The organism is Streptomyces sp. NPDC101490 (assembly GCF_044767145.1).
Classification (GTDB): domain Bacteria; phylum Actinomycetota; class Actinomycetes; order Streptomycetales; family Streptomycetaceae; genus Streptomyces.
Genome location: NZ_JBIWNI010000005.1, coordinates 343,049 through 398,662, shown reverse-complemented (window position 1 = coordinate 398,662; position 55,614 = coordinate 343,049). Strand labels below are relative to the sequence as shown.

Annotated in this window: 51 protein-coding genes and 1 pseudogene (1 of these 52 running past the window's edge); 27 read left to right on the top strand and 25 right to left on the bottom strand. The window is 72.8% G+C overall.

Features of this window, described 5'->3' with window-relative positions:
- Nucleotides 1-143: 143 nt before the first annotated feature.
- Nucleotides 144-878, bottom strand: coding sequence for a cobalt-precorrin-6A reductase (locus ACIRQY_RS14880; protein ID WP_403925333.1), 735 nt, complete (start codon nucleotides 876-878; stop codon nucleotides 144-146).
- Between the two features lie 12 nt (nucleotides 879-890).
- Between ACIRQY_RS14880 and ACIRQY_RS14875 the strand changes: the two genes are divergently transcribed.
- Nucleotides 891-2,015: a cobalt-precorrin-5B (C(1))-methyltransferase gene (locus tag ACIRQY_RS14875; RefSeq protein WP_403925330.1), complete on the top strand. Its 1,125-nt coding sequence runs from the start codon at nucleotides 891-893 to the stop codon at nucleotides 2,013-2,015.
- Between the two features lie 40 nt (nucleotides 2,016-2,055).
- Here the strand turns inward: ACIRQY_RS14875 and ACIRQY_RS14870 are convergent, their stop codons facing one another.
- The 3 genes from ACIRQY_RS14870 to ACIRQY_RS14860 form a co-directional block, all read right to left on the bottom strand.
- Complete coding sequence (locus ACIRQY_RS14870; RefSeq protein WP_403925327.1) at nucleotides 2,056-2,475, bottom strand: PIN domain-containing protein; 420 nt, start codon at nucleotides 2,473-2,475, stop codon at nucleotides 2,056-2,058.
- Nucleotides 2,472-2,744 carry a CopG family transcriptional regulator gene (locus ACIRQY_RS14865; RefSeq protein ID WP_351783522.1) on the bottom strand — a complete coding sequence of 91 codons (273 nt, stop codon included), beginning with the start codon at nucleotides 2,742-2,744 and terminating at the stop codon, nucleotides 2,472-2,474. The genes ACIRQY_RS14870 and ACIRQY_RS14865 overlap by 4 nt, the downstream gene beginning before the upstream one ends.
- Nucleotides 2,745-2,927: 183 nt before the next feature.
- Nucleotides 2,928-3,182: a type II toxin-antitoxin system Phd/YefM family antitoxin gene (locus tag ACIRQY_RS14860; protein ID WP_403925324.1), complete on the bottom strand. Its 255-nt coding sequence runs from the start codon at nucleotides 3,180-3,182 to the stop codon at nucleotides 2,928-2,930.
- A 79-nt stretch (nucleotides 3,183-3,261) separates the two neighbouring features.
- Here ACIRQY_RS14860 and ACIRQY_RS14855 point away from each other — a divergent pair, with 79 nt between their 5' ends.
- Nucleotides 3,262-3,336 carry a 50S ribosomal protein bL37 gene (locus ACIRQY_RS14855; protein WP_384854521.1) on the top strand — a complete coding sequence of 25 codons (75 nt, stop codon included), beginning with the start codon at nucleotides 3,262-3,264 and terminating at the stop codon, nucleotides 3,334-3,336.
- A gap of 23 nt (nucleotides 3,337-3,359) precedes the next feature.
- On the opposite strand, the gene cobM is transcribed toward ACIRQY_RS14855, so the two are convergent.
- On the bottom strand, nucleotides 3,360-4,109 hold the full coding sequence (gene cobM / locus ACIRQY_RS14850; RefSeq protein ID WP_403925322.1) for a precorrin-4 C(11)-methyltransferase: 750 nt from the start codon (nucleotides 4,107-4,109) through the stop codon (nucleotides 3,360-3,362).
- Nucleotides 4,106-5,329 carry a precorrin-6y C5,15-methyltransferase (decarboxylating) subunit CbiE gene (cbiE, locus tag ACIRQY_RS14845; RefSeq protein ID WP_403925319.1) on the bottom strand — a complete coding sequence of 408 codons (1,224 nt, stop codon included), beginning with the start codon at nucleotides 5,327-5,329 and terminating at the stop codon, nucleotides 4,106-4,108. Before cbiE ends, cobM begins: the two co-directional genes overlap by 4 nt.
- 515 nt (nucleotides 5,330-5,844) lie before the next feature.
- Between cbiE and ACIRQY_RS14840 the strand changes: the two genes are divergently transcribed.
- From ACIRQY_RS14840 to ACIRQY_RS14830, 3 genes are all read left to right on the top strand, one after another.
- Nucleotides 5,845-6,939, top strand: coding sequence for an LLM class flavin-dependent oxidoreductase (locus ACIRQY_RS14840; RefSeq protein WP_403925376.1), 1,095 nt, complete (start codon nucleotides 5,845-5,847; stop codon nucleotides 6,937-6,939).
- A gap of 4 nt (nucleotides 6,940-6,943) precedes the next feature.
- A complete protein-coding gene (locus ACIRQY_RS14835; RefSeq protein ID WP_351783514.1) occupies nucleotides 6,944-7,567 on the top strand; it encodes an FMN reductase in 624 nt (207 codons plus the stop codon).
- 61 nt (nucleotides 7,568-7,628) lie between these two features.
- Entirely contained in the window at nucleotides 7,629-8,063 is a 435-nt protein-coding gene (locus ACIRQY_RS14830; RefSeq protein ID WP_351783512.1) for a universal stress protein, read from the top strand.
- Between the two features lie 133 nt (nucleotides 8,064-8,196).
- Here the strand turns inward: ACIRQY_RS14830 and ACIRQY_RS14825 are convergent, their stop codons facing one another.
- Nucleotides 8,197-8,601 carry a hypothetical protein gene (locus tag ACIRQY_RS14825; protein ID WP_351783510.1) on the bottom strand — a complete coding sequence of 135 codons (405 nt, stop codon included), beginning with the start codon at nucleotides 8,599-8,601 and terminating at the stop codon, nucleotides 8,197-8,199.
- Nucleotides 8,602-8,681: 80 nt separating this feature from the next.
- Complete coding sequence (locus ACIRQY_RS14820; protein ID WP_403925374.1) at nucleotides 8,682-9,071, bottom strand: RidA family protein; 390 nt, start codon at nucleotides 9,069-9,071, stop codon at nucleotides 8,682-8,684.
- Between the two features lie 333 nt (nucleotides 9,072-9,404).
- Here ACIRQY_RS14820 and ACIRQY_RS14815 point away from each other — a divergent pair, with 333 nt between their 5' ends.
- From ACIRQY_RS14815 to ACIRQY_RS14805, 3 genes are all read left to right on the top strand, one after another.
- Complete coding sequence (locus ACIRQY_RS14815) at nucleotides 9,405-9,848, top strand: hypothetical protein (RefSeq protein ID WP_351783508.1); 444 nt, start codon at nucleotides 9,405-9,407, stop codon at nucleotides 9,846-9,848.
- Nucleotides 9,849-9,882: 34 nt separating this feature from the next.
- A complete protein-coding gene (locus ACIRQY_RS14810; RefSeq protein WP_403925314.1) occupies nucleotides 9,883-10,317 on the top strand; it encodes a hypothetical protein in 435 nt (144 codons plus the stop codon).
- Nucleotides 10,318-10,379: 62 nt separating this feature from the next.
- Nucleotides 10,380-10,616 carry a DUF2630 family protein gene (locus ACIRQY_RS14805; RefSeq protein WP_351783504.1) on the top strand — a complete coding sequence of 79 codons (237 nt, stop codon included), beginning with the start codon at nucleotides 10,380-10,382 and terminating at the stop codon, nucleotides 10,614-10,616.
- A 171-nt stretch (nucleotides 10,617-10,787) separates the two neighbouring features.
- On the opposite strand, the gene ACIRQY_RS14800 is transcribed toward ACIRQY_RS14805, so the two are convergent.
- Entirely contained in the window at nucleotides 10,788-11,918 is a 1,131-nt protein-coding gene (locus tag ACIRQY_RS14800) for a serine hydrolase domain-containing protein (RefSeq protein WP_403925311.1), read from the bottom strand.
- Between the two features lie 450 nt (nucleotides 11,919-12,368).
- Nucleotides 12,369-12,539, bottom strand: coding sequence for a hypothetical protein (locus ACIRQY_RS14795; protein ID WP_403925309.1), 171 nt, complete (start codon nucleotides 12,537-12,539; stop codon nucleotides 12,369-12,371).
- Between ACIRQY_RS14795 and ACIRQY_RS14790 the strand changes: the two genes are divergently transcribed.
- The 3 genes from ACIRQY_RS14790 to ACIRQY_RS14780 all read left to right on the top strand — a co-directional run bounded on the left by ACIRQY_RS14790 (nucleotide 12,538) and on the right by ACIRQY_RS14780 (nucleotide 17,255).
- Nucleotides 12,538-14,493, top strand: a complete 1,956-nt coding sequence (locus tag ACIRQY_RS14790) for an FUSC family protein (protein WP_403925306.1) — start codon at nucleotides 12,538-12,540, stop codon at nucleotides 14,491-14,493. The two genes, ACIRQY_RS14795 and ACIRQY_RS14790, sit on opposite strands and share 2 nt — an antisense overlap.
- A 193-nt stretch (nucleotides 14,494-14,686) precedes the next feature.
- Nucleotides 14,687-16,165 carry an APC family permease gene (locus ACIRQY_RS14785; RefSeq protein ID WP_351783496.1) on the top strand — a complete coding sequence of 493 codons (1,479 nt, stop codon included), beginning with the start codon at nucleotides 14,687-14,689 and terminating at the stop codon, nucleotides 16,163-16,165.
- A gap of 103 nt (nucleotides 16,166-16,268) precedes the next feature.
- A complete protein-coding gene (locus tag ACIRQY_RS14780; protein WP_403925303.1) occupies nucleotides 16,269-17,255 on the top strand; it encodes a hypothetical protein in 987 nt (328 codons plus the stop codon).
- 74 nt (nucleotides 17,256-17,329) lie between these two features.
- Here ACIRQY_RS14780 and ACIRQY_RS14775 read toward each other — a convergent pair whose 3' ends face one another.
- Nucleotides 17,330-19,405 carry a PhoX family protein gene (locus ACIRQY_RS14775; RefSeq protein ID WP_403925300.1) on the bottom strand — a complete coding sequence of 692 codons (2,076 nt, stop codon included), beginning with the start codon at nucleotides 19,403-19,405 and terminating at the stop codon, nucleotides 17,330-17,332.
- Nucleotides 19,406-19,661: 256 nt separating this feature from the next.
- On the opposite strand from ACIRQY_RS14775, the gene ACIRQY_RS14770 reads away from it, so the two are divergent.
- Nucleotides 19,662-21,950: a VWA domain-containing protein gene (locus ACIRQY_RS14770; protein WP_403925297.1), complete on the top strand. Its 2,289-nt coding sequence runs from the start codon at nucleotides 19,662-19,664 to the stop codon at nucleotides 21,948-21,950.
- Nucleotides 21,951-22,148: 198 nt separating this feature from the next.
- Here the strand turns inward: ACIRQY_RS14770 and ACIRQY_RS14765 are convergent, their stop codons facing one another.
- On the bottom strand, nucleotides 22,149-23,249 hold the full coding sequence (locus tag ACIRQY_RS14765; protein WP_403925294.1) for an ATP-binding protein: 1,101 nt from the start codon (nucleotides 23,247-23,249) through the stop codon (nucleotides 22,149-22,151).
- Nucleotides 23,246-23,902: a response regulator transcription factor gene (locus ACIRQY_RS14760; RefSeq protein ID WP_403925292.1), complete on the bottom strand. Its 657-nt coding sequence runs from the start codon at nucleotides 23,900-23,902 to the stop codon at nucleotides 23,246-23,248. The genes ACIRQY_RS14765 and ACIRQY_RS14760 overlap by 4 nt, the downstream gene beginning before the upstream one ends.
- An 89-nt stretch (nucleotides 23,903-23,991) precedes the next feature.
- Here ACIRQY_RS14760 and metG point away from each other — a divergent pair, with 89 nt between their 5' ends.
- Nucleotides 23,992-25,596 (top strand): methionine--tRNA ligase, encoded by a 1,605-nt coding sequence (gene metG, locus ACIRQY_RS14755; RefSeq protein WP_403925289.1) that lies wholly within the window; start codon nucleotides 23,992-23,994, stop codon nucleotides 25,594-25,596.
- A 164-nt stretch (nucleotides 25,597-25,760) separates the two neighbouring features.
- On the opposite strand, the gene ACIRQY_RS14750 is transcribed toward metG, so the two are convergent.
- On the bottom strand, nucleotides 25,761-26,600 hold the full coding sequence (locus tag ACIRQY_RS14750; RefSeq protein ID WP_403925286.1) for a helix-turn-helix domain-containing protein: 840 nt from the start codon (nucleotides 26,598-26,600) through the stop codon (nucleotides 25,761-25,763).
- A gap of 148 nt (nucleotides 26,601-26,748) precedes the next feature.
- On the opposite strand from ACIRQY_RS14750, the gene ACIRQY_RS14745 reads away from it, so the two are divergent.
- The 5 genes from ACIRQY_RS14745 to ACIRQY_RS14725 all read left to right on the top strand — a co-directional run bounded on the left by ACIRQY_RS14745 (nucleotide 26,749) and on the right by ACIRQY_RS14725 (nucleotide 30,505).
- On the top strand, nucleotides 26,749-27,222 hold the full coding sequence (locus ACIRQY_RS14745; RefSeq protein WP_403925283.1) for an ATP-binding protein: 474 nt from the start codon (nucleotides 26,749-26,751) through the stop codon (nucleotides 27,220-27,222).
- 323 nt (nucleotides 27,223-27,545) lie between these two features.
- The gene (locus ACIRQY_RS14740; protein ID WP_403925280.1) at nucleotides 27,546-28,601 is read left to right on the top strand and encodes a helix-turn-helix domain-containing protein; all 1,056 of its coding nucleotides are present in this window, start codon (nucleotides 27,546-27,548) and stop codon (nucleotides 28,599-28,601) included.
- Nucleotides 28,582-29,472: a hypothetical protein gene (locus ACIRQY_RS14735; RefSeq protein WP_403925278.1), complete on the top strand. Its 891-nt coding sequence runs from the start codon at nucleotides 28,582-28,584 to the stop codon at nucleotides 29,470-29,472. Before ACIRQY_RS14740 ends, ACIRQY_RS14735 begins: the two co-directional genes overlap by 20 nt.
- Before the next feature lie 20 nt (nucleotides 29,473-29,492).
- On the top strand, nucleotides 29,493-29,762 hold the full coding sequence (locus ACIRQY_RS14730; protein ID WP_403925275.1) for a hypothetical protein: 270 nt from the start codon (nucleotides 29,493-29,495) through the stop codon (nucleotides 29,760-29,762).
- 191 nt (nucleotides 29,763-29,953) lie between these two features.
- Complete coding sequence (locus tag ACIRQY_RS14725; RefSeq protein WP_403925272.1) at nucleotides 29,954-30,505, top strand: YceI family protein; 552 nt, start codon at nucleotides 29,954-29,956, stop codon at nucleotides 30,503-30,505.
- 90 nt (nucleotides 30,506-30,595) lie between these two features.
- Here ACIRQY_RS14725 and aspS read toward each other — a convergent pair whose 3' ends face one another.
- Entirely contained in the window at nucleotides 30,596-32,392 is a 1,797-nt protein-coding gene (gene aspS / locus ACIRQY_RS14720; RefSeq protein ID WP_403925269.1) for an aspartate--tRNA ligase, read from the bottom strand.
- A gap of 411 nt (nucleotides 32,393-32,803) precedes the next feature.
- Between aspS and ACIRQY_RS14715 the strand changes: the two genes are divergently transcribed.
- Nucleotides 32,804-34,921, top strand: a complete 2,118-nt coding sequence (locus ACIRQY_RS14715) for a SpoIIE family protein phosphatase (protein ID WP_403925266.1) — start codon at nucleotides 32,804-32,806, stop codon at nucleotides 34,919-34,921.
- A 218-nt stretch (nucleotides 34,922-35,139) separates the two neighbouring features.
- Here ACIRQY_RS14715 and ACIRQY_RS14710 read toward each other — a convergent pair whose 3' ends face one another.
- The 3 genes from ACIRQY_RS14710 to ACIRQY_RS14700 form a co-directional block, all read right to left on the bottom strand.
- Nucleotides 35,140-36,216: an AI-2E family transporter gene (locus ACIRQY_RS14710; protein ID WP_403925263.1), complete on the bottom strand. Its 1,077-nt coding sequence runs from the start codon at nucleotides 36,214-36,216 to the stop codon at nucleotides 35,140-35,142.
- A gap of 160 nt (nucleotides 36,217-36,376) precedes the next feature.
- Nucleotides 36,377-37,339: a pirin family protein gene (locus ACIRQY_RS14705; protein WP_403925260.1), complete on the bottom strand. Its 963-nt coding sequence runs from the start codon at nucleotides 37,337-37,339 to the stop codon at nucleotides 36,377-36,379.
- A 206-nt stretch (nucleotides 37,340-37,545) separates the two neighbouring features.
- On the bottom strand, nucleotides 37,546-38,055 hold the full coding sequence (locus tag ACIRQY_RS14700; protein WP_351783463.1) for an SseB family protein: 510 nt from the start codon (nucleotides 38,053-38,055) through the stop codon (nucleotides 37,546-37,548).
- Nucleotides 38,056-38,198: 143 nt separating this feature from the next.
- Between ACIRQY_RS14700 and ACIRQY_RS14695 the strand changes: the two genes are divergently transcribed.
- The 3 genes from ACIRQY_RS14695 to ACIRQY_RS14685 all read left to right on the top strand — a co-directional run bounded on the left by ACIRQY_RS14695 (nucleotide 38,199) and on the right by ACIRQY_RS14685 (nucleotide 42,018).
- Nucleotides 38,199-40,028 (top strand): acyl-CoA dehydrogenase, encoded by a 1,830-nt coding sequence (locus ACIRQY_RS14695; protein ID WP_351783461.1) that lies wholly within the window; start codon nucleotides 38,199-38,201, stop codon nucleotides 40,026-40,028.
- A gap of 256 nt (nucleotides 40,029-40,284) precedes the next feature.
- On the top strand, nucleotides 40,285-41,592 hold the full coding sequence (locus tag ACIRQY_RS14690; RefSeq protein WP_403925257.1) for a M18 family aminopeptidase: 1,308 nt from the start codon (nucleotides 40,285-40,287) through the stop codon (nucleotides 41,590-41,592).
- An 81-nt stretch (nucleotides 41,593-41,673) separates the two neighbouring features.
- The gene (locus ACIRQY_RS14685) at nucleotides 41,674-42,018 is read left to right on the top strand and encodes a hypothetical protein (RefSeq protein ID WP_403925255.1); all 345 of its coding nucleotides are present in this window, start codon (nucleotides 41,674-41,676) and stop codon (nucleotides 42,016-42,018) included.
- A 50-nt stretch (nucleotides 42,019-42,068) separates the two neighbouring features.
- Here ACIRQY_RS14685 and ACIRQY_RS14680 read toward each other — a convergent pair whose 3' ends face one another.
- A complete protein-coding gene (locus ACIRQY_RS14680; RefSeq protein WP_403925252.1) occupies nucleotides 42,069-43,883 on the bottom strand; it encodes an NHL domain-containing thioredoxin family protein in 1,815 nt (604 codons plus the stop codon).
- A gap of 299 nt (nucleotides 43,884-44,182) precedes the next feature.
- Here ACIRQY_RS14680 and ACIRQY_RS14675 point away from each other — a divergent pair, with 299 nt between their 5' ends.
- Genes ACIRQY_RS14675 through ACIRQY_RS14665 form a run of 3 tightly spaced genes read left to right on the top strand, consistent with a single transcriptional unit; the run spans nucleotide 44,183 to nucleotide 47,311 of the window.
- Nucleotides 44,183-46,027 carry a hypothetical protein gene (locus ACIRQY_RS14675; protein WP_403925249.1) on the top strand — a complete coding sequence of 615 codons (1,845 nt, stop codon included), beginning with the start codon at nucleotides 44,183-44,185 and terminating at the stop codon, nucleotides 46,025-46,027.
- Between the two features lie 2 nt (nucleotides 46,028-46,029).
- Nucleotides 46,030-46,782 (top strand): hypothetical protein, encoded by a 753-nt coding sequence (locus tag ACIRQY_RS14670; RefSeq protein WP_351783451.1) that lies wholly within the window; start codon nucleotides 46,030-46,032, stop codon nucleotides 46,780-46,782.
- A gap of 37 nt (nucleotides 46,783-46,819) precedes the next feature.
- Complete coding sequence (locus ACIRQY_RS14665) at nucleotides 46,820-47,311, top strand: LURP-one-related/scramblase family protein (protein ID WP_403925371.1); 492 nt, start codon at nucleotides 46,820-46,822, stop codon at nucleotides 47,309-47,311.
- A gap of 29 nt (nucleotides 47,312-47,340) precedes the next feature.
- Here ACIRQY_RS14665 and ACIRQY_RS14660 read toward each other — a convergent pair.
- Nucleotides 47,341-48,126: pseudogene (locus ACIRQY_RS14660) on the bottom strand (carbon-nitrogen family hydrolase); the annotation flags it as partial.
- A 155-nt stretch (nucleotides 48,127-48,281) separates the two neighbouring features.
- Between ACIRQY_RS14660 and ACIRQY_RS14655 the strand changes: the two are divergent.
- Nucleotides 48,282-49,109 (top strand): maleylpyruvate isomerase family mycothiol-dependent enzyme, encoded by an 828-nt coding sequence (locus ACIRQY_RS14655; RefSeq protein ID WP_351783445.1) that lies wholly within the window; start codon nucleotides 48,282-48,284, stop codon nucleotides 49,107-49,109.
- Nucleotides 49,110-49,320: 211 nt separating this feature from the next.
- Here the strand turns inward: ACIRQY_RS14655 and ACIRQY_RS14650 are convergent, their stop codons facing one another.
- The 5 genes from ACIRQY_RS14650 to pdhA form a co-directional block, all read right to left on the bottom strand.
- A complete protein-coding gene (locus tag ACIRQY_RS14650; RefSeq protein WP_403925245.1) occupies nucleotides 49,321-50,640 on the bottom strand; it encodes a nitrate/nitrite transporter in 1,320 nt (439 codons plus the stop codon).
- Nucleotides 50,637-51,290 carry a GntR family transcriptional regulator gene (locus tag ACIRQY_RS14645; RefSeq protein ID WP_351783441.1) on the bottom strand — a complete coding sequence of 218 codons (654 nt, stop codon included), beginning with the start codon at nucleotides 51,288-51,290 and terminating at the stop codon, nucleotides 50,637-50,639. Before ACIRQY_RS14645 ends, ACIRQY_RS14650 begins: the two co-directional genes overlap by 4 nt.
- 253 nt (nucleotides 51,291-51,543) lie before the next feature.
- Nucleotides 51,544-53,016, bottom strand: coding sequence for a dihydrolipoamide acetyltransferase family protein (locus ACIRQY_RS14640; RefSeq protein WP_403925369.1), 1,473 nt, complete (start codon nucleotides 53,014-53,016; stop codon nucleotides 51,544-51,546).
- A gap of 31 nt (nucleotides 53,017-53,047) precedes the next feature.
- Entirely contained in the window at nucleotides 53,048-54,028 is a 981-nt protein-coding gene (locus ACIRQY_RS14635) for an alpha-ketoacid dehydrogenase subunit beta (protein WP_403925241.1), read from the bottom strand.
- Between the two features lie 2 nt (nucleotides 54,029-54,030).
- Nucleotides 54,031-55,212, bottom strand: a complete 1,182-nt coding sequence (pdhA, locus tag ACIRQY_RS14630; RefSeq protein WP_351783437.1) for a pyruvate dehydrogenase (acetyl-transferring) E1 component subunit alpha — start codon at nucleotides 55,210-55,212, stop codon at nucleotides 54,031-54,033.
- 367 nt (nucleotides 55,213-55,579) lie between these two features.
- Here pdhA and ACIRQY_RS14625 point away from each other — a divergent pair, with 367 nt between their 5' ends.
- Nucleotides 55,580-55,614, top strand: partial view of a response regulator transcription factor gene (locus tag ACIRQY_RS14625; RefSeq protein ID WP_351783435.1) — the 5' portion only. Its footprint extends 625 nt past the window's final position; only the first 35 of its 660 coding nucleotides appear in the window; it begins with the start codon at nucleotides 55,580-55,582; its stop codon lies beyond the right edge, outside the window.

The window sequence follows — 55,614 nt, the reverse complement described above, 5'->3', positions numbered from 1 at the left end:
GCGGCGTCGCCCGCAGGGCGGCCGCGCGGCGTCAGGTGCGTGCTCTCGGCGTGCCTGCCCCAGGCCCGCGTACTGGATGTACGTGGGTCTGGGGCAGGTGCGGCGAGAGTGCGTGCATGGCGTCGCGCGGCAGGCGGGAATTGTCAGACAGGCCCTAGCACCCAGGCGGCGGCCTCCTCGGGGGTCGCCGCCACCGGTACGTCCGCCGGGACCGGGGGGCGCCCGACGACCACGACCGGCAGGCCCGCCTCGCGGGCCGCCGCCAGTTTCGGGGCGGTCGCCGCGCCCCCGCTGTCCTTGGTGACCAGGACGTCGATCCGGTGCCGGGCCAGCAGCTCCCGCTCGCCGTCCAGGGTGAAGGGCCCCCGGTCGAGGAGGACCTCGGTGCGGGCCGGGACCGGCCCGTCGGGGGCGTCCACCGAGCGGACCAGGAACCACTGCGGCAGCCCCGCGAAGGCCGCGAGGCCCATCCGGCCGGTGGTCAGGAACACCCGCTCGCCGAGGCCGCCGAGCGCCCCGGCCGCCGCCTCCAGGGACGGTACGGACGTCCAGCGGTCCCCGGCGGCCGGGACCCAGCCGGGCCTGCGCAGCGCCAGCAGGGGAACATGGGCGGTGGCGGCCGCACGGGCCGCGTTGAAGCTGATCCGCCCGGCGAAGGGATGCGTGGCGTCGATGACCGCGTCCACGGCGTGCCCGCCGATCCACCCGGCGAGCCCGTCGGCCCCGCCGAAGCCGCCGATCCTGACCTCGCCCTCGGGCAGCCGGGGCCGGGCCACCCGTCCGGCGAGGGAACTGGTCACCCGCAGGCCGGGCCGGGCGTGCAGCAGCCCGGCGAGGGCGCGGGCCTCGGTGGTGCCCCCGAGAATGAGTACGTGCACAGGAGCCCCTTCGTGACATCAGGCGGCGGGCGTGAGGCCCAACTCAAGCACACCGGTCTGCGGCCCGGCTGGACGACCGGTGCCTGTGCGACGGCGGCGACGACGGCCGCGTACACGGCGCTCCTGACCGGCGACTTCCCCGACCCGGTGACGGTGACGCTGCCGAAGGGGCAGCGGCCCTCGTTCGCGCTGACCGCCGAGTCCCGCACGGGCGGTACGGCGATGGCGGCGGTGACGAAGGACGCGGGCGACGACCCGGACGTGACGCACGGGGCGGTGGTCCGGTCGACGGTACGGCTCCTCCCGGCGGGCTCCGGGGTGGTCTTCCGGGCGGGCGAGGGCGTCGGCACGGTGACCCTGCCGGGGCTTCCCCTGGAGGTCGGCGAACCGGCGATCAACCCGGTGCCCCGGCAGCTCATGCGGGAGCATGTGGCGGCGGTCGCGGCGGCGCACGGCGGGACCGGGGACGTCGAGGTCACGATCTCGGTGGACCACGGGGCGGAGATCGCCCGGTCCACCTGGAACCCCCGGCTCGGCATCCTCGGCGGTCTGTCGATCCTCGGCACGACGGGGGTCGTCGTGCCGTACTCGTGCTCGGCGTGGATCGACTCGATCCGCCGGGGCGTGGACGTGGCCCGCGCGGGCGGGCTGCGGCATGTGGCGGGCTGCACGGGTTCGACGTCGGAGCGGACCGTGCGGGAGCTGTACGACCTGCCGGACATCGCCCTGCTCGACATGGGCGACTTCGCGGGGGCGGTCCTGAAGTACGTCCGCCGCCATCCGGTGGACCGGCTCACGGTCTGCGGCGGCTTCGCGAAGCTGTCCAAGCTGGCGGCGGGCCATCTGGACCTGCACTCGGCCCGCTCGCAGGTCGACAAGGGCTTCCTGGCGGACCTGGCGCGGACGGGCGGCGCGCCGGAGGCCCTGGCGGCGGAGGTGGCCGCCGCGAACACGGGCCTGGCGGCGCTGCGGCTCTGCGAGGCGGCCGGGGTCCCGCTGGGCGATCTGGTGGCGGCCCGCGCCCGCGACGAGGCCCTGACGGTCCTGCGGGGCGCGCCGGTGACGGTGGACGTGGTGTGCATCGACCGCGCGGGGGCGGTGGTGGGCCGCGCGGGCCCGGCGGGACCGGGGGCGTAGGGCGGGCGGGGCCGCCGACGGGAGGCCGCCCCCTGACGGCTCAGACCTTGAAGACGACGATCCGGTCGGGGACCAGCCGCTCCAGGTCGTCCACGTCCGAGGTGAACACCGTGACCTGGCCCGGCTGCCGCGAGGCGACGACGGCGAGGACGGCGTCGATGGCGTGGCGGTGGCCGTGCAGTCCGGCTCGGGCCAGCAGACGACGGGCCTCGCGGGCCTCCTCCCTGCCGATGTCCGCCACCCGCACGCGGGACAGGACCCAGTCCCAGCGCCGTTCCGTGGTCCTGGCGTCGTACGCCTCAATCAGGGTCATCGGCGAGGTCACGACCTCGGCCGCGCCGCCTGCCGCGAGTTCGAGCCGGGCGATCATCGCGCGGTCACCCCGGACGGCGAGCGACAGGGCCTCGCTGTCGAGCACGAACACGCGCAGGGGCGTGTCCTCCCCGGTCCGCTTCGTCACGCGGCGTCCCGGCCCTTCCGGGCCTCCCGGCGGCGCGCGTGCTCGGCGTCGAGCGCGTCCAGCTCGGCGGTCGCCGCCGCCCGCTCCCCGCCGGTGACGGGGCCGTGCTCCTCCTCCAGCCAGTCGACGAGTTCCCTGAGCCGGTCCCGGTCGCGCCGGAGGCGCAGCGCCTCGGCCACATAGGCCGACAGTCCGTACTCGGCCGCCTCGGCACGGACCTCCTCCAGGAGGTCCTCGGGGATCGTCACCGTCACCTTCTTGGTCGCCATACTCATCACCATACTCGCCGTACTCGACGACGTACCAGAAACGGGCACAGCGCCATGCGCCGCCTGTGGCACGGGCGAGGTCACCGGGTGCCGGGTCGTGGCGAGCACCTTCCCGTACGGCACGTGACCCGTGCGACGCGGATCGGGCACCCGCCGGGGTCGCCCCGGTGCCCGCGACGGCGGTCAGCCCGCCGCCCCCGTCCCCCTGAGCGCGTCCTCGGTCTCACCGTCGTCGAGGTCGGGGAGGCCGAGGTCGGGGAGGTCGATCTCCCCCATGGCGTCGGTGGGGTACGGGGGCACTTCGGTGCCGGTCGGCACGACGCGTGCGACCGCGACACCGTTCTTCGTGACCGTGACGGTCTCTCCGGCGGCTGCCGCGGCCAGGATCCGCGACGGCCTCTGGTCGAACTCCCGATCCGTGATCTCCACGCACCACATGCACTACGGCCGACATGCGCCCCGCGTACGCCGAACCTAGGCTTTCCAGGGCAGACCCCTACCGGACGGGAGGAACGCCATGTCGAAGCGGGGCAACAAGCGCCGGGCGCGGCGGAAGAAGGGCGCCAACCACGGCAAGCGGCCGAACACCTGATCCGTCCGGCCGCGGGGACCGCCTCAGCAGCTGTGGCGGTCCCGGGCCGGGTCGTACAGGTGGCTGTCGCGGAACGCGGACGCGGCCAGCGTCCGGCCGACCAGGATGACGGCGGTCCTGGTGATGCCCGCCGCCTTCGTCTGTTCCGCGATGTCGCCCAGGGTCCCCCGCAGGACGGTCTCGTCGGGGCGGCTGGCCAGGGCGACGACGGCGGCGGGGCAGTCGGCGCCGTAGTGGGGGAGCAGTTCGGAGACGATCCGGTCGACGTACCGGGCGCCGAGGTGGAGCACGAGGAGCGCGCCGCTGCGGCCCAGCGTGGCGAGGTCCTCGCCCTCGGGCATCGGGGTGGCCTGCTGGGCGATCCGGGTGAGGACGACGGTCTGGCCGACGGTGGGCACGGTCAGTTCCCGCTTGAGCGCCGCCGCCGCCGCGGCGAACGCGGGCACGCCGGGCACGACCTCGTACGGGATGCCGAGCGCGTCGAGCCGTCGCATCTGTTCGGCCATGGCGCTGAAGACGGACGGGTCGCCGGAGTGCAGCCGGGCCACGTCCCGGCCGGCCGCGTGGGCGGCGGCGATCTCCGCGACGATCTGGTCGAGGTCCATCCGGGCGGTGTCGACGAGCTTCGCGTCCGGCGGGCACTCGGCGAGCAGTTCCACGGGGACGAGGGAGCCCGCGTACAGGCAGACCCCGCAGGACGCGAGCGTACGGGCGCCGCGCACCGTGATGAGGTCGGCGGCGCCGGGGCCCGCGCCGATGAAGTAGACGGTCATGCTTCCTCTTCCTTGGTGACGGACCACTGGGTGACCGGCATCGCCTGCCGCCAGCCGGTGAAGCCGCCGACGGGGACGGCGGTGGCGACGGCGAGCCGGACCAGTTCGCCGCCGTGGCGGCGGTGGCGGGCGGCGAGCACCGCCTCGGACTCCAGGGTCACGGTGTTGGCGACGAGCCGTCCGCCGACGGGCAGCGCGGCCCAGCAGGCGTCGAGGAGGCCGGGGGCGGTGAGTCCGCCGCCGACGAAGACCGCGTCGGGCCGGTCGAGCCCGGCGAGGCCGTCGGGTGCGGCGGCGGTCACCACGCGCAGGGCGGGGACGCCGAGGGCGGCGGCGTTGCGGGCGATGCGCGCGGCCCGCTCGGGGGACTTCTCGACGGCGACGGCCCGGCAGTCGCGGTGGGCCCGCATCCATTCGACGCCGATGGAGCCGGAGCCGCCGCCGACGTCCCAGAGGAGTTCGCCGGGCGCGGGGGCGAGGGCGGCGAGCGTGGCGGCGCGCACGTACCGCTTGGTGAGCTGCCCGTCGTGCTCGTACGCCTCGTCGGGGAGTCCGGGGACGGTGCCCAGGCGCAGGGTGCCGGGGTCGCGGACGCAGTCGAGGGCGAGGACGTGGAGGGCGTCGGTCCGTTCGTGCGGCCAGTCGGCGGCGGTGGCGTCGAGGAGCCGTTCGCGGGGGCCGCCGAGCTGTTCGAGGACCCGGACGCGGGTGCCGCCCCAGCCGGTGTCCCGGAGGAGGGCGGCGACCAGGGCGGGGGTCTCGGGGCCCTCGCCGAGGACGAGGAGGCGCCGCCCGGGGTGCAGCGCGGCGGAGAGCGCGGCGAGGGGCCGGGCGACCAGGGAGACGGTGTCGACGGCGTCCAGGGGCCAGCCGAGGCGGGCGCAGGCGTACGAGACGGAGGAGGGGTGCGGGTGGACGCGCAGCCGGTCGGCGCCGACGGCCCCGGCGAGGGTGCGGGCGATGCCGTGGAAGGAGGGGTCGCCGCTGGCGAGGACGGCGACGGCGCGGCCCTCGTGGGCGGCGAGCAGTCCGGGGACGGCGGGGCGCAGCGGCGAGGGCCAGGCGACGCGTTCGCCGGGGCAGTCGGCGGCGGGGAGCAGTCCGAGCTGGCGGGGGGCGCCGAGGAGGACCTCGGCGGAGCGCAGGACACGGCGGGAGGCCTCGGGGAGCCCGTCCCAGCCGTCCGCGCCGATTCCGACGACGTGTATCGCACCGTTCACGTCGGGGACTCTACGGGAGGCTCCGCAGGTGGGCGGGGTGCCGGGGTCCGGCGGGGCACGGCCCGGATCTCCCCGTCCGGGCCCGGCCCAGCCGTCCGGGCCCGCCCGCCGGGGCGGTGGGAACCGGCCCGCCCCACCGGCGGAAGCCGTCCGGCCCCACCGCCCGCGCCCGGCTCCCGTACCGACGGCGCCCGACTCCCGTACCGACCACGACTCAATCCCCCCACCGCCCGCGCCCGGCTCCCGTACCGACCACGATCCGCTCCCCTCACCGACCACGATCCGCTCCCCCACCACCGCGCCCCATCCGCCCCATCACCACGCCCGTCCGCCCCACCGGCCGGAACCGGTCCGCCGTACGGCCGGAAGGCCCCTGTCGTACGGGGCGGGGCACGGGCCGGAATAGGGGGACGGGTGGCACCGTTGGACGTGATGGTTTAAGATTCAACCAAGAACCGCGAGAGACCCGCCGACCACGGGGAGCGCGGAGACCAGGAAGGCGAGAGGTGAGCACGATGCAGTTCGGGATCTTCACCGTCGGCGACGTGACGGCCGACCCCACCACCGGCCGCACCCCCACCGAGCACGAGCGCATCAAGAACACCGTCGCCATCGCGCTCAAGGCGGAGGAGGTCGGACTGGACGTCTTCGCGACCGGCGAGCACCACAACCCGCCGTTCGTGCCGTCCTCCCCCACCACCCTCCTCGGGCACATCGCCGCCCGCACGGAGAAGCTGATCCTCTCCACCTCCACCACCCTCATCACCACCAACGACCCGGTGAAGATCGCCGAGGACTACGCGACCCTCCAGCACCTCGCCGACGGCCGCGTGGACCTGATGATGGGGCGCGGCAACACCGGCCCGGTCTACCCGTGGTTCGGCCAGGACATCCGCCAGGGCATCCCGCTCGCCATCGAGCACTACGCGCTCCTGCACAAGCTGTGGCGGGAGGACGTGGTCGACTGGGAGGGCAAGTTCCGCTCCGCCCTCCAGGGCTTCACCTCCACCCCGCGCCCGCTCGACGGCGTCCCGCCGTTCGTCTGGCACGGCTCCATCCGCTCCCCGGAGATCGCCGAGCAGGCCGCGTACTACGGCGACGGCTTCTTCGCCAACCACATCTTCTGGCCCAAGCAGCACACCGAGAAGATGGTCAGGCTCTACCGCCAGCGGTACGCCCACTACGGCCACGGCACCCCCGAGCAGGCGATCGTCGGCCTCGGCGGCCAGGTCTTCCTGCGGAAGAACTCGCAGGACGCGGTACGGGAGTTCCGCCCGTACTTCGACAACGCGCCGGTCTACGGCCACGGCCCCTCCCTGGAGGACTTCAGCCGCGAGACCCCGCTGACCGTCGGCTCGCCGCAGGAGGTCATCGACCGGACCCTGTCCTTCCGCGACTACGTGGGCGACTACCAGCGCCAGCTGTTCCTGGTCGACCACGCGGGACTGCCGCTCAAGACGGTCCTCGAACAGCTCGACCTGCTCGGCGAGGAGGTCGTCCCGGTGCTCCGCAAGGAGTTCGAGGCCCTGCGCCCCGCCGGCGTCCCCGCCACCGCCCCGCTCCACCCCGCCGTCACCGGCGGCACCGCCGCCGTCACGAAGGAGGCATGACACCGTGCGCACGCTGAAACTGGTCGCCGTCTCGGCGGGCCTCAGCTCGCCGTCCTCCACCCGGCTGCTCGCCGACCGGCTCCTCCAGGCCGCCCGCTACCGGCTGGCCGAGCGGGAGTACGCCGTCGACGTCCAGGTCGTCGAACTCCGCGACCTGGCGGTGGACATCGCGAACAACTTCGTCACCGGCTTCCCCTCGGAGCGGCTCCAGGGCGCCATCGACGAGGTGACCGGCGCGGACGGGGTCATCGCCGTGACCCCGGTCTTCACCGCCTCCTACAGCGGTCTGTTCAAGTCGTTCTTCGACCTGATCGACCCGGCCGCGCTCACCGGCACCCCGGTCCTGATCGGGGCCACCGGCGGCACCGCCCGGCACTCGCTCGTCCTCGACCACGCCCTGCGGCCGCTCTTCGCCTATCTGCGGGCCCTCGTCGTCCCGACCGCCGTCTACGCGGCCTCGGAGGACTGGGGCAGCGGCGGCGACGAGTACACCGAGGGGCTGCCCGCCCGGATCACCCGCGCGGGCACCGAGTTCGCCGAGGCCGTCGCGGCCCGCCCGGAGCGCGCGGCGGACGACGAGGAGCTCGTCCCCTTCGAGCGGCAACTGGCCGACCTCCGCCTCGATTGAGCAGTTTGTTACGTTGGTGGCGCATGGTTCATATGTGCCGTACAGCGAACGGAGGTCGGCGATGGCCGGCAGGATCGTGGTGGGCGTGGACGGATCGGCGCCTTCCCTGAAGGCGCTGAGGTGGGCGGCCCGGCAGGCGGCCCTCACCGGGGACACCCTGCAGACGGTGATCGGCTGGGAGTACCCGGCCTCGTGGGCGACGCTCGTGCCCGGCGTACCGGCGGAGTTCGACCCCGAACGGCTCGCCCGGCAGATCCTGGACGAGTCGCTGGCCTCGACCCTCACCCCTGAGGAGGCGGCCCCCGTCGTCCGGACGGTCGTGGGCGGCAACGCCACCCAGGCGCTCCTCGACGCGGCGCGCGGCGCGGAGCTCCTGGTCGTCGGCGACCGGGGCTACAGCGGCTTCAAGGCCGCCATGCTCGGCTCCGTCTCCACCCATGTCACCCAGCACGCCCCGTGCCCGGTGGTCGTGGTCAGGGGCGGCGCGGAGGACTGAACGGCCCGGCGGGGGCCCCTCGTGGGAGGGGCCCCCGCCGTCGCCGTACGGGCTTCGCGGTGCCGGGTGCGGGCTTCACGGTGCCGGGGTGCGGGCTTCGCCGTGCCAGGGTGCGGCGGCCGGTCGCGCGGGGTCAGTACGGCGCCGGACGGCCCTGGGCGTCCTCGTGGGTGTAGAAGAGGTAGTACGCCGCCGCCGTGGTGACCACGGCGAACGCCAGGCCCAGGCCGCTGGAGGACAGCACGCTGGCCCCGGAGAGGCTGAAGAGGAAGCCGACCGCGCCGCCGGTCAGCACGCCCCAGGCGGCGGCCCTCGGCTCACGGGGCAGCGCCCTGCCGTACCGCCGGAGGGTGTGGATGCCCACCGCCAGGACGACGGCCGAGACCAGGCCCAGCCACAGCTGCCCCAGGGTCGTCGGGCCGCCGTGCCGGGCCACCGTCGCCGCGTACAGGCCGTACAGGACACCGGTGACGGCCGGGAACGTCCAGCCGCGTGCGGGGAACGGGCGCCTCACCGGCGTCGCTGCGTGTGCGGCCATGGCAAGCTCCTTCGTCTCGCCCCCCTGCTGCGGTCCCGCACCCTCCAGGTCACACCCGCGCCCCGGCCCGCGCAAGTGGATCAGCCGACGGGCCGCACGGCCACCGCGTCGATCTCGAAGAGCATCCCGGGCAGCGCGAGCGCCGCGACCCCGCTGAGGGTCTGGGCGGGCAGCCGGTCCCCGAAGTGCGCGCGCAGCGCCGCGCCCAGGACCTCCAGCTTGGCCAGGTCGTGCCCGACGACGTACGAGCCGAGCCGCACGACGTGCTCCGGGCCGAGCCCGACCCCTTCCAGCGCCTGCCGCAGCCGGGTCAGCGACAGCTCGACCTGGTCCGCGAAGTCCCCGGGGACGGGCGCGCCGGTGGCATCGGAGGCGTACTGCCCGGCGATGAAGACGAGTTCACCGGGCGCGGAGACGGCGTGCGCGTACCCGAAGGGGGTGGGGTCGTGGAGGGTGGCGGGGTTGGTGATGACCCGCCGGTCGGCGGGCGCGGTACCGGAGGCGGTGCCGGGGGGCCCGGCCGGAGCGCCGGGCGCGGGGAGCCCGGCGGAGGTGCCGGTCGAGGGGGTGGAAGCGGTCGCGGTGGTGCCGGTGGTCGTCCGGTCGGTCATGCGGGGTCGTTCCTTCCTGTTCGGTCCCGGGAGGCCCTGTCCGGTCCCCGGGCGTCCGGACCGGTACGGCCCGGACGGCGGCGCGTCGGGCAGCCTACGGCCGGGGTCCGACAACGCCGGGCGGATCCGCCCCTCACCCGTACGGACCAGCTGGACGGTCGGAAACGGCCGGACGCTCGCACGATGAGGAGCATGAGCCAGAACACCGCGCCTCCGCGCGAACCCAAGAAGTCCGCCTCGGGTGCCTGGGCGGCGGGCGGCACCCTCTTCGCGGGTGTCCTCATGCTGGTCACCGGATTCCTGGACATCTTCCAGGGCATCGCGGGCATCGCCGAGGACGACGTCTACGCCCGCGTCGGCGACTACGTCTTCAAGTTCAACCTGACCACCTGGGGCTGGATCCACCTCGCCCTCGGCGTGGTCGTCGCCATCGCCGGCTACGGCATCCTCAAGGGCGCCGAGTGGGGCCGGGTCGCCGGTATCGCCCTCGCCTCCCTCAACATCGTCATGCACTTCCTCTTCCTGCCTTACCAGCCCTGGTGGGCCCTCTTCTCCATGGCCATCTCCGTCTTCGTGATCTGGGCGCTGGCCACGGACGAGGCGTACGGCGGGGACAGGGACACAGCGAGGCCCTGAGACGGCCCCGCGCGAGCATCCGGGACGAGAACCCATGAGACGCACCACCACCGGCATCACCCTGGCCCTCACCGCCACCGCCGTGCTCGCCCTCACCGGGTGCGACGCGGCCAAGGACGCGGCGGGCGGCGCCTTCTCCTCCGCCACGGCGGCCGTCGCCTCGGCCGCCCAGGAGACGATGGACCAGGTCAAGGACGGGGTCAACGCCACCGGCGACGTGAAGGCGGGCGCCACCCGCGCCGACGGGGACCGTACGGTCGCCGACATCACCGCCACCAACCCGAAGGACAACGCCGCCGACTACACGGTCATGGTGACCTTCCGGGACGCCGACGGGAACTTCCTCGACTCGGTCGTCCTGAACATCGACGGGGTCCCGCCCGGCCAGTCCAAGACCGGCACGGCCCGCAGCAACCGGACGCTGTCGGGCGCCACCAAGGCGGAGATCACGCAGGCCCTGCGGCACTGACGGACGGCTTCCCCGCCGGTCTCGACCTGCGGGGACCGCCCCGATCGGCCACGCTGGTAGGCATGGACAACGAGGAGATCCTGGACGACATCGGCTCCCTCGTGGAGGAGGAGCGGAGCCTGCGGGCGCGCTCGGGCGGCCTCCTCCCCGAGGAACGGGCCCGCCTCACCGAGCTGGAGGTCCGTCTGGACCAGTGCTGGGACCTGCTGCGGCAGCGCCGCGCGAAGAGCGAGTTCGGCGAGGACCCGGACACCGCCGCCGTCCGCCCGGCCACCGAGGTCGAGTCCTACCGCAACTGACGGACCCTCGGCCGCCCGTACGGGGCCTCGGGCCGTCGGCACGGGACTTGGGCCGCCCGTAAGGGACTTCGGCCCGCCCGTACAGGACTTGGGCCGCCCGTAAGGGACTTCGGCCCGCCCATACAGGACTTCGGGCGAGCCCGTACGGGACTTCGGCGCCGGACCGTCCGCCTACCGGGTCGGCTCGGTCGCGCCGGCCGCCTCGGCCCGCCCGCCGCCGAAGACCTGCTCGACGAGCTTCTGTACCGCCGTCTGGAACGTCACCGCCATGGACAGTCCGGCGTCGTCGACGTAGTTCACCGCGGCGGTCATGGTCGTGCTGCCGTCGGGGGTGCTGTACATCAGGGCGGCGTGGCCCGCGATGCCGCCGTTGTGGGTGATGACGGTGCCGCCGTTCCCGCCCGCGTCCTGCACCATCAATCCCAGGCCGTAGCCCGCCTTGGGGTGCGCGTCGCACATCTCGGCCAGCAGCGGGGCGGGCAGGAGCCCGCCGCCCGCCAGCGCGGAGATGAACGTGTGGAGGTCCCGGGTCGTGGAGATCATGTCTCCGCCGGTGGAGATCCAGGAGGGGTTCTGGCGGGTGACGTCGACCGTCTCCTCCCGGCCGCCGTCCTCGTAGCGGTAGTAGGCGTGGGCGTACGGCTCGGGGATCTCCGTGCCGGTCTCCGGCAGCAGGGTGTCCGACAGGCCGAGCGGCTCCAGGACCAGCCGCCGCATCTCCTCGGGGAGCGAGCGGCCGGTGACCTTCTCGATCAGCAGCCGGACCAGCACGTAGTTCGTGTTGGAGTAGCTCCAGTCGGTCCCCGGCAGGAACCGCGCGGGCTTGGACAGCGACAGCCGCACCAGCTCCTCGGGCCGGTAGGTCTTGAACCGGTTGTCCACCCACTCCTGTCCCGCGGTCGTGGCGGGTATCCCCGGTGCGAACGTCCCGTCCTCGTAGTACTCGCCAGTGAAGTTGAACACCCCGCTGGTGTGCTGGAGCAGCATCCGTACCGTGATCGCCGGGTCCAGCTCGAACTCGGGCAGGTGGTCGACCACCGGGGCGTCCAGCTCGATCAGGCCCTCGTCCACCAGCTTCAGCATCACGGTCGCGGTGAAGGTCTTGGTGCTGCTGCCGATCCGGACGTGTCCGTCGACCGGCGGCCTCTCGGGCCCGCCCAGCTCGCGCACCCCGGCGCTGCCGGTCCACTCGCCCCGCTCGTCGTTCACCCGCAGCGTCACGCCGGTCAGGCCGGACGCGACCATCTCCTCGATGGTCTTCCGCAGCTCGGGACGGTCCTGGGCGGTGGGGGAGAGAGACATGGTGGTGTGCTCCTTGAGGTCTGTGCCGAAGTCCCACGGGGCGGGACGGCGGCCGGGGCGGAGGCCCCTTCGGCTCAACGTTTCTGACAAGAGAAACGCTACGTTGCGTTCACAGTTTCAGCAACGAACATCCCAGGCAGGATCAGCATAATTGCAGGCCAGAGCCATAAAATCATTGCAACGAAGCTAAGGTTAACGCAACGAAAAGCGCGCACGCGTTGCAATGGATTGAGAATGAACGCTATGCCGGAGACGGCGGGAACCACCAAGGACCGACAGAACCATCGGAACCGGACAGGTCGCGGGCGGTGACCGGCGACGGTCCCTCGCACGACCTGCCGGGACGGCCGCCTCAACACGGTGACACCTCATGATCGGACCGGCATATGCCAAACGCCCCCCGCCAGTTGGCAGGAGGCGCTGGCGACGCAACCCCGATCGGGGCGTGGTTCAGCCCTGAACCGGGGTCTCGATCAGGTGGTCGAACTCGCCCGCCTTGACGCCCCGGACGAAGGCCGCGAAGTTCGCGCGGCTCGTGGCGACGACCGCCTCGGGACATCGGTTTCGCGGGCCGTGGAGAACCGGGCTCCACGGGCGGCTCGCGACGTACGTTGGGGGCATGGCACGACCCGCGCACCCCGTACGGCTCTCCCCGCCCACCTGGCTCACCGCCGGGCTCAGGCCCGCCTCCGCGCCGATCCCCTGGGCCGCCGTCCTGCGCGCCGCCGTCGCCCTGTCCGCGCCGCTCGCCGTGGGACTCGCCGCCGACCGGCCCGCCTACGGCGCGCTCGTCTCCATGGGCGCCCTCTCCGGCGTCATCGGCGACACCGCCGACGCCTACCGGATGCGGATCTTCAACATCGCCGTGCCGCAGCTCTTCGGCGCGATCGGCGTCACCCTCGGCACCCTCGTCTTCGGCCACGGCTGGCTCGCCGTCGGCGCCCTCACCCTCATCGCGCTCGTCTCCGGGATGATCTCCTCGATCGGCGCGGTCGCCTCCGTCTCCGGCCTCCTGCTGCTGCTCAACGCCGTCGTCGGCGCCGGACTCCCGATGCCCGAGCCCTGGTGGACGGCCCCGCTGCTCCTCACCCTCGGCGGCCTCTTCGTCCTCGTCCTCACCCTGCTCGGCTGGCCCTTCCGCCGCGCCGCCCCCGAACGCGCCGCCGTCGCCGCCACCTACCGGACGGTCGCCGCGCTGTACGAGGCCACCGGCACCCCCGCGTACGACGAGAGACGGCAGGACGTCACCGCCTCCCTCAACCAGGCCTACGACCTCGTCCTCGCCCGCCGCGCCCGCCAGCACGGCCGCGCGCCCTCCCTGGTCCGGCTGCTCGCCCAGCTCAACGTGGTCATCCCGCTCGTCGAGGCCGCCCCCGCCGCCCACCTCAGGGCGGTGCTGTACGGCCCGCTGTCCCCCGCCGTCCCGGCCGCCGTGCGCGAGCTCGCCGACGCCGTGGAGGAGCGCCGCACCGGCGCCCCCGTACTCGAACTGCCCACCCCCGAAAGGCCCGCCGAGAAGGCCGTCGACCACGCCCTGCGGCACGCCGTCACCGTCGTCCACCAGGCCGAACCCGACCTGTACGACGTCGGCGACCGGCTCGGCGGGCCCGCCGCGCTCCGGGTCAGGGCCCGCCGCACCGCCCGCGCCGTCCTGCTCTCCGGGGCGTCCTGGCGGTACGGCCTGCGGCTCGCCCTCTGCATCGGCCTCGCCCAGGCCCTCGTCTCGCTGATCGCCGTCCCCCGCTCCTACTGGGTGGCGCTCACCGTCACCTTCGTCATGAAGCCCGACTTCGGCTCGGTCTTCTCCCGCGCGGTGCTCCGCGCCCTCGGCACCGCCGTCGGCCTGGTCCTCGCCGCGCTCGTCCTCGCCGAAGTCCCCCGGGGCTGGTGGGACGTGCCCGTGATGTGCCTGCTCGCCGCCCTCATCCCCGCGTTCTCCGCGAAGGGGTACGCCTTCCAGACGGCGGCCATCACCCCGGTCATCCTGCTGCTCTCCGACACCCTCAACCAGGAGGGCTTCGACCTGGTCCTGCCCCGGCTGTACGACTCCCTCATCGGCTGCGGCATCACGCTGATCGCCGGATACCTGCTGTGGCCCGAGTCCTGGGGCACCCGCGTCGGCGACCGGCTCGCGGACTCCGTCGCCGACACCGCCGCCTACGTGGCGTGCGCCTTCGGCGGCCCCCCGGGCGACCAGAGCGGGCGGCTGCGGGCCCGGCGCAAGCTCTACCGCGATCTGTCCACGGTCCGCTCCGAGTTCCAGCGGGCCCTCACCGAACCGCCGCCCACCGGCCCCCGCGCCGCCGCCTGGTGGCCGCTGGTCGTCGCCGTCGAACGGATCGTGGACGCCACCACCGCCGCCCGCATCCGCGTCCACCACGGCGCCCCGGCCCCCGACCCCGACGAGGTCGCCGCCGTCACCCGCGAACTGCGCGAACTCGCCGACGGACTGCGCCGCACGGACACCCTCTTCGCGGTCCGCGCGGAACTCCCCGGCGACGAGGACGGCGTCCTCGCCCCGGTCCGGGGAGAGGTCCGCGCGGCCCGCGCCATCGCCGGTCCCGACCTGCGCTGACCCCGCCCCCGGGAACGTACGGGCGGACGGACCGGTGGTCACGGAACGGAACCCTCCCCACCGCCGTTACCCCACGCCACCCGGGCGACTACGATGCGCTCGATTCACCGTGCTCCGCCCGCCGCCGTCGGCAACCGGCCGGGCGGGCGGGCCACTTCACCCTGCCCCACCCCCGCGCCCCGAGGACCACGCCATGCGCACCACGACGAACAGAGGGCTCCAGCCCAACGTCCTCGGCACCTTCGACACCATCGTCATGGCCGTCGCGGGCAGCGCGCCCGCGTACTCCCTCACCGCGACCACCGCCGTCCTCTTCGGCACCGTCGGCTACGCGGGCCCCGCCGCCCTGCTGTACTGCGCGATACCCATGTTCGGCATCGTCCTCGCGTACGCCCGGCTCGGCCGGATCGACGTCAACGCGGGCGCGGGCTACTCCTGGGTGGGCCGCACCCTCCACCCCTTCCTCGGCTTCCTCTCCGGCTGGGCCCTCGTCTTCGCCGCCACCGTCTTCATGGTGGCCGGTTCGCTGCCCGCCGGATCCCTCACCCTCGCCCTCGTCGACCAGGACCTCGCCGGCAACACGGTGCTCGCCGCCGCCGTCGGCGCGGGCTGGTTCCTGATCATGCTGCTCGTCGTCCTCGGCGGCGCCCGGCTCACCGTACGGGCCCAACTCATCATGTCCGGCATCGAGATGCTGATCCTCGGCGGCTTCGTCCTCGCCGCCCTCGCCCACCGGGGCCGGGCCACCGCCTTCGACTGGTCCTGGTTCGGCCTCGACGGCTTCGACAGCACCCACGGCTTCGCCGCCGGAGCGCTCATCGCCGCCTTCTACTACTGGGGCTGGGACGTCACCAGCAACCTCAGCGAGGAGACCCGCGACAGCAGACGCACCGCGGGACTCGCCGCCCTCGTCGGCGTCGGCTTCGTCTTCCTCCTCTTCGTGACCTTCACCGTCGCCGTGAACGTCCTGCTGAGCGCCGAGGAGATCAAGGACGCCGGACCCAACGTGCTCGCCGTCCTCGGCCAGGAGATCTGGCCCGGCGTCGGCGGCAAACTCCTCCTGATCGCCGTCCTCCTCTCCACCGTCGCCACCCTGGAGACCACCCTCATCCAGGTCACCCGCTCGCTCTTCGCGATGGGCCGCGACCGGACCCTGCCCGCCGCGCTCGGCACGGTCCACCGCCGCTGGAACACCCCGTGGGTCGCGGTGATCGCCGTCGGCGCCGCCGCCCTCCTCCTCTTCGCGGGCGCCGCCGCCGCGGGCTCCCTCCAGCAGATCCTCCGCGACGCCGTCTCCGCCATCGGACTCCTGATCGCCTTCTACTACGGGCTCGCCGGGATCGCCGCCGTCGTCGCCTACAAGTCGCTGCTGCTGCGCTCCGTACGGAACCTGGTCCTGGGCGGGCTCTGGCCGCTGCTCGGCTCCGCGTTCATGCTGTGGGCCTTCGTCCAGTCCCTCGGCTCCCTCTCCACCACCGCCCTCACCATCGGCCTCGGCGGCCTCGCCCTCGGCCTGGTGCCGCTGACCGTGTACTGGCGCAAGGGCAGCGACTACTACCGTCCGGCCCGGCTCGACGCGGTCGCCGCGCTCGCCGCCGCCGCCGAGGGCTCGGGACCGGCGGGCCACCCGCGCAACGGCAGCCGCGACAAGAGCTACGCCACCGACTTCTGACCCCGCCCCCACCAGGAAGGGAAGAGCCGGAGCCCGTCACCGGCCAACCACAGTCCGCCACCACACATCTGACAGGACGCAAGCCGAACCGGAGGAGGTCCCGATGGCCGTACGCCGACGCTCACGCACGGCACGTGCGACGCGCTTCGCGCCCGACTTCGACCCGGACTTCGGGGACCGCGCGCTGACCGAGGCCCGCCACGACATCGTCATCGGACGCTGGCAGGGCGTACGGAACCTGCTCGCCGCCACCGGCGACCACGGGGCCCGCCGCACCCACCGGCTGCGGCTCCTGTCGCACGCCGCCGCGGGCAGCTCCACCGTGGAGACCTGGCGGGCCGCCGAACCGGGCAACCCCGACGCCGCCGTGCTGCGCGCGGCGACCGAGGTCGTCCGGGTCTTCGACGCGGCCATCGCCGCCGGCCGGGGCGCCGCGATCGACCGGGCCCGGATCGACGCCGCCGTCATCGCCTGCCGGTGCGCCGCCGAGGCCGCACCCGCCGACCCCATGCCGTGGGTGTCGCTGCTCTCCGTCGCCCGGCTGTACGAGGGCGGGGTGCCGCGCCGGGAACTGCGGCACTGGTTCGACGAGTTGCGGCGCCGCGACCCGTACAACACCGAGGGTCACATCCAGGTGCTCCGCTACTGGTCGGCGCGGTGGCACGGGACGCACGGGAGCATGTACGACTTCGCCCGCGACGCGGCGGGCGTGGCGCCCCCCGGCTCCCCGCTGCCGGTGCTCGTGCAGGTCGCACGCGTCGAGGAGTACCGGTACATCGCGGACGGCGCGCTCGGACGCGGGCCGGTGCGCGGCTTCGACCAGCACTGGAAGCACGAACTGGCCGTCACCGAGCTGCGCCGGACGTACGCGCGCTGGATCGGCGGCCGTGAGCCCGGCCTGCCGGTCGCGCCGGAGGAGGTCGGTGACCTCAACTTCCTCGCGCACGCGGCCTGTTACGCGGGCCAGGTGGAGATCGCGCGGGAGCTCCTCGGGATGCTCGGGACCCGGGCGGCGTGGGTGCCCTGGGCCTACACCGGGGACCCCGAGGAGCAGTTCACGCGGTTCAGGGAGGGCCTGGGGACGGAGTGAGGCACTCCGCCCCGGCCCTCTCCCGTGGTCCGTGAGGGCCCCGGGCCCTGATGGACCTGATGGACCTGACGGGCTCAGACGCCGATGTCGTCGCCGTCCGTGCGCCAGACCGCCACCACCGAGGGGCGGACGATCTTCCCGGGGCCGTCGGGCCAGACCGAGGCGGGCTTCTCGACGGAGGCGCCGTCGATCTCGCCCGGGTGCTGCACCGCGACCAGGACGCGCCGGTCCTGGACGATCGGACCGCAGGTCTCGGCGCCCCTGGGCACGGTCAGGAACTGCTTCAGCTCACCGCGCCGCTCGCCGCGCGTGGCGACGCCGAACAGCCCGTCGTGCGAGCCGAGCTGGTTGCCGTCGGTGGAGATCCACAGGTTGCCGTGCGGGTCGAAGGCCACGTTGTCCGGGCAGGAGATCGGGGAGACCTTCTCCTTGGGGAATCCGGCGAAGTACGTGGACGGGTCGTCCGGGTCGCCCGCGACCAGGAAGAGCCGCCAGGCGAAGCCGTCGGAGGCCGGGTCGTCCCAGTTCTCCGCGAGCTCCAGGATCTGGCCGTGCTTGTTGAGGTTGCGCGGGTTGGCCTCGTCGGCGGGGGCCTTGCCCGCCTTGCCCCGGTCGGAGTTGTTGGTGAGCGCGACGTACACCCGGCCGGTGCGCGGGCTCGGCTCGACGTCCTCGGGGCGGTCCATCTTCGTCGCGCCGACCTTGTCACCGGCGAGGCGGGTGAAGACGTACACCTCCTCGGCGGTCATGCCGGGGACGTGGCTGACGTTCCCGGTGGCCAGCGGGATCCAGCTGCCGGTGCCGTCGAACTCGCCGTCGTTCGGGAGCTTGCCCGTGCCGTCGATCTCGGCCGCCGGGGAGTCCCCGGTCAGCCTGGCCACGTACAGGGTGCCCTCGTCGAGCAGGGTCAGGTTGTGCTCACGGGCGGACCGCGAGTTCCCCTTCCGCATCCGCTTCGAGGAGACGAACTTGTAGAAGTAGTCGAAGCGTTCGTCGTCGCCCATGTAGACGACGGGACGCCCGTCCTCGGTGAGCCGGGGCTGCGCGGCCTCGTGCTTGAAGCGGCCGAGGGCGGTGCGCTTGCGGGGTGTGGAGTCGGGGTCGTACGGGTCGAGCTCGACGACCCAGCCGAAGCGGTGGACCTCGTTCGGCTCCTGCTTCAGGTCGAAGCGCCCGTCGAACCGCTCCCACTTGCGCTCGCTGGGCCCGGTGCCGACGCCGTAGCGCTTGTCCGTGGCGCTGGAGCCGTTGGCGAAGTACTGGTTGAAGTTCTCCTCGCCGTGCAGGGTCGTGCCCCACGGGGTGGTGCCGCCCGCGCAGTTGTTCAGCGTGCCGAGGACCCTGCGGCCCGTCGGGTCGGCGGAGGTGCGCAGCAGGGCGCTCCCTGCGGCGGGCCCGGTGACCTCGAAGCGGCTGGTGGTGTGCAGCCGCCGGTTGAGGTGGTGGCGGGTGACCGGGGTGAGCCTGCCGGTACGGCGCTCCTCCTGGACGACGAGGACCGAGAGGCCGTGCGCGGCCCAGGCGATCTCGACCTGTTCGCGGGTCGGGTTCGCGGGGTCGTAGCCGCGGAACATCAGGACCTCGTCGGTGTACTCGTGGTTCGCCACGAGGACCTGACGGCCGTGCTCGCCCGGCAGCGGCAGCAGCGACAGGAAGTCGTTGTTGTAGCCGAACTGACCGGCCTGGGCCTTCGCCGACTGCTTCTCGGAGTCGAAGGCGGGCGCGCCGCGCAGGATGGGCTCGCCCCAGCGGACGACCACGTTCTGTGCGTATCCGGCGGGGACGGTGACCCGGTCGGCGGTGTTGGGGGCGACCGGGCTGAAGCGCAGGCCCCGGGCGCCGTCGGCCTTGCCGTGGCCGTGGCCCTTGCCCTTGCCGTGGCCGGTGGGCGCGGCGGGGAGGGCGGACGCCTCGGGGGCGGTGCCGAGGGCCAGGGCCCCGCCGGCGGCGGAGGCGACCGTCACGACGGCGGCGGCGCGCAGGGCGGAACGGCGGGAGAGCGCACCGGCGATGACGTCGCCGACGTACTCGTTGGCACTGGTGTTGGGCACCTCCTGGAAACAGGCGTCCCCGCAGCGGTACCGGCAGGTGAGGGCGGAACGGCCGCCCCCGTGCGGGTTGGTGCTCAACAGCGGCAGCAGTCTGCGCACGTCGTCCTCCTCCGGCGCACACCGCGCCGACATGGTGTCGGGATTCCCTCGGCCGTGACGCTAGGTGAGCACCTCTGCCCGGGGACGGCGGTGGGGTGAACACCGGATGAATGCGCGACAACCGGGGACGACCGGGTCATCGGCGGAGGCCGGGGCGGCCGCTAACCTTACGTGTCCGCCCTGGCCAGGGATGAACGTCCCGAAACACCCAGTACGGACATTCACAAGCACCCCACTCATGCGAAAGGGTTCGCCCATGGGTATTCGGAGCATGCTGCGCAAGGTGTTCGGCCGGGACCACGAGGAGTCCCCTGCGGCCTCTGTCCCGTCCCAGAAGCGTGAGACCCCCGAGGCCACCCCGGAGGACGCGGCCCGCCGCGCGGCCGACGACCTGGTGTCGGCGTCCTTCGACAACCCCCAGATCCCGAAGGCCCGCACGGAGGAGCCTCCGGCGGACCCGGCAGCGCCTCCGGCGGACGCGGCCCCGAACGCGGACGCGCCTGCGGCGACCGAGGCGGAACCCGAGGCGAAGGCGCCTGCGGATGCGCCTGCGGCGGCGGACAAGGACGCTGCGGAGCCGGTCGCGGAGACGGTGAACGCGCCCGAGACGGAGACGTCCGCGAACGCGACTGCGGCGAAGACGGTCGTGGAGACGGAGCCCGAGACCGCGACGGCGACGAACGCGGAGACGGCGACCGTCACGGCCGAGCCGGAGACGCCTGCGGACGCGACTGCGGCGGCGGAGACGCCCGCTGCCGAGCCGAGCGCGGCGGAGGAGGACGTGGCCGAGCCGAGCGCGGCCGAGGAGGTCACGGCCGAGGCCGATGCGGTGAAGCCGACGGATACGGCTGACGCGCCGGAGACCGTCACGGCGGACCCGGCGGAGGCCGAGACCGGTACACCGGTGGCGGAGAAGGCCGTTGAGGCGGAGCCGGTCGCGGCGGAGCCCGCAGCGGACGAGCCGGTGGAGGCGGAGCCGGTCGAGGCCGAGACGACGACGGCTGCGGACGCGGCTGCGGACGCGGAGCCGGAGACTGCCGCTGCGGAGCCGGTCGCGGCCGAGGAGACCGTGGCCGAGCCGAGCGCGGCTGAGGCGACGGAGTCGGCGGAGGTCGCGGAGGCCGAAGCGGACGCGGAGCCCGAAGCGAAGACGCCTGTGGATGCGCCTGTGGATGCGCCTGCGGCGACGGAGACGGGCGTCGTGGAGCAGGTCACGGCCGAGGAGACCGTCGCCGAACCGGTCGCGGCCGAGACCGAGGCTGTGGAAACGGTGACGGACGCGGCGCCCGGGGCGGAGGCGCCCACGACGGACGCGGAGGAGCCCGCCGCCGACGCGGAGTCGGCGAAGGAGGAGGCCGCTCCCGAGGCGGAGCCGGTGACGGCCGGGGCGGAGACGCCTGCGGCGGAAGCCGAAGAGCCCGCGACCGAGGCGGAGCCGGTCGCCGCCGAGGCGCCCACGGAGACGGCGGACGCGTCCGTGGCGGCGGAGCCCGTCACGACGGACGAGGCCGAGGCCGAGCCGGTGGCGGCGGAAGAGCCCCGGGCCGAGGCGGAGCCGGTGGCCGAGGCGGACGCGGACACTGCTGAGCCGGTCGCCGTCGAGGCGCGGGAAGAGGAAGCAGAGCCGGAGGCCGTCGAGGCGAAGACCGGGACCGCTGCCGAGGCGGACACGAACACCGACGCCGCCGAGCCGGTCGCCGCCGAGCCGCAGGATGCGGTGGCGGAGCCGGAGGCCGAGCCTGCCACCGAGCCGGTCGCCGCGCCGGAGCCCGCACTCGCCGAAGAGGCGACCGAGACGGTCGAGGCCACGGAGGCGAAGTCCGCCGAGGCCCAGCCCGAGACGGACACCGGCACCGAGGGCGCCGGGGGCGCGGCGGACGCCGCTCCCGCCCTCCCCCTCGCCCCGCTCGGGGCGACCGCCCCGCACCTCGCGGACGCCCACGAGGCCGCCGGGGCGCAGCTGGCGAAGCAGGGGCTGGCCGGGAGCCGGGCCGCCGTGTACCTGGTGGTGGACCGTTCCGGTTCGATGCGCGGGTACTTCAAGGACGGCTCCGTGCAGCGGCTCGCGGAGCAGGTGACCGCGCTGGCGGCGCACCTGGACGAGAGCGCGACGGTGACGACGGTGTTCTTCTCGACGGACGTCGACGGCACGGTCGAGCTGACCCCGGAGACCCTGACCCCCACCCGTGTGGAGGAGGTCAACGCGACCCTGGGCAGGCTGGGCCGGACGAACTACCACCGCGCGGTGGAGGAGGTCCTCGCCCACCACGCGAAGGCGGACCCGGCCCGTACGGCCCTGGTGGTCTTCCAGACGGACGGCGCGCCGGAGTCGAAGACGGCGGCGGCGCAGGCCCTGGCAGAGGCGGCGGACCGCCCGCTGCACTGGCGGTTCGTGGCCTGGGGCGAGGCGGACAACAAGGCCTTCGACTTCGTGCGGAAGCTCGACGGCACTCCGCGCACGGGCACGTACCTCGCGGGCGTGACCCCCTCGGACACCGCGCACACCGCGTTCTACGAGGGACTGCTGGCGGGCCTGGAGCTCTGAGCCCCGCGTCCTGACGGACGCGGGGGACACGACGGGGGCGGTGACCGGAACGGGTCACCGCCCCCGTCGCCGTACCGGCCCGTCCGGCCGCCGTACCGGACGGGTCCGACGGCTCAGAGCCGTAGCGGACGGATCCGATGGCTCAGCGCCGTACCGGACCATCCGCCCCCGGACCACCGCCCGGCCCGGCGGGCGAGGTCACCGCCCGACCGGCAGGGTCACCGTCACCACCAGCCCGCCGCCCTCCCCGGCGGGCCGGGCGCGGGCCGTCGCCGTGCCGCCGTGGGCGGTGGCGATCGACCGGACGACGGAGAGGCCGAGGCCCGCGCCGGGCCCGGTGCGGTCGCGTCCCTCGCCGCGCCGGAAGGGCTCGAAGAGGGCTTCGGCACCCTCGGCGGGGACGACGGGCCCGGTGTTGACGACGGTCAGGACCCCGGCGGCCAGGTGGACGGAGACGGTGCCGCCGGGCACGTTGTAGGCGACCGCGTTGGCGACGAGGTTCCGTACGAGGTGCCCGAGAAGGACCCGGTCGCCCCGGACGGTCCCGCCGTCCCCGGTGACGTCCGCGTCCGCGTACTCCTCCCCGACGACCTCGGCGAGCGGCACGTCCTCGCGTTCCGCGAGGCCGCGCTCGCCCCGGGCGAGGAGCAGGAGCCCGTCGATGAGGCGTTCGCTGCGCCGGTTGGCGGCGAGGAGCACGTCCCGTACGGCGCAGTCGTCGTCCAGGCCGATCTGGATCGCGGCGCGCTGGGTGGCGAGCGGGGTGCGCAGTTCGTGGGAGGCGTTGGCGATGAACCGGCGCTGGCTGTCGAAGGCGGTCTCCAGGCGTCCGAGGAGCGCGTCGATGGTGTCGCCGAGTTCCTTGAGCTCGTCGTCGGGCCCCCGGACGGCGATCCGGTCGTGCAGGGTGCGCTCGGAGAGGCGGCGGGCGCGGGCGGTCATCTCGTGGACGGGCCGCAGGACGCGTCCGGCGGTCCACCAGCCGACGACGACGGCGCAGCAGGCGGTGACGAGCAGCCCGAGGGAGGACCACATCAGCATCTGTTCGCCCACGGCCCGGCCGAGGTCGTCACCGAGCGCGCCGGTGTCCCCTCCGGTACCGGCGACACCGGCGACATCAGCGACACCCGCACTGGCGATGATCGCGTCCGTCGCGTCGGCGGTCCCGGCGAGGACGAGCAGGTCGACGACGAGCAGCAGCAGCGCGCCGAGGACGAGGAAGACACCGCCGTAGACGAGGGCGATCCGGGTGCGGATGGTGGACCCGGAACCGAGATAGGCGTCGTCACGTGGGGTCACAGCCGGTACCCCACGCCCTGGACGGTGCCGATGAGCGCGGGCTCGCCCAGCTTGGCGCGGAGCTTGCTCATGCAGACGCGCACGGCCCCGGTGAAGGGGTCGGCGTGGATGTCCCAGGCGCGGTCGAGGAGCTGTTCGGCGGAGACGGTGGCGCCCTCGGCCTCCAGCAGGATCTGGAGGACGGTGAACTCCTTGGGGGAGAGGTCCAGGTCGCGCCCGTCGCGGTGGGCGGTCCGCCGGACGGTGTCGACGCGGAGCCCGTACCGCTCCAGGAGCGGGGGCAGCGGCGGGCGGGCGGCGCGGCGGCGCAGGGCGCGGACGCGGGAGACCAGCTCGGGGAAGTCGAAGGGCTTGCCGAGGTAGTCGTCGGCGCCGAGGTCGAGCCCGGTGACGCGGTCCTCGGTGGCGGTGGCGGCGGTGAGCATGAGGATGCGGGTGGGGGAGCCGTCGGCGACGAGCCGCCGGGCGACGTCGTCGCCGTGGACGCCGGGCAGGTCCCGGTCGAGGACGAGCACGTCGTACGGGTGGAGGGCGAGGTGGTCGAGGGCGGCGGAGCCGCTGTGGACGGTGTCGACGGCGAATCCGGCCCGCCGCAGGCCGATGGCGACGAGCGCGGCGAGGTCCCGCTCGTCCTCGGCTACCAGTACGCGCATGGCGTCCATCTTCCCCGTGCGGCCGGAGGGGCCGCCGCCCGGGTTTATCGATGTGAGTGGATCTTCGTACGCCCGTTAGGATTTCGGCCATGGCGGCCACTGGATCCGAGAAGCAGGGGACGAAGGCGTTCTACGTCACGACCCCCATTTACTACGTCAACGACGCTCCTCACCTGGGCCACGCCTACACGACCGTCGCAGGCGACGTGCTCACGCGCTGGCACCGTCAGCGCGGCGAGAAGGTGTGGTTCCTCACCGGCACGGACGAGCACGGTCAGAAGATCATGCGCACGGCCGAGGCGAACGACGTCACGCCCCAGGAATGGTGCGACAAGCTCGTGGAGGAGGCGTGGAAGCCCCTCTGGGAGCACCTGGACATCGCGAACGACGACTTCATCCGTACGACGCAGAAGCGTCACACGGACCGCGTGCAGGAGTTCGTGCAGGACCTGTTCGACAAGGACGAGATCTACAAGGGCGGGTACGAAGGCCCGTACTGCGTGGGCTGTGAGGAGTACAAGCTCCCCGGCGACCTCATCGAGGCCGAGGACGGCACGAAGCTGTGCCCGATCCACAAGAAGCCGGTGGAGATCCTCAAGGAGGAGAACTACTTCTTCAAGCTGAGCGAGTACGGCCCGAAGCTCCTGGAGTTCTACGAGGCGAACCCGGGCTTCATCCAGCCGGAGTCGGCCCGCAACGAGGTCGTGAACTTCGTCCGGCAGGGCCTTCAGGACCTGTCGATCTCGCGCTCGACGTTCGACTGGGGCATCCCGATCCCGTGGGACGACAAGCACGTCATCTACGTGTGGGTCGACGCGCTCCTGAACTACGCGACGGCCGTGGGCTACGGCGCGAACCAGGAGAAGTTCGAGGAGACGTTCCCGGCGGACGTGCACCTGGTCGGCAAGGACATCCTGCGGTTCCACGCGGTGATCTGGCCGGCGATGCTGATGGCGCAGGGCCTGCCGGTCCCGGGCCGGGTCGCGGCCAACGGCTGGCTGATGGTCGGCGGCGAGAAGATGTCGAAGTCGAACCTGACCGGCATCAAGCCGCAGGACCTGACCTCGCACTTCGGCGTGGACGCGTACCGCTGGTACTTCCTGCGGGCGATCGCCTTCGGCAGCGACGGCTCGTTCTCGTGGGAGGACTTCTCCGCGCGCTACACCTCGGAGCTGGCCAACGACTACGGCAACCTCGCCTCGCGCGTGGCGGCGATGGTCGGCAAGTACTTCGGCGGCGAGCTGCCCGCGGCGACGGCGGACGGCGAGGCCGAGACGGCGATCCACGAGGGTCTGGCGAAGGCCGTGGCGACGGCCGACGCGAAGATCGGCGAGGAGCTGGACTTCCAGGCCGGCATCCTGGCGATCTTCGACTTCGTGAAGCAGGTCAACGGCTACATCACGGAGCAGGAGCCGTGGAAGGTCGCGAAGGACGAGTCGGAGGAGGGCCGGGCGCGCCTGGCGACGATCCTCTACACGGCCTCCGAGTCGCTCCGGGGGGTCGCGGTCCTGCTGAACCCGATCATGCCGGAGACCTCCCGGGCGCTGTGGGACTCGCTGGGCGCGGAGGCGTCCCTGGGCGCCCTGTCCGCCCAGCCGCTCCAGGACGCGGGCACGTGGGGCAAGCTCCCGGCGGGCGCGACAGTCACGAAGGGCGCGGTGCTGTTCCCCCGCCTGGAGGAGAAGAAGGACTGACGTCCTGACGCCATAGGCATACGCCGAAGGCCGCCGCACTCCCCTTCCGGGAGGCGGCGGCCTTCGCCGTACCCCCGCCGAACACGAGGACGGCGGGCGGGACGGGGAATGTGACGGCGGCGGGGCGTCAGGGCGGCGGGGCGTCAGGGCGGCGCGGCGGGGCGTCAGGTGCTTCTCAGCAGGTCCCGGATGGCGTCGCCGGTCTCCCCCGGCGTGAGGGCCTGGGTCCGGAGGATGCCGTAGCGCAGTTCCAGGAGGCGAAGGCTCCGCAGGTCGCTCATCGGCCTTCCCCCGCACACGGCGGACGACCGTCCGATCGCCGTGCCGTCCTCGAACTTGATCACTTCGAGGCTCGACGGACCTACGTGCTCCACCCGGTCCAGCGGCATCATCTGGAGTTCGACATGGCGCAACTCGGCCACCTGGAGAAGGTGTTCCAGCTGGCGCCGCAGCACGTCACGGCCTCCCAGCGGGCGGCGGAGCACGCACTCCTCCACGACGAAACTCAGCTCGGGCGCGGGGCTCCGCCCGATCACCGCCGCGCGGGCCACGCGTGCCGCCGTGTACCAGTCCACCTCGTCCGGCGTGTACACCGGACGCCGCATCAGGAACAGGCCGCGCGCGTACTCGGGCGTCTGGAGCAGACCCGGGATGTTGAGCGGGTCGTAGAGCTGCATCTCCACCGACCGGGCCTCCAGCTTCGCCAGGGCCCGTTCCCGTCTCGGATGGCGGACCTTCGCCAGGTCCTCCTTCATGGCCGAGACCAGCCCGTCCGCCCGGAGGACTTCGTCCGCCCTGTCGAGGAATTCAGGACGCGGGACGCGCTTCCCGCCCTCGATCTTGTAGATCATGTCCTCGCCGTAGCCAACCGCGACGGCGAACTCGGCGGCCCGCATGCCCGCCGCTTGCCGTCGTAGCCTCAACTGCCTTCCCACGGTGGTGACGACGGCCGCGCCCCGGTCGTCGTCCTGATCGACCTCCCAGGTGGGCTCCCTCATCTGCATCCCGCTTCCTCCGTCTCCCGGACTGCGCGTCCTGCCCGCGAGGCGGCTCCGGACAGGCCCGGACAGCGGCGGACAGGCTCCGGACAGTCATCCGACGCATCGGCCGAGTCCCTGTTCACGGTAGCCAGCGACGGCCACGCTCGGTGACGTGAACCAGAAGAACGTCACCCGAGTACCCGTCTCCACGGGGCACTTCACCGTCCTGCTCTCCCCCACCCCGCGCGGAGCGCGCCTCGCCCGGCTACTCGCGGTGGAATGGCTGCGGGTCCGGGAAACGCCACACGGCGTGACGGAGACGGCCGCCCACGTCGTGGCCGAGCTGGCGGCGAACGCGGCCACGCACGGCAGGGTCGGCGGCCGGAGCTTCCGTCTCGTCCTGCGGGCCTCGCCCGCCACGCTCCGGATCGAGGTCACGGACACCCGGGCGGAGGCCCTTCCCACGCTCCCGGTCCCGGCGCCGGAGGCGGAGTCGGGACGGGGAATGCTGCTGGTGGAGGCGCTGGCGGACCGTTGGGGCGTGGTCCTGGGACCCGTACCCGGGAAGACCGTGTGGGCGGAGCTCGGGCTCCCCGCCCACCGGCGCCCGGGAACCCGGGCGCCGGTGGCACGGGCTCTCTCCTGAAAGAACCACCAGAGAGAAAGAAACCCCACCAAGCCCCACCCTTTCCCTCCCGGGAACGCGCGTCACTCGCTCGGGTGAATATGCCCAACTGGGCTGGCTTTGGGGTGGGTTGTTTGATCTACGCTCTGCCAACAGAGCCAGCCCAGACAGACAAAGGCCCCCGCCGGGACGGCAATCCCAGTGCGAGGGCCTGACCATCGCGAAGTCAACAGCTTCCGATGGTCCGAACACCAAGGACCTACAACTCCCTGATGGACAGCCAAAATCCTAGCGCTCAGGCGCCCGCCCCGTCCCGCAACGGGGCCAAGAACCACCCCTCTCGGGTGACTTCTCGTGGAGTGGTCCACGAGAACACCCCGCACACCACTCACTTCACGGTGGTGGGGAACCACCTCGCGCAGCACGGGGAGCTGTCGCTGATGGCCATCGGCCTGGCGACGCACATCCAGTCGCTGCCCGCCGGTTCGGCCATGGACATCAGATCCCTGGCTGACCGTTTCCCGGAGGGCAGGGACCGGATCGCGGGGGCCTTGCGTGAGCTGGAGACCCACGGCTACCTGCGGCGCGACAAGGAACACACGGCGGGCGGCCGGGTCGTCACCCGAACGGTCTCGTGCAACCAGCCTGACCGTACGGGAGCGGGGCGGGCCGTCCGGCCGAGGCCTGAGCCGCCCCCTCGAAGGCCGCAGCCGCCACCCCGGCGCCCGGGGAACCAGGACCGCACGGAGATCCCGCGCCGCCGCCCGCAGAACCGACCGGATGCCCCGGCCCGGCTCGCGGAAAGGGGGCCGCAGAAGCGGGCAGGGCGGCCCGAGGGGCAGGCACCGTGGCCTGACGAGCAGGCACGGTGGCCCGACGGACGGGCGCGGTGGCCCGAGGAGCAGACACCGCAGCCGCAGACCCGGCCGCCCGGGAACGCGCCCCACCGCTCCGACCAGCGGGAACGACCCCGGCGCAAGGCGCTGCCGGCCGTCCCGGCACCCGCGTACGCCACCCCTGACCTGCTGCTCACGGCCGTGGGGGTCCTGTCGGGGCTCCGCCTCGGCGATCCCCGCCTGCTGATCTCGGCGGCGGAGGCCGAGCACCTGGCGCCGGGCGTGGTCGCCTGGCTGGAGCGCGAGCTGCCGCCGGAGGCGGTGCACCAGGCCCTGACCAGCGGTCTCCCGACGGAACCGCTGTACCGCCCGGCCGCGCTGCTGGCCCACCGGCTGACGGCCCGGCTGCCGCCGCTGCCGCCGTTCCGGCCACCGAAGGAACAGCCGCCGCCCTTGTACCCCCTGCACAACTGCGACACCTGCGACCGGGCCTACCGAGGTCCGGAGCCGGGCAAGTGTGCTCCCTGCCGAACCGAGGAGACCCATGGTCAGCTCACCACATGAGGCGATGCACCGGATCTTCCAGCACGACACACGGCTGTTCAGCCGTCTGTCGGGACTGCTGGGGTTCTCGCTGCCGCCGCCCGTGGACGTCACCGTCCTGCCCACCGACCTCACCGAGTCCGGCCCCGTCGAACGCAGGGTGGACACGCTGCTGCGGCTCGACAGCGCGGAGGAGGGCTCACTGTTACTGGCCATCGAGGCGCAGGGGAAGAAGGACCCGGCCAAACCGGCGAGCTGGGCGTACTACACCGCGTTCCTCTGGACGAAGTACCGGCTGCCGACGGCGCTGCTCGTCGTGTGCCAGGACCGGGCGACGGCCGAGTGGGCCGGTCGGCCGGTGAGCAGCGGACCGCCGCACCTGCCCACGCTGACCGTGCAGCCGGTCGTCGTGGGCCCGCACAACATGCCGGTGATCACCGACCCGGCGGAGGCGGGCGCCGACCTGGCGCTGACGGCTCTGTCGGCCATCACGCACGCGGGCGATCCGGACATCGGTGCCATACTGAAAGCACTGTCCGCCGCGCTGAAGGACGTCCCCGAGGACGTCGCCGACCCCATCATCGAATTCACCGCACAGGGCCTGGGCAACCGCCCGGTCAGAGCACTCTGGAGGAACCTGGTGGCCGTGGACCTCTCCTTCTACACGTCCTACCTCTCCGAGGAAATCCGCGACGAAGGCCGCGAGCAAGGCCGCGCCCAGGGCAGTGCCGACGCCATACTGATCATCCTCGAACAGCGCGGCCTCACCATCACCGACGCCGCACGCGAACGGGTCAAGCACTGCGACGACCCCGACACCCTCCACCGCTGGCTCGTACGGGCGGTCACCGCCACGACAGCCGACGAAGTCTTCGCGGACGAGGACGCGTAGAAGGGCCGGGACGGGCGACCGTGGACCTCTCCTTCTACACGTCCTACCTCTCCGAGGAAATCCGCGACGAAGGCCGCGAACAGGGCCGCGAGCAAGGCTTGGAGCAAGGCCGCGCCCAGGGCAGTGCCGACGCCGTACTGGTCGTCCTCGAACAGCGCGGCCTCAGCATCACCGACGCCGTACGCGAACGGGTCAAGCACTGCGACGACCCCGACACCCTCCAGCGGTGGCTGAAGCGGGCGGTCACCGCCGCGACGGCCGAGGAAGTCTTCGCGGACGAGGGCGTCTAGAGGCTCTCCGGCTCAAATCCCCGTCCGGTGCCGAAGGGCAGGACGGGGACGTACACGGGTGTCACCGGAGTGCACTCCGGTGACACCCGTGCGTCCGCCGGGCCCCCGGGCCCGTCTGCGCCTAGCGTGGGGCGGGAACGATCCCGGCGGGACCGTCGCCGGGATCACCGTCCTACGGAGGCACGTCGAAGATGGCCGTCAGCTTGCCCGAGCTCACCGGGGACTACGTCCTCGACATCGCCCACAGCCGGATCGGCTTCGTCGCCCGGCACGCCATGGTGACCAAGGTCCGCGGGGCGTTCCTCCAGTTCGAGGGCACCGCCCATCTGGACGGCGCCGACCCGGCCAGGTCCACCGGGCAGGTGGTGATCAAGGCCGAGAGCATCGACACCGGTGTCGAGCAGCGCGACCAGCACCTGCGCACCAACGACTTCCTCGACGTCCCCAACTTCCCCGAGATCACCTTCCGCAGCACCGCGGTCGAGGTCCGTTCCGACACCGACTACCGCGTCACGGGCGACCTGACCGTCAAGGACACCACTCGCCCCGTCACCATCGACTTCGAGTACACCGGCAACGCCGTCGACCCCTACGGCAATCTGCGGGTCGGCCTGGAGGGCTCGGTGACCATCTCCCGCAAGGAGTTCGGCGTGACCTGGAACGCGGCCCTGGAGGGCGGCGGCGTCCTCGTCGGCGACAAGATCGTCCTGGAGTTCGACATCTCCGCGATCAAGCAGGGCTGAGAGCCCCCGCCCCCGCTCCCCCCGCGCACGGAAAGGGGCCCGGGAACCGCCGCCTGCGGTTCCCGGGCCCCTTCCGCGTACTCCCGAGGACTACTCCCCGGACTTCTCCGCCGTCTTCTCGACCGTCTTCTCGACCGGCTTGCGGAGCTGGATGTTCAGCTCGCGCAGGCGCGACTCGTCGAGCTCCGTCGGCGCGCCCATCAGGAGGTCCTGGGCGTTGCCGTTGAGCGGGAAGGCGATGGTCTCGCGGATGTTCGGCTCGTCCGCGAGGAGCATCACGATGCGGTCGACGCCCGGGGCGATGCCGCCGTGCGGCGGGGCGCCGTACTCGAAGGCGCGGAGCATGCCCGCGAACTCGTGCTCGACGGTCTCGCGCGAGTAGCCCGCGATCTCGAAGGCCTTGAACATGATCTCGGGCTCGTGGTTCCGGATGGCGCCGGACGACAGCTCGATGCCGTTGCAGACGATGTCGTACTGCCAGCCGAGGACGTCCAGCGGGTCCTGGGTCTCCAGGGCCTCAAGGCCGCCCTGCGGCATCGAGAAGGGGTTGTGCGAGAAGTCGATCTTGCCGGTCTCCTCGTCCTTCTCGTACATCGGGAAGTCCACGATCCACGCGAAGCGGAAGACGTTCTCCTCGAACTGGCCGGCGCGCTTGGCGGCCTCGACCCGGACCGGGCCCATGATCTTGGAGACCTCGTCGAACTCGCCCGCGCCGAAGAACACCGCGTGGCCGGGCTCCAGGCCCAGGCGCTCGGTGAGGACCTTGACGTTCTCCTCGGTGAGGAACTTGGCGATCGGGCCGGTCAGGGCGCCCGCCTCGCCGACGCGGACCCAGGCCAGGCCCTTCGCGCCGAGGGAGACGGCGAAGTCGCCGAGCCCGTCGAAGAACTTGCGCGGCTGGTCACCGGTGTCCGGCACGGCGAGCGCGCGGACGTGCTTGCCCGCGAACGCCTTGAACTCCGAGCCCTCGAAGACATCGGTGATGTCGACGAGTTCGAGCGAGGTGCGCAGGTCCGGCTTGTCGTTGCCGTACTTGAGCATCGACTGGCGGAACGGGATGCGCGGGAACGGCGAGGTGACGTGGCGCCCGCCGCCGAACTCCTCGAACAGCTCCGTCATGAGCTTCTCGATCGGCTGGAAGACGTCCTCTTGCTCGACGAAGCTCATCTCGACGTCGAGCTGGTAGAACTCGCCCGGCGAGCGGTCCGCACGGGCGTCCTCGTCGCGGAAACAGGGCGCGATCTGGAAGTACCGGTCGAAGCCGGAGATCATCAGCAGCTGCTTGAACTGCTGCGGCGCCTGCGGCAGCGCGTAGAACTTGCCCGGGTTGAGACGGGACGGGACGACGAAGTCGCGGGCGCCCTCGGGGGAGGTCGCGGCGAGGATCGGGGTCGCCATCTCGTTGAAGCCGAGGGCCACCATCTTGGAGCGGATGGAGGCGATGACGGCGGAGCGCAGCATGATGTTGCGGTGCATCCGCTCGCGGCGCAGGTCGAGGAAGCGGTACTCCAGGCGCCGCTCCTCGTTGACGCCGTCGTCGGCGTTGATGGTGAAGGGGATCTGCTTCGCCGCGCCCAGGACCTCGACCTCGGCGGCCTCGATCTCGATCTCGCCGGTGGCGAGCTCCGCGTTGACGTTCTCCGCGCCGCGCGAGACGACCTTGCCGTCCACGCGGACGACGGTCTCCTTCGTCAGCTTGTCGAGGACCTCGGCGGCGGCGGTGCCGGGCCGGGCGACGAGCTGCGTGATGCCGTAGTGGTCGCGCAGATCGATGAAGAGGATGCCGCCCAGGTCGCGCCGATTGTGCAGCCAGCCGCTGAGCCGGACGTCGGTGCCGACGTCAGAGGCGCGGAGCTCGCCGCAGGTGTGGGACCTGTACCGATGCATCGTCGTTCATCCAGTCTTCGGGATCGGTGGGGAGGCGTGACAGCGTCAAGCCTTGCCCAGCCTACCGGCCGCCCCGTGATCGCCCTTCGATTACTCCGCCGCCGCTGGTCCGTGTGCTCCGCCGCCACTCCCTCGTGGAATTCGCCGACGGCCCCCCGTGGACCCCGCCGCCGCTCCACCACGTGCCCCGCCGCCGCCTGCCCGTGGACTCCGCCCACGACCGCTCGCGCACGCCGCCGCCGCTCGTCCGTGTGGTCCACCGCGCACTCCGCCGCCACCCGCCCGTCCGCTCCGCCGCGCACCCGGCCGCGCCCCGCCGCACCCGGCCACGCCCCACCACGCCCCACCACGGCATCGCCCTTCGCATACGCTCAGTGGCGATCTGCTGTCCGATATTCATAAAGTAGGGCAATGCGCACCGAGGACGTCCTGGCCGCTGTCGCGACCGGCCTGTGGCGCTGGGACAACGCGTCCGGGATCGTCTCGCTCGACGCCGAGGCCGCCCGGCTGCTCGGGCTGCCCGCCGCGCCCGTACGGCTCACCGAGGCGGCCGTCCGCTCGCGCTTCCACCCGGTCGACTGGAACGAGATCGACGGCGTCGTGAACCTCGCCGTCGCCGAGGGCACCCTCGCCGAGGCCCGGCTGCGGATCATGGACGAGCGCGGCCGGGTGCTCCGTACCGTACGGAGCAGGTCCAAGCCGCTCATCGAGGGCAACGACTACCTGCTCGTCGGCACCCTCCAGGAGGTCGCCGAGCAGCTGCCCGGCACCGCCGCCCGGACACCCGTCACCGGGGACTGGCGCCGCTCCCGCGAGGCGTTCCTGCTGGACGCGGGCCGGGCGCTCGCGGAGGCCAGGTCGACGGCCGAGGTGCTGCGGGTCGCGGCCTCCCTGTCGATGCCCGGCTTCTCCCCCGACGGGCTCGCCGTCTTCGGCGTGGCGGGCGACCGGCTCACCGTCATCGGGCACCACGGGCACAGCGAGGGCGACGAGGGCCCCTTCTCCTCCATGTCCCTGGCCACCGACTACCCGGCGGCGGAGGCCGCCAGGACCGGCCGCGCGATCTACCTGCCCTCCCCCGACGACTACCTGCGCCGCTACCCCGTGACCTGGCCGCTCGCCCAGCGCTTCGGACGCCGCTCCTGGGCCTTCGTGCCGCTGGTCGTCGCGGGCAGGACCATGGGCGCGTGGATGGCCGCCTTCAAGCATCCGGTGGCGTTCACGCCCGACGAGCGCTCGGTCCTCACCACGGTGGCCCGGATGCTCGCCCAGGCCCTCGCACGCGCGGGCGTGGCCGAGTCCGAGCGGGAGCTGTCCCTCGGTCTCCAGCGGACGATGCTGCCGGCCCTCGGGCCCGGCATCCCCGGCATCCGGGTGGCCGCCCGGTACGTGCCGACCGGCGGCGGGCTCCAGGTCGGCGGCGACTGGTACGACATGATCCGGCTGCCCGGCGGCACCTCCAGGACCGGCGGGCGCGGCGCCGGACGGATCGCCCTGGTCATCGGCGACGTGCAGGGCCACGACGTGCGGGCGGCGGCCCTGATGGGGCAGCTGCGGATCGCCCTGCGCGCGTACGCCTCCGAGGGACACCGGCCGGACGCGGTCCTCTCCCGCGCCTCGCGCTTCCTGTACGGGATCACCGACGGCGACGACGGGGAGGCCGAAGGCGGGCCGCGCTTCGCCACCTGCCTCTATCTGGAGGTGGACCTGGAGACCGGCGCGGTGGACATCGCACGGGCCGGACACCCCGATCCGGCGGTACGGATGAACGACGGAACGGTTCTGCAGCGGCCGACCGCCGGCGGGCTGCCCCTCGGCATCGACCCCGACACCGACTACCCCACCACCCGGCTCACCCTCGATCCCGGCGAGACCCTGATGATCTGCACCGACGGCCTCCTGGAGACCGGCGGCCACGACCTCGACAGCGGCTGGGAGCGGGTCCGCGGGCTCCTGGAGAACCACGACGGCGAGGACCTGGAACACCTCGCCGACACGCTGGTGGAGGCCGTCCACGGGCCCCGCTCGCACCACACGACCGGGCCGCTCGCCGACCGCCGCGAGGACGACATCGCGGTCCTGCTGCTCTCCCGCCGCCCGGCGGGCGCGCCGCCGGAGCCGCCCCGCCGGACCCTCATGACGATCGCCCAGGCGGAGCCGGAGCGGATCGCGGAGGCGCGGGAGCAGATGCGGCAGCTGCTGCACGACTGGGCGGACGAGGACCAGCTCGACTCGGCGGTCCTGATGGTCTCCGAGATGGTCACCAACGTCCTCGTCCACACCGACGGCGACGCGCTGCTCGTCGCGGAGGTGGCGGGCGGGGACAAGGCCCGGCGGCTGCGCGTCGAGGTCTCCGACACCAGCGACGAACTGCCCCACAAGCGCCACCCGGGCGAGATGGCGTCGAGCGGCCGGGGCCTGGTCCTGATGGGGATGCTCGCGGACGCGTGGGGCGTGGACCCGCGCGGCGAGGGCAAGTCGATCTGGTTCGAACTGAACGAGAACCGGCGGGAGCCGGAGACGGGCTGAGCGGGGCGCGGTGCGCCGCCGCACCCCGGGCGAGCCGGGCAGCGCCGGGCGGGCCGGGCAGGCAGGGCCGGGCGCCGCCGCCCCGCCCGGAGCGGGCCGAGTGCCGCGGCCCCCCTCGGACTCGTGGCGTGCCCCGAGGCCGTCCCCGAGGCCCCCGGGAAGTCCGGAGGCCGCCCCCTGAGGCCGTACGGGTCACCCCGTCGCGTGTCCCGTACGGGTCACCCCGCCGGTCGGGGTTCCTCCGGAGGGTCCGGCGGGGTCCCGTACCGGGTGCGGAGTTCGCCGAGGACACCGGTCGCGGCGGCCGTCAGCGGGACGGCGAGCAGCATTCCGAGGATGCCCGCGACGGACGCCCCCGCCGTGATCGCCAGCATCACCGCCGCCGGGTGCATCTGCACGGTCCGGCTCTGCACCATCGGCTGGAGCACGTTCCCCTCGATGACCTGGACCGCGAGGACGACCCCCAGCACCCACAGGGCGATGACGAAACCCCGGTCGGCGAGGGCGACGAGCACCGCGACCGCGCCCGAGAGGAAGGCGCCGAGGTACGGGATGTAGGCCGTGACGAACACCAGCGCGGCCAGTCCCACCGCACCGGGGACCTGGAGGACGACGAGCCCGATCCCGATCAGGACCGCGTCGACGAGCGCCACCAGGGTCGTCCCCCGCATGAAGCCCTCGACCGCCTCGAAGGCACGGCGGGCCATCGCCTCGACCAGGTCGCCGGTGGCCCGGGGCACCAGGGAGCGCAGGGCCCCGGCGGCCCGGTCGGAGTCCCGCAGGAAGAAGAAGATCAGCAGCAGCGCGAGCACGGCGGTGGCGAGCATCTCGCCGACGACGCTGATGCCGGTCAGCACACCGGAGGCGGCGGTGCCGCCGAACTGTTTGAGGAGGCTCTCGGCGTTCTTGGCGAGGTCCTCCAGGGAGGTCCCGGCCGCGCCCAGGTGCTTGGCGATGTCGGTGCCCGCCTGCCGCAGCGAGGCGATGATCTGGTCGCCGGTCTCCAGGAGGGCGGCGACCACGATGTACGTGGCACCGCCGACGACCGTGAGGACGGCGACGACGGTCAGCGCGGCGGCCAGCGACTTGCGGACCTTCATCCGGAGCAGGCGGCGGTAGAGGGGACCGAGGAGGGCGGTGCCGAGGATCGCGAGCAGGACGGGGGTGACCGCCGTCTTGAAGACGACGCACAGCCAGATCCCGACGGCGGCGACACCGGCGACCAGCAGGAGGACACCGCACCAGGCGGCGACCCGGCGGGCGGGTTCGGGGAGGAGCGGGGGCGTCGGCTGCACGTCCCCACCGGATCACGCACGCGGGCGTGCCGTCGCGCGCTGACGGCCGTACGGGTGACGGGGTGTCAGTGGGGTGGCCTCCCGGACAGCCGGACGGCGGGGCCCGTGCCCGGGGTCACCCGGGTGCGGGCCCCGCCGTCCGGTGGTGGGCCGGGGCGGCCTACTCGCCCATCCCGTGGACCGCCGGGACCGTGCCGAGGCGGCCCGCCTGGAAGTCCTCGAAGGCCTGGCGGAGTTCGGCCTGGGTGTTCATGACGAACGGGCCGTAGTGGGCCATCGGCTCACGGATCGGCTGCCCGCCGAGGAGGGCGATCTCCAGGTCCGGGGTGTTCCCGTCCTGCTTGTCGTCCGCGCGGACGGTCAGCGAACCGCCCTTGCCGAAGACGGCGGTCTGGCCGGTGTGGACCGGGCGCCGCTCGGCGCCGACGGTGCCGCGTCCGGCGAGGACGTACGCGAGGCCGTTGAAGTCCTCGCGCCACGGCAGGGTGATCTCGGCGCCCGGCCGCAGGGTCGCGTGGATCATCGTGATCGGAGTGTGGGTGATGCCCGGTCCCTCGTGCCCACCGAGCTCCCCGGCGATCACGCGGAGCAGCGCGCCGCCGTCGGGGGAGGTGAGGAGCTGGACCTGGCCGCCCCGGATGTCCTGGTAGCGGGGGGCCATCATCTTGTCGGCGGCGGGCAGGTTGACCCACAGCTGGAGGCCGTGGAACAGGCCGCCGCTGACGACGAGGGACTCCGGCGGGGCCTCGATGTGGAGCAGGCCGGAGCCCGCCGTCATCCACTGGGTGTCACCGTTGGTGATGGTGCCGCCGCCGCCGTTGGAGTCCTGGTGGTCGAAGACGCCGTCGATAATGTAGGTGACGGTCTCGAAGCCCCGGTGGGGGTGCCAGGGGGTGCCCTTGGGCTCGCCCGGCGCGTACTCCACCTCACCCATCTGGTCCATCATGATGAACGGGTCGAGGTACTGGTAGTTGACCCCGGCGAACGCGCGGCGGACCGGGAAGCCCTCGCCCTCGAAGCCCGTGGGGGCCGTGGTGACGGCCAGCACGGGACGGGCGACGGCGTCGGCGGTGGCCGCGACGCGCGGCAGGGTGAGCGGATTCTCGACAGTCACGGCGGGCATGACGGACCTCCTGGTACGGGCCTCGGGGCGCGGCCTTCTCCGACCTCGTGCCCCCACTTTAGTTGAACGCTGAACTTCTTGCCAGTCCGAACGCGGAACGCCCGGGAGGAATTCCTCCCGGGCGCCCCTTCCGCGTCGAGGCCGCGGCAGCCGTGCGTCCCGGCCCGCGGACCTCACCGGCCGCGGACCTCCGATTCCAGCCTGCGTCAGCCGTACATCCGCCGCATCGCGAAGTCGACCATCTGCTCCACGGCCTTCGCGTCGAAGACCATCCGGTGGTCGCCCTCCATGTCGAGGACGAAGCCGTACCCGGTGGGCAGCAGGTCGATCACCTCGGCGCCGGTGATCACGAAGTACTTCGACTCCTTGCCCGCGTACCGCCGCAGCTCCTTCAGCGAGGTGAACATCGGGATGACCGGGTGCTGGGTGTTGTGCAGGGCCAGGAACCCGGGGCCGTCGCCGCGCGGACAGTAGACCTTGGAGGTCGCGAAGATCTGCTGGAAGTCCTCGGGCGCGAGCGTGCCCGTCGTGAAGGCGCGTACGGCGTCGGCGAGGGAGGGGGGCGAGGGCTCCGGATAGAGCGGCGGCTGCTGCTGTCCGTACCCGGCGCCCGGCATCGCACCCGGCGTCCCGCCCTGCATCCCGTCCTGGGGGGCGTACTGCTGCTGGGGCTGCGCGTACTGCTGGGCGCCCGGATTCTGGTCGTAGCCGTACATGGGCCACGAGCCTACTGCGTCACAGTTGTCCCGAGAGGGGTTGCTCTTATTACCGGTGGGTAGCATCATCGGTGAGAGCGTTTTGCTACTCGCTGGTACGTGTACGAGGAACCTGCCTCCCCGAGCCTTACGGAGCCGTCGCCATGGGGCACTACAAGTCGAATCTCCGCGACATCGAGTTCAACCTCTTCGAGGTGCTCGGCCGCGACAAGGTGTACGGCACCGGGCCGTTCGAGGAGATGGACGCCGAGACCGCCCGGAGCATCCTCGACGAGGTCCGCCGCCTCGCCGAGAACGAGCTCGCGGAGTCCTTCGCCGACGCGGACCGCAACCCCCCGGTCTTCGACCCCGAGACCCACACCGCCCCCGTACCGGCGAGCTTCAAGAAGTCGTACAAGGCCTTCATGGACTCCGAGTACTGGCGCCTCGGCATCCCCGAGGGCATCGGCGGCACCCTCGCCCCGCGCTCCCTCGTCTGGGCCTACGCGGAACTGCTCCTCGGCGCCAACCCGGCCATCTGGATGTACTCCTCCGGCCCCGCCTTCGCGGGCGTCCTCTACAACGAGGGCAACGAGGCGCAGAAGAAGGCCGCCCAGATCGCGGTCGAGAAGCGCTGGGGCTCCACCATGGTCCTCACCGAGCCCGACGCGGGCTCCGACGTCGGCGCGGGCCGCACCAAGGCCGTCCAGCAGGAGGACGGCTCCTGGCACATCGAGGGCGTCAAGCGCTTCATCACCTCCGGCGAGCACGACATGGAGGAGAACATCCTCCACTACGTCCTCGCCCGCCCCGAGGGCGCCGGACCCGGCACCAAGGGCCTCTCCCTCTTCCTCGTCCCCAAGTACGAGTTCGACTGGGAGACCGGCGAACTGGGCGCCCGCAACGGCGTCTACGCCACCAACGTCGAGCACAAGATGGGCCTCAAGGCCTCCAACACCTGCGAGATGACCTTCGGCGACCAGCACCCCGCCAAGGGCTGGCTCATCGGCGACAAGCACGACGGCATCCGCCAGATGTTCCTCATCATCGAGTTCGCCCGCATGATGGTCGGCACGAAGGCGATCTCCACCCTCTCCACCGGCTACCTCAACGCCCTGGAGTACGCCAAGGAGCGCGTCCAGGGCACCGACCTGGCCGACTTCATGGACAAGGCCGCGCCCAAGGTCACCATCACCCACCACCCCGACGTGCGCCGCTCCCTCATGACGCAGAAGGCGTACGCCGAGGGCATGCGCACCCTCGTCCTCTACACCGCCTCCGTCCAGGACGCGATCGCCGTCCAGGAAGCCGCGGGCGAGGACAGCAAGGCCCTCCACGGCCTCAACGACCTGCTGCTCCCCATCGTCAAGGGCTACGGCTCCGAGAAGGGCTACGAGCAGCTCGCGCAGTCCCTCCAGATCTTCGGCGGCTCCGGCTTCCTCCAGGAATACCCGATCGAGCAGTACATCCGGGACGCCAAGATCGACACCCTCTACGAGGGCACCACCGCCATCCAGGGCCAGGACTTCTTCTTCCGCAAGATCGTCCGCGACCAGGGCGCCTCCCTGAACGCCCTCGCCGAGGAGATCAAGAAGTTCCTCGCCGTCGGCACCGGCGGCGACGACCTCGCCACCGCCCGCGACTCCCTCGCCAAGGCCGCCGTCGACCTCGAAGGCATCGTCGGCGCCATGCTCACCGACCTCACCGCCACCGGCGAGGACGTCAGGAACATCTACAAGGTCGGCCTCAACACCACCCGGCTGCTGCTCGCCTCCGGCGACGTCGTCGTCGGCTACCTGCTCCTGAAGAGCGCCGCCGTCGCCGCCGAGAAGCTCGCCGCCGGGGCCTCCGGCAAGGACGTCGCCTTCTACCAGGGCAAGATCGCCGCCGCGAAGTTCTTCGCCGCGAACGTCCTGCCCGGCGTCACCGCCGAGCGCGCCCTCGCCGAGGCCGTCGACGGATCGCTGATGGACCTGGACGAGGCCGCGTTCTGACCGACGCGCCCCGTCCGACCAGGCGCACGGCCGCCCCCGGGGAGGGGGGCGGCCGTGTCCGCTTCTCCCCTTCTCCCGACTTTTCCCCCATGGACGGGTCCCCCACGGACAGGACCCTTATGGGCGGGTCCGGTCCCGTACGGGCGGGGAGGGACGGAGTCCGCGCCCGGGGTCCCTACGGAGCCGCGCCCCGTACGGGACGGACGCCGGTCCCGGTCCGTACGGGACCGATCCCGGTCCTGCGTAAGGTGAACCCATGAGCAGCGCAGCTTCCCGTCCCACCGCAGGCCCCTTCGACCGCGGCCACACCGACGACCTGATGACCTTCCTGACGGCCTCGCCGTCGCCGTACCACGCGGTCCGGAGCGCGGCCGAGCGGTTGGAGAAGGCAGGGTTCCACCAGGTCGAGGAGACCGCGTCCTGGGACGGGACGAGCGGCGGGAAGTACGTGATCCGCGGCGGCGCGATCATCGCCTGGTACGTCCCCGCCGGAACCGCCGCCCACACCCCGTACCGCATCGTCGGCGCCCACACCGACTCCCCCAACCTGCGCGTCAAGCCGCAGCCCGACCTGGGCTCGCGGGGCTGGCGGCAGGTCGCCGTCGAGATCTACGGCGGCACCCTCCTCAACACCTGGCTCGACCGCGACCTCGGCCTCGCCGGACGCCTCACCCTCCGCGACGGCAGCCACCACCTGGTCAACGTCGACCGGCCGCTGCTGCGCGTCCCGCAGCTCGCCATCCACCTCGACCGGCAGGTCAACGACGGCCTCAAGCTCGACCGGCAGCGGCACATGCAGCCCGTCTGGGGCATCGGCGACGTCCACGAGGGCGACCTGATCGCCTTCGTCGCCGCCGAAGCGGGCGTGGACGCCGAGGACGTCACCGGCTGGGACCTGATGGTGCACGCCGTCGAGGCCCCCGCCTACCTCGGCCGCGACCGCGAACTGCTCGCCGGGCCGCGCATGGACAACCTGGTCTCCGTCCACGCCTCCGTCGCCGCGCTCGCCTCCCTCGCGGGCCGCGACGACCTGCCGTACATCCCCGTCCTCGCCGCCTTCGACCACGAGGAGAACGGCTCCGAGGCCGACACCGGCGCCCACGGCCCGCTGCTCGGCAACGTCCTGGAGCGTTCGGTCTACGCGCGGGGAGGAAGCTACGAGGACCGCGCGCGGGCCTTCGCGGGCACCGTCTGCCTCTCCTCCGACACCGGCCACGCCGTCCACCCCAACTACGCGGAGCGGCACGACCCGACGCACCAGCCCCGCGTCAACGGCGGCCCCATCCTCAAGGTGAACGTCAACCAGCGGTACGCCACCGACGGCAGCGGCCGGGCCGTCTTCGCCGCCGCCTGCGAGAAGGCGGGCGTGCCCTGGCAGTCGTTCGTCTCCAACAACGACATGCCGTGCGGCACGACGATCGGCCCCATCACCGCCGCCCGCCACGGCATCAAGACCGTCGACATCGGCGTGGCGATCCTCTCCATGCACAGCGCCCGCGAGCTCTGCGGCGCCGAGGACCCCTACCTCCTCGCCAACGCCCTGGTCGCGTTCCTGGAGGGCTGAGGCTCCCCCGGCCGTCTTCCCGTCGGGCCGGGGGACGCGCGGAAACATCCGCGAAAGGTCCCGGCTGGCAGCGTCGTCCCCATGCACCGTCACCAGGGTCCGCCGCCACGGAAGTTCGCCGCCGCCATCGCCGCCACCGTGCTCGTGGGCACGGCGGCGGCGGGGCTCCTGATCAGCCGGTACGACGATCGGCCCCCGTGGGCCGACGACATCGCCTACGAGGGCGGCTTCGTCCAGGCCTCCCGCATCCGCGGCTACGACGTCGACGGCTCCCGCGTCCGCGCGCTCCTCGACGGCGAGTGCGCCCGCATGGAACGCGACGGCATGGGCGGCGCCCGCGCCGTCCACAACCCGGCGAGGTGGGTCCAGGGCTGCCTGGACGCCGCCGCCGGCCTCCCGTCGAAGAACCAGGGGACCGTGCGCTGAGCCCGGGGCCGGGCCCCTGAACCGCGGGCCCGGCGCCCGGCCCCCGGAGGTCAGGCGTCGAGGCCCGCGAGGATCAGGGGGAGGCGGCTCGCGCCCGTTTCCGTGATCTTCACCGGGACGCCCCAGTCCTGCTGGTGGACATGGCAGGCCGGGTACTCGTTCGCCGGGTCGTCGTCGCAGGACGCGGCCATCGCCGACACGTGCAGGACGCCCTCCGTGACCTCCGGGTTCAGGGCCAGCTCGCGGAAGAGGTCCGTACCCCTGCCCTCGCCGCCGAGCAGCAGCTCCGGCGGCGTCGAGGAGACCAGGAGCCGGGTCGAGGGGCCGTACCGCTCGTCCAGCTTCTGCCCGTTCGGCGCCCGGAAGACGACGTCGAGCCGGAGCGTGCCCGGGGCGATCTCGGTGGCCTCCCGGCGGGTGCGGTGCGCGACCGCCTCCACCCGGACGGCCTCCTCGGGCAGCCGCAGCCGGGTCAGCCGGTGCCGGGCCGACTCGACGACCACGATGTCGCCGTCGACGAGGACCGCGTCGCTGGGCTCGCGCAGATCCGTGGCCAGGGTGGTGACCTCGCCGGTCGCCGGGTCGAAGCGGCGCAGGGCGTGGTTGTACGTGTCGGAGACCGCGACCGAGCCGTCCGGCAGCGCCGTCACGCCCAGCGGGTGCTGGAAGAGGGCCTGTCCGGCGGCGCCGTCGCGGTGCCCGAAGTCGAAGAGCCCGGTGCCGACGGCGGTCCGCACCGCGTATCCGTCGCCGTCCCGCTCGATCCACCGCAGCGCGCTGGACTCGGAGTCCGCGACCCACAGCCGGTCCTCGGTCGCGGCGAGACCGGACGGCTGCGAGAACCACGCCTCGGCGGCGGGACCGTCCACGAGGCCCTCGTTGGTGGTGCCCGCGGCGACCTCGACGGTCCCCGTGGCCGGGTCGTACGTCCACAGCTGGTGGACGCCCGCCATCGCGATCCACACCCGGCCCTGCCACCAGGCGACGTCCCACGGCGAGGACAGGTCGACCTCCAGGGCCGGGCCCGAGGTCGGAGAACCCTGCCACCACTGCCTGCCGGTGCCCGCGACCCGCTCGACCTCGCCCGTCTCCGGGTCGAGGACCCGCAGGGAGTGGTGCACGGTGTCCGCGACGACGACCCTGCCGTCGGGCAGCGCGGCCAGGCCCTGCGGCTCGCGGAACACGCCCTCGCCGATGCGGCGCACCACGGTCTCGCCGTCGGCCGCCAGCTCCACCAGCTGGTGCCGGGTGGTGTCGGAGACCAGGAGGTTCCCCGAGGGCAGCAGGATCGCCTTGCCGGGGAAGCGGAGGCCGGTGGCGACGGGCTCGGGGGCCACGTAGGGGCCGTCACCGCGCCGCAGGGTGCCCTTGGCCTCGTGCTCGGCCTCCAGCTCCTCCACGAGCATCCGGAGCGCGTTGGCGTGCCCCTCGCCCGCGTGCTGGGCGACGACGTACCCCTCGGGGTCGATGACGACGAGCGTCGGCCAGGCACGGACGGCGTACTGCTTCCAGGTCGCCAGCTCCGGGTCGTCCAGTACGGGGTGGTGGACCCCGTACCGCTCGACGGCGTCCACGACCGCCTGGTGCTCGGCCTCGTGCACGAACTTCGGCGAGTGCACCCCGACGATCACGAGCGTGTCGCGGTGCTTCTCCTCCAGCTCGCGCAGCTCGTCGAGGACGTGCAGGCAGTTCACACAGCAGAAGGTCCAGAAATCCAGGATCAGTGTGCGGCCTCGGAAATCGGCGAGCTTCAGGTCCTTCCCGCCGGTGTTGATCCAGCCGCCCTTGCCGATCAGCTCGGGGGCACGGACTCGGGCACGGCGGGGCGCGGGCGCGGACGGGGTCGCGGGGGCGGAGTCGCTCATGGGTCAAGGGTGCCGTACGGGTGGAAAGTGGGGGCCGGGAGGGGCGGAGGCGCGTGTCCGGGGGCGGGGTGCGAGCGGGGGCTGGTCAGCATGCCCACATGGCGGAGCGCGTGATCAGATCGTCTGACTTTTACCGCTGGCGGGGGAGGTCCCGGCCCCGGCAGCCCCGAGCTGCCCTGTCGGGGGCCGTCACCGGGGCCCTTCCCGGGTTCCCCCCGACCCTGCCGAGGGCCCTCCGGGGCCGCGCCCGGCGGTTGCTTCGGGGCGGTGCCCGGCTGGTCCCACAGGGCCGCGCCCGGATGTTCCCGCGCGGTCGCGCCCCCCGACTGGGCCCGCCCGAGCCCGTACGGGACAGCCCGCCGGGGCCCGTACAGGACTTCCCGCCCGAGCCCGTACGGGACTTCCCGTCGGGGTTCGCCCGGTTCTTCTCCTCAGGGGCCGGGCGGCTGGGCTGTCTCGTTCTCGCGGCCGGTACGACCCTGCTCTCCGCCGTCGCACTGCCGACCGGTCCCGCGCGGGCCGGTGGGGTCGGGGACGACTCCCTGCGGGTCGTCGTCACCGTCAACGGCCGCGACGGCGGCGGACCGCACCCGCCCGACGTGCGGGCCGGCGGGCCCGTAGTGAAGCGGTACCGGCTCATCAACCGGAGCGAGGCCCATCTGTACGAGGTGCGGGTCCTCGACCCCGAGGTGCCCGCCGGGGCCGTCCGCTGCCCCAAGGGCCCGCTCGCCGCGCTCGGGCGGCTGGAGTGCGTCGCCCGTTTCACGGCCGCGCCGGGAGAACACCGGGGCACGGTACGGGCGCGGGCCACCGTGCCCTCCCTGCGGAAGGTCCTCACGGCCACCGTCCGCACCGGGTACACCGGGATCGCCGAAGCCCTCGCCCTCACCGAACGCGTCACCGTGGGCGCCCTCGGACCGGCTCCGGCCCCCGCCGCCGGGGGCCGGGCGGGACGCAGCGCCCCCGTCCGGCGGGCCGTGCCGACCGGTCCGGCGCGGGCCGGTGGGCGGAGCCCGCTCCGGGCGGCCGACACCGCCCCCGCCACCGTCACGTACACCGTGACCAACCGGGGCAACCGGCCGCTGTACGCGGTCCTCGTCACCGACCCCGCGCTCGGTCTCGGCGCCGCCGCCGTGGACTGCGCCGGGCGGCAGGGGACCGTCCCGGTGCTCGCGCCGGGCGCGTCGGCCCGCTGCACGGCCACCGTACGACGGCCCCCCGGCACCTACCGGAGCACCGGGACCGCCTCCGGGAGCGACCGGGTGACCACCTACGGGCCGGACGGTGCCCGGGTCCCGGCGCCGACGCTCGTCGCCCGCGCGGCGGCGGACTTCACCGTGCCGGGACGGCAGCAGACCGGGCCGGGACCCGTACGGAATCCCCCCGGGGGGATCGTGAGCAATCCCGTAGGGGGTCCGGGCGGGCGGGTCCTTCCGCTGCCCGGGGCCGGAGCCCCGGCGCCGGGCGCCGCCGGGGCCGCCGCCCCGCCCGGAGCGGCCGTGCCCGGAGCAGCCGGGTCCGGACTGCTGCTGCCCGGACTCGCGGCGCCCGGGGCACTCCCGCCGCCGGGGATCGCCGCGCCCGGCACCGCCGCCCTGGCGGCCGTACCGCCGGGGACCGGGGCCGGGGCTGGAGCCGGGGCCGGGGCCGGCGGGGCCGGGACCGGCGGAGGGGCGGGTGCGGGAGCCGGTGGTGGGGCCGGTGGTGGAGGCGCGGGAGGGAACGGCCCGGCAGGTGCCGCAGGTACAGGTATCGGAGGTGGTGCCGCAGCGGGCGCGGGGGCCACCGGAGGTGGGGGAGGTGCCGGAGGTGCCGGAGGCGGGGGAGGTGGGGGAGGTGCAGGAGGTGGGGGAGGTGCAGGAGGCGCGGGAGGCGCGGGAGGCGCAGGAGGCACGGGTGCCACCGGGTCTGCTGGCACCACCGGAGCCTCTGGGACCTCCGGCGCCACCAGTGGTGCCAGTACCTCCGGCACCACCACCCCGCCCGTCGCCGCGCGCCGGGCCGCCGCCGAGAACGAGGGACTCCTCGCACGGGTCCGGCGGCGCGGGCAGCAGGCGAGCGAACTCGGGATCGTGACGATCCTGCTGCTGCTCCTGATCCCGGCGGCCCTGGCCGCCGCCCTCCTCGGCAACCGGAGGACCTGACCGTGGCCCTGACCGAAACGCTCGTCGTCACCGGCGCGGTCGCGCTCGTCGCCGCCGTCTCCGTCTACGCCAAGACCCGGCTCTTCCCGGTCGGCGAGGACGAGGAACCCCGCGAGGACGTCGCCGAGTACATCGCCATGATGGTGTCGGTGCTCTACGCCCTCGTGCTCGGCCTCTGCCTGGTGTCGGTCTGGGACACCAGCTCCTCGGCCTCCGGCGCCGTCCAGGCCGAGGCCAGCGCCCTGCACCAGACGTATCTGCTCGCCGACGCCTACCCCGCCGCCCAGCAGCAGCCGCTGCGGGACGCGGCCCGCGCGTACTCCGACCACGTCGTGAACGTCGAATGGCCCGTGATGGAGGCCCGCGAACCCCTCGGCCGCTCCGGCTGGGACCTGCTCGCCCGGCTGCGGCAGGCCAGCGTGATCCCGGACTCCGCGAAGCCCCCCGAGCAGATCGCCGGACAGGAGGTGCTCGCCCAGATCGGCTACGTCGACGACGCCCGGCGCAGCCGGGAGGCGGCCGCGCAGACGAGCCTCTCCCCCGTGCTGTGGGCGGGCCTGATCATCGGCGGTTTCCTCACCCTCGCCTTCATGTTCCTCTTCGGGATCAGCCGGAGCGGGACGCATGTCGTGATGGTGATGGGCCTCGCCGGGTTCATCGCCTTCACGGTGCTGCTGATCCATCAGCTGGACGCGCCCTTCGGAGCGATGTTCGGGGCGAACCCGACCCCGTTCACCCGCTATTTCGGGACATGACCGTGAGAAACCGGCGCCACGGGGCAGACATGACGCCGTGAAATATCTCGTACGGGACAAGATCTTCGCGATCGGTGACGACTACTGGATCGAGGACGAGCGGGGCCGCCACGCCTTCCTCGTCGACGGAAAGGCGCTGCGGCTGCGCGACACGCTGGAACTGAAGGACCCCGACGGGCAGATCCTCGTCACCCTGCGGCAGAAGATGTTCAGCGTCCGCGACACCATGACGATCGAACGGGACGAGCGCCCGCTGGCGACCGTACGCCGCAAACGCCTCTCGCTGCTCCGCAACCACTTCCGGGTCACGCTGGTCGAGGGCACCGGACTGGACGTCAGCGGGCGCGTCCTGGACCGGGAGTTCGCCGTCGAGTACGAGGGCGATCTGCTCGCCCACATCTCGCGGCAGTGGTTCCACGTCCGGGACGCGTACGCGGTGAACGTGGTCCGCGAGGACGCCGACGCGGCCCTCCTCCTCGCGGTGGCGGTCTGTGTGATCCGGATGGCGGAGCGGGAGCGCGAGGATTGACCCGCCCCGCCGTCCGTGCTCAGCGCTCCCGGCGCGGCGACGCCCAGGACACGGTCCTTCAGCGCGGGGAACTGCTCGCGGGTCTCCGCGACCTTCGCCGGGTCGAGGACGGCCCGCAGGACCTCCTCGCCGGGTCCCGCCTCGGCGAGGACCTCGCCCCAGGGGTCGACGACGACCGAGTGACCGGCCTGCTCGACACCGCCGTTCGTGCCCGCCGTACCGCAGGCGAGGACGTACGCCTGGTTCTCCACCGCGCGGGCGCGGGCGAGCAGGCTCCAGTGGGCGCGGCGCCGTTCGGGCCAGCCCGCCGGGAGGACGAAGGCCTGGGCGCCGGCGTCGACGAGGCCCCGGAACAGCTCGGGGAAGCGCAGGTCGTAGCAGGTGCCGAGGCCGATGGTGAGCTGCGGCAGAGCGACGGTGACCAGGTCCTCCCCGGCGGCCATCAGGACCGCCTCGCCCTTGTCGAAGCCGAAGCGGTGGATCTTCCGGTAGGAGGCGGCGAGTTCGCCGTCGGGGGAGAGGACGAGCGAGGTGTTGAAGAGGGCCCCGTCCCGCGCCTCGACGAAGGAACCGGCGTGCAGCCAGACCCCGGCGTCGCGGGCGGCTTGCGCCATCGCCCGGTGGGTGGGGCCGTCCATCGGTTCGGACTCGGCGGCGAACCGCTCGTAGTCGAAGGCCCCCACGGGCCACAGTTCGGGGAGGATCACGAGGTCCGCATGGCCGGATTCCGCTCGTACGAGGTCCCCCGCGCGGGCGCGACGGGCGTCGACCGGTTCGTCCGGGTCTACCGCGATCTGGATCAGCGAGGCGCGCACACTACCACCGTCCTGGCATTCGAGCCGTCAACACAGGCCTACGATCGTCACACGAAAGCACTGCCGGGGTGCCTTCGGGCAGCGTAACTTAGCGTTCGAGCCTCCCACCCAGCCGTGTTTTCAGCCCGCGCACCGAAGAACCGCCGAGGGGTCCCGTGACCGTCCATCCCAGCCTCCAGAACTACGCCGACGCCTGGACCCATTCCATCGAGGCGATAGCCGAGCTGGTGCAGCCGCTCGCGGAGGGGGAGTGGAACCGGCCGACGCCGTGTCCGGGCTGGTCGGTGCGGGACATCGTGTCCCATGTCATCGGCATGGAGACGGAGATGCTCGGTGACCCGCGTCCGATCCACTCGCTGCCCCGCGATCTCTACCACGTACGCAGTGACTTCGCGCGCTACATGGAGGTCCAGGTCGATGTGCGGCGGCACCACACGGCGCCGGAGATGACCTCGGAGCTGGAGTACATCCTGATCCGCCGGGCCCGGAAGCTCCGCAACGAGAACCGTCCCCCCGAGCGTCTGGTCCGCGCCCCCCTCGGCGTCGAGCAGTCCCTGGAACTGGCCTACCGGATGCGCGCCTTCGACGTGTGGGTGCACGAGCAGGACCTGCGTGCGGCGCTCGGCCGGCCGGGCAATCTGGACTCGGCGGGGGCGCACGTCACGCGGGACGTGCTGCTCGAAGCGCTGCCGAAGGTGGTCGCGAAGGACGCGGGGGCGCCCGCGCCCTCGGCGGTGGTCATCGATGTGACCGGCCCGGTGGAGTTCCTGCGGACGGTGCGGGTGGACGCGGAGGGCCGGGGGTCGGTCGACGGCGCGCCCTCGCTGGGTCCGGCGGTGACGCTGGCGACGGACTGGGAGACGTACGTGCGGCTCGCCTGCGGCCGGGTCCGGGCGGGTGAGGTGGCCGGCCTGCTCAAGACGGAGGGCGACGAGGACCTGGCGCGCGCGATCCTCGACAACTTCGCGGTGACGCCCCGCTAGGTCCGCCGCGTCCCATCCGCCGGGTCGGCCGAGCCTGCTGGGTCTGCCGAGCCCGCTGGGTCCGCTGGGTCCGCTGGGTCCGCTGGGTCCGCTGGGTCCGCTGGGTCCGCTGGGTCCGCTGGGTCCGCGCCCACGGTCTTCTCGTACGCGCCCGCCCCCGCGACCGCCCGCCCTCGCCCCTCCCTCGTGTCCGGTCCCGTGGGGGTGAGTCTCAGACGGGCACGTGCACGGCCTCCACGCGGCTGGCGACGAGCCGTTCGCGTTCCCTGCGGTGGCTGCGGGACTTGAGCCGCAGGATCTGGACGACCCCGAGGGCTTCGAGGACGAAGACCGAGGAGAACGCGATCCGGTAGTCGCCACCGGTCGCGTCGAGGAGCACGCCCACCGCGAACAGGGTCGTCATCGAGGCGACGAAGCCTCCCATGTTGACGATCCCCGAGGCGGTGCCCTGACGCTCCGGCGGGTTCGCCGGGCGGGCGAAGTCGAACCCGATCATCGAGGCCGGTCCACAGGCGCCGAGGACCACGCAGAGGGTGACGAGCAGCCACATCGGGGCGTGTCCGGGATGGATGAGGACGGCCGCCCAGAGCAGCGCGGTGGCGGCGACGGTGCCGAGAGCGAGCGGGACGCGGGCCGCGTGGTGGCGGGCGATGATCTGCCCGTACGCGAGTCCGACGGCCATGTTCGACAGGACGACCAGGGTGAGCAGGCTTCCGGCGCCCGACCGGGACTGGCCCTGCGCCTCGACGAGGTACGGGAGCCCCCACAGGAGCAGGAAGACCATCGCGGGGAACTGGGTGGTGAAGTGCACCCACATGCCGAGCCGGGTGCCGGGCTCCCGCCAGGACGCGGCGATCTGGCGGCGGACGAAGGCGGCGCCCGCGTGGGACACCGGTTGGGGCTCGTGGCCCTCGGGGTGGTCCTTGAGGAAGAGCAGCAGCAGGACGAGGACGAGGACTCCGGCGAGCGAGCTGCCGACGAAGGTGGTCGTCCAGCCGAGTCCGTGCAGGGCGCGGGCGACGAAGACCGTGGAGACCAGGTTGCCCGCCATGCCGAAGAGGGCGGCGACCTGGCCGATGAGCGGGCCCCTGCGGGCGGGGAACCAGCGGGTGCCGAGCCGCAGGACGCTGATGAAGGTCATGGCGTCGCCGCAGCCGAGGAGCGCGCGGGAGGCGAGCGCGGTGCCGTACGTGGGGGAGAGCGCGAAGCCGAGCTGGCCGAGGGTGAAGAGGACGACGCCGAGGGCGAGGACCTTCTTGGTGCCGAGCCGGTCGACCATCAGGCCGACGGGTATCTGCATCCCCGCGTAGACGAGCAGCTGGAGTATGGAGAAGGTGGAGAGCGCGGAGGCGTTGACGTCGAAGCGGTCGGCGGCGTCGAGTCCGGCGACCCCGAGGGACGTACGGAAGATGACGGCGACGAAGTAGACGGCGACGCCGACGCCCCAGACGAGGGCGGCGCGGCGTCCGCCGGGCGGGTCGCCGGGGAGGGTGACGGCCGATCCATAGCCGTTGCGGCTGCCCCGGCTCACCGTTCCTCGCCCCTGACCAGGACCTTGACCCAGCTGAGGTGGCGGCGGACGCAGAGTGCTGCGCCGTCGGCGTCGCCCGCCTTGATGCGGTCGAGTATCTCGGCGTGCTCGGTGATGTTCTTGGCGACCCGGTCCGGCTGGGACTGCATCACTGCCACGCCCATGCGGAGCTGGCGGTCGCGGAGCTGGTCGTAGAGGCGGGAGAGGATCTGGTTGCCCGCGTACCGCACGATCTCGACGTGGAAGCAGCGGTCGGTGGCGGCGACCTCGGCAAGGTCCCCGGCGGCGGCCCGGAGCTTCTGTTCCTCCAGGAGTTCTTCCAGCCGGGTGACGAGCGGGGCGGGGGCGGGCACGACCCGGCGGACGGCGAACTCCTCGACGAGCAGCCGGGTCTCGACGACGTCGGCGATCTCCTGGGCGGAGACGGCGAGGACGAGGGCGCCCTTCTTCGGATAGAGCTTGAGCAGCCCTTCCATCTCCAGCTTGAGCAGCGCCTCGCGGACGGGGGTCCTGGACACTCCGACGGCCGTGGCGAGTTCGCCCTCGGTGAGGAGGGTTCCCCCTTCGTAGCGCCGGTCGAGTACGGCCTGTTTGACGTGTGCGTAGACGCGGTCGGCCGCGGGGGGCTGCTTGACCGGGGCTGATGGCATGCGCACAGCATAGATACAACACAGGTGCAACAGGCAGCCCGGTCCATATCGTGGACGGGCTTCATGTTTCACGTGAAACGGCGGCGGCTTGGCCTGTTTCACTTGAAACGGTGACGGGTTGGGCTCTTTGACTTAAAACAGTCACGGGTTGGGCTGTTTCACGTGAAACAGCCCAACCCGCCCGTGGGTCGCGACCGGGTCTCCTCCTCCGGTCCCGCTGGCCGACGGGATCAGGAAGAGGCGGCCCTGGCGCTCAGCTCCAGGTGATCAGCCGCTTCGGCTGCTCCAGGATCGCGGCGACGTCGGCCAGGAACCTGGAGCCGAGTTCGCCGTCGACCAGGCGGTGGTCGAAGGAGAGCGCGAGGGTGGTGACCTGGCGGGGCTTCACCTTGCCCTTGTGGACCCAGGGCTGGAGCTTGATCGCACCGACCGCGAGGATCGCGGACTCGCCCGGGTTCAGGATGGGCGTACCGGTGTCGACGCCGAAGACGCCGACGTTGGTGATGGTGAAGGTGCCGCCCTGCATCGCCGCCGGGGTCGTCTTCCCCTCGCGGGCGGTGCCCACCAGCTCGCTGAGGGAGGCGGACAGCTCCGGCAGGGTCTGGGCGTGCGCGTCCTTGATGTTCGGGACGAGCAGTCCGCGCGGGGTGGCCGCGGCGATGCCCAGGTTCACATAGTGCTTGAGGACGATCTCCTGCGCCGCCTCGTCCCAGGCCGCGTTGATCTCCGGATTGCGCCGGACCGCGACCAGGACCGCCTTGGCGATGATCAGGAGCGGATTGACCCGCAGCCCGGCCATGTCCTTGCCGGACTTCAGTTCCTCGACCAGCTTCATCGTGCGGGTGATGTCGAAGGTCACGAACTCGGTGACGTGCGGTGCGGTGAACGCCGAACCGACCATCGCCGCCGCTGTCGCCTTCCGTACGCCCTTGACCGGGACGCGCGTCTCCCGGACGCCGGACTGCCCGGGGGACGCCGGGGCGGCCGGGGTCTCGACCGGGGCGGCCACGGGCTCCGGGGCAGGAGCGACCGGAACGGCCGGGGCGGTCGCCGGGGCGGCGGGGGCCGACGCCGGAGCGGCGGCCGCGTGGACGTCCTCACGGGTGACGACGCCGTCGGGACCGGTCGGGGTGACCGTGGCGAGGTCCACGCCGAGGTCCTTGGCGAGCTTCCGCACCGGCGGCTTGGCCAGCGGCCGGGCGGCACCCGGCAGGTGCCCGCCGATCCGCTCCGGTACGGGGGCGGCAACCGGCACGGCTACGGGCGCGGGGGCCGGGGCCGGCACGGTCACGGCGGGGGCGGCGGGAGCCGCCGGAGCCGCGCCTGGTGCGGCCTTGCGGGGCCTGCGCTTGGTGGAGCTGGCGGCCACGCCGTAGCCGACGAGGACCGGCTGGCGGACCTGCGGCTCGTCGTCCTCCTCGGCGACCGGCGCCGGGGCGGGGACGGACGTCGCGGCGGCCGGGGCGGACGCGGACGCCGGGGCGGCCGGGGCCTCGGGTGCCCCGCCGCCGACGTTCACCGAGATGATGACCTGGCCGACGTCGACCGTGGTGCCCTCGGGGAAGAGCAGCTCGTGGACCGTGCCGTCGAAGGGGCTCGGCAGCTCGACGGCCGCCTTCGCGGTCTCGACCTCGCACACGACCTGTCCGTCGGCGACGGTGTCGCCCGGCTGCACGTACCACTTGAGGATCTCGGCCTCGGTCAGGCCTTCGCCCACGTCGGGCATCTTGAATTCGCGGATCGTCACGGTGCTCTCCTCAGTACGCCAGCGAGCGGTCGACAGCGTCGAGCACACGGTCGAGACCCGGCAGGTACTCCTCCTCCAGGCGCGCCGGCGGATACGGCGCGTGGTAGCCGCCGACCCGCAGGACGGGAGCCTCCAGGTGGTAGAAACACCGCTCCGTGATCCGGGCGGCGATCTCCGCGCCGGAGCCGTAGAAGACCGGGGCCTCGTGGACGACGACCAGACGGCCGGTCTTCTCCACCGACCGCTGGATCGCGTCGAAGTCGATCGGGGACATCGAGCGCAGGTCCAGGACCTCGACCGACCGGCCCTCCTCCTCGGCCGCCGCCGCGGCCCCCAGGCAGACCTTCACCATCGGGCCGTACGCGGCCAGCGTCAGATTGGCGCCCTCACGCGCCACCCGGGCCTTGTGCAGCTCGCCCGGGACGGCCTCGGTGTCGACCTCGCTCTTGTCCCAGTAGCGCCGCTTCGGCTCGAAGAAGATCACCGGGTCGTCGCTCAGGATCGCCTGCTGGAGCATCCAGTAGGCGTCCGACGAGTTCGAGGGGGAGACCACCTTCAGGCCCGCGACATGCGCGAACAGGGCCTCGGGGGACTCCGAGTGGTGCTCGACCGCACCGATCCCGCCGCCGTACGGAATGCGGATGACGACCGGCATCTTGATCTTGCCGAGCGCACGGGCGTGCATCTTCGCGAGCTGCGTGACGATCTGGTCGTACGCGGGGAAGACGAAACCGTCGAACTGGATCTCCACGACCGGGCGGTAGCCGCGCAGGGCCAGGCCGATCGCGGTGCCGACGATCCCGGACTCGGCCAGCGGGGTGTCGATCACCCGGTCCTCGCCGAAGTCCTTCTGCAGACCGTCGGTCACCCGGAACACACCGCCGAGCTTGCCGACGTCCTCACCCATGATGAGGACCTTGGGGTCGGTCTCCAGCGCCTTGCGCAGCGACTCGTTGAGCGCCTTCGCCAGCGGAAGCTTCTGTACAGCCATGGTTACTTGACCTCGCCATCCGCGAAGGACGCCTGGTAGGCGACGAACTGGGCGCGCTCCTCGTCCACCAGCGCGTGCCCGTCCGCGTAGACGTGTTCAAAGATCGCCGTGTCCTCGGGATCGGGCATGGAACGCACGGCCTCGCGGACGCGCTTGCCGAGGGCCTCGCTCTCGGCCTCCAGCGCCTCGAAGAAGGCCGCGTCGGCGTGGCCCTCGCGCTCCAGGTACGCCTTGAGGCGCAGGATCGGGTCCTTCGCCTCCCACGCCTCCCGCTCCTCGTCCCTGCGGTACTTCGTCGGGTCGTCGGAGGTGGTGTGGGCGCCCATCCGGTAGGTGAACGCCTCGACGAGCGTGGGGCCCTCGCCGCGGCGGGCCCGCTCCAGGGCGGACTTCGTCACCGCGAGACAGGCCAGGACGTCGTTGCCGTCCACCCGGACGCCCGGGAAGCCGAAGCCGCGGGCGCGCTGGTAGAGCGGAACACGGGTCTGCTTCTCGGTGGGCTCGGAGATCGCCCACTGGTTGTTCTGGCAGAAGAACACGACGGGCGCGTTGTAGACCGCGGAGAAGGTGAAAGCCTCGTTCACATCGCCCTGGCTGGACGCTCCGTCGCCGAAGTAGGCGATCACGGCGGAATCCGCGCCGTCCTTGGCGATGCCCATCGCATAACCGGTGGCGTGCAGGGTCTGCGAACCGATGACGATCGTGTACAGGTGGAAATTGTTGCTGTTGGGATCCCAGCCGCCGTGGTTCACGCCGCGGAACATTCCCAGCAGGTTCGTGGGGTCCACGCCCCGGACCCAGGCGACGCCGTGCTCCCGGTAGGTCGGGAAGACGTAGTCGTCGTCCCGCAGGGCCCGCCCGGAACCGATCTGGGCCGCCTCCTGGCCGAGCAGCGAGGCCCACAGGCCCAGTTCGCCCTGCCGCTGGAGCGAGGTGGCCTCGGCGTCGAAACGGCGGGTGAGGACCATGTCCCGGTAGAGCCCGCGCAGTTCCTCGGCGCTCAGGTCGATGTCGTAGTCGGGGTGCTGGACGCGCTCTCCCTCGGGCGTCAGCAGCTGGACGAGCTCGGGCTCCGCCGCGCTTGCGCTCGTCTTCCTGGTGGTGCTCGTGCTCGCGCTTGCGGTGCGCTTGGTGCCGCCGCTGCGGCGCGTCGTCTTGCGCGCGGCAGTGCTCTCCACGGTCACGTGCGTGCTCCTCCGTCGGTCCGGCCCCCGGGTTCGCCGGTAGGGCCTGGGTCCCCCCTGCCGCTGGGCAAGGGGAGGCTCTCCGCCTTATCCGTACCCTTCGCACAGGGTGGGTGCGACGCGGCCGGGGTCGGGCGTGACAGGTGCCCCGGCGAGCGCCCTGTCATAGGCACGTTACCCATCACGCGGCATTCCCGCGAAACCCCACTTGACCTGCGATTTTGCTTGGATTTCCAAGTAAATCGAGAAAACGGGGAACAGCGGCTGGTCAGCGCGTCGGCAACGGCTTCGGAGAGCCGCCGGAACATCCGGCACGTTATCCCGCGCACCCCGGGCGCGGGAAGAGCCAATATGTGAGACTGGCTGCGTGCGCGAAGAAGGAAAAATCCGGGTATTTCTGCT

Coding starts and splice junctions, on each gene's coding strand:
- ACIRQY_RS14865 (WP_351783522.1), bottom strand. CDS start 2,744: ATGGCGACCAAGAAGGTGACGGTGACGATCCCCGAGGACCTCCTGGAG.
- ACIRQY_RS14860 (WP_403925324.1), bottom strand. CDS start 3,182: ATGTGGTGCGTGGAGATCACGGATCGGGAGTTCGACCAGAGGCCGTCG.
- cobM (WP_403925322.1), bottom strand. CDS start 4,109: ATGACCGTCTACTTCATCGGCGCGGGCCCCGGCGCCGCCGACCTCATC.
- ACIRQY_RS14840 (WP_403925376.1), top strand. CDS start 5,845: ATGCAGTTCGGGATCTTCACCGTCGGCGACGTGACGGCCGACCCCACC.
- ACIRQY_RS14830 (WP_351783512.1), top strand. CDS start 7,629: ATGGCCGGCAGGATCGTGGTGGGCGTGGACGGATCGGCGCCTTCCCTG.
- ACIRQY_RS14825 (WP_351783510.1), bottom strand. CDS start 8,601: ATGGCCGCACACGCAGCGACGCCGGTGAGGCGCCCGTTCCCCGCACGC.
- ACIRQY_RS14815 (WP_351783508.1), top strand. CDS start 9,405: ATGAGCCAGAACACCGCGCCTCCGCGCGAACCCAAGAAGTCCGCCTCG.
- ACIRQY_RS14810 (WP_403925314.1), top strand. CDS start 9,883: ATGAGACGCACCACCACCGGCATCACCCTGGCCCTCACCGCCACCGCC.
- ACIRQY_RS14805 (WP_351783504.1), top strand. CDS start 10,380: ATGGACAACGAGGAGATCCTGGACGACATCGGCTCCCTCGTGGAGGAG.
- ACIRQY_RS14800 (WP_403925311.1), bottom strand. CDS start 11,918: ATGTCTCTCTCCCCCACCGCCCAGGACCGTCCCGAGCTGCGGAAGACC.
- ACIRQY_RS14790 (WP_403925306.1), top strand. CDS start 12,538: ATGGCACGACCCGCGCACCCCGTACGGCTCTCCCCGCCCACCTGGCTC.
- ACIRQY_RS14795 (WP_403925309.1), bottom strand. CDS start 12,539: ATGCCCCCAACGTACGTCGCGAGCCGCCCGTGGAGCCCGGTTCTCCAC.
- ACIRQY_RS14785 (WP_351783496.1), top strand. CDS start 14,687: ATGCGCACCACGACGAACAGAGGGCTCCAGCCCAACGTCCTCGGCACC.
- ACIRQY_RS14780 (WP_403925303.1), top strand. CDS start 16,269: ATGGCCGTACGCCGACGCTCACGCACGGCACGTGCGACGCGCTTCGCG.
- ACIRQY_RS14770 (WP_403925297.1), top strand. CDS start 19,662: ATGGGTATTCGGAGCATGCTGCGCAAGGTGTTCGGCCGGGACCACGAG.
- ACIRQY_RS14760 (WP_403925292.1), bottom strand. CDS start 23,902: ATGCGCGTACTGGTAGCCGAGGACGAGCGGGACCTCGCCGCGCTCGTC.
- metG (WP_403925289.1), top strand. CDS start 23,992: ATGGCGGCCACTGGATCCGAGAAGCAGGGGACGAAGGCGTTCTACGTC.
- ACIRQY_RS14750 (WP_403925286.1), bottom strand. CDS start 26,600: ATGCAGATGAGGGAGCCCACCTGGGAGGTCGATCAGGACGACGACCGG.
- ACIRQY_RS14735 (WP_403925278.1), top strand. CDS start 28,582: ATGGTCAGCTCACCACATGAGGCGATGCACCGGATCTTCCAGCACGAC.
- ACIRQY_RS14725 (WP_403925272.1), top strand. CDS start 29,954: ATGGCCGTCAGCTTGCCCGAGCTCACCGGGGACTACGTCCTCGACATC.
- aspS (WP_403925269.1), bottom strand. CDS start 32,392: ATGCATCGGTACAGGTCCCACACCTGCGGCGAGCTCCGCGCCTCTGAC.
- ACIRQY_RS14715 (WP_403925266.1), top strand. CDS start 32,804: ATGCGCACCGAGGACGTCCTGGCCGCTGTCGCGACCGGCCTGTGGCGC.
- ACIRQY_RS14705 (WP_403925260.1), bottom strand. CDS start 37,339: ATGCCCGCCGTGACTGTCGAGAATCCGCTCACCCTGCCGCGCGTCGCG.
- ACIRQY_RS14700 (WP_351783463.1), bottom strand. CDS start 38,055: ATGTACGGCTACGACCAGAATCCGGGCGCCCAGCAGTACGCGCAGCCC.
- ACIRQY_RS14695 (WP_351783461.1), top strand. CDS start 38,199: ATGGGGCACTACAAGTCGAATCTCCGCGACATCGAGTTCAACCTCTTC.
- ACIRQY_RS14690 (WP_403925257.1), top strand. CDS start 40,285: ATGAGCAGCGCAGCTTCCCGTCCCACCGCAGGCCCCTTCGACCGCGGC.
- ACIRQY_RS14685 (WP_403925255.1), top strand. CDS start 41,674: ATGCACCGTCACCAGGGTCCGCCGCCACGGAAGTTCGCCGCCGCCATC.
- ACIRQY_RS14680 (WP_403925252.1), bottom strand. CDS start 43,883: ATGAGCGACTCCGCCCCCGCGACCCCGTCCGCGCCCGCGCCCCGCCGT.
- ACIRQY_RS14675 (WP_403925249.1), top strand. CDS start 44,183: ATGTTCCCGCGCGGTCGCGCCCCCCGACTGGGCCCGCCCGAGCCCGTA.
- ACIRQY_RS14645 (WP_351783441.1), bottom strand. CDS start 51,290: ATGCCATCAGCCCCGGTCAAGCAGCCCCCCGCGGCCGACCGCGTCTAC.
- ACIRQY_RS14640 (WP_403925369.1), bottom strand. CDS start 53,016: ATGCCCGACGTGGGCGAAGGCCTGACCGAGGCCGAGATCCTCAAGTGG.
- ACIRQY_RS14635 (WP_403925241.1), bottom strand. CDS start 54,028: ATGGCTGTACAGAAGCTTCCGCTGGCGAAGGCGCTCAACGAGTCGCTG.